This window comes from Maribacter aquimaris (assembly GCF_014596745.1).
GTDB classification, from domain to species: Bacteria; Bacteroidota; Bacteroidia; order Flavobacteriales; family Flavobacteriaceae; genus Maribacter_A; species Maribacter_A aquimaris.
Genome location: NZ_JABTCF010000001.1, coordinates 922,742 through 978,276 on the forward strand (window position 1 = coordinate 922,742; position 55,535 = coordinate 978,276).

Consider the following 55,535-nt stretch of genomic DNA (forward strand, 5'->3'; position numbering starts at 1 on the left):
CTATATAATTTGCCCAAAGCGTTAAATCGGCAAAAACAGAAAATCCAATTTTAAATATCGGCTGAGGCAGATAGTACTTGTTATATAGAAAAGCACAACTTTTATGCACCAACACATCCTTAACCTCAAAAGATTGGGTAGCCGTAGCCTTTAACCCCATGGTGTTCCAATCATCGATGATCCGTACCTTATCCTTTGGCACAATAAAGGACAACACTTTTGGGGACCCATCTTCATTTTTCAATATGCTTCCTTTTTTGACTATTTCAGCATTTAGGGTAAAATGCGTCAGATAAGGAGCTCCTGTCGCATAGTGCCATATACCCGAGATTTGATAAGAATCACCAAATATTTCGGCCGTACCGGAAACACCGCCGCTTCCTCCAAAGCAAGCAGCGTATGTAGCATCAAGGAATATTTCTTTCGCTTTACCTGGCTGTAAATTTCCAATAAAATAATTAGCCCCGCTACAAAGGGTTACCGTCCATCCTAAACTCCCATCGATTTTCGCCAATTCCTTTAGTGCGGTCAAACCTTGGGTGAGGGAGGACTCCAAACCACCATAGGTCTTTGGTACCCATATATTCCATAGATTTTCCTTTTTGATCCAATTCAATACCTCTGAAGGTAAAACCTCGGCCCCAAAACACTGTTCCCTAAGCTCTTGCCGCTTGTCTTCCTGTATCATTCAAAATTATTTTTCTCCATTTAAAATATCCTGAGGTTCCAACCGCAAACAAAAAAATGGTCAATCCCGCATATATGTACAGTTCTTTATAGAAGAGCAACGGAATGGAAATTATATTGCTAATATTCAGGTATATCCAATTTTCCATCTTTCTTTTGGCCATGAGCCACATTCCGGCCCAGGCGAATGCGTTTACTGCAGCATCCCAAATAGGAACATCGGAATTGGTATAAAACTTAAGCCAGTAGACCATTAGGGTAAAACAAAGAAGTACAATTCCCATTGCTTTTATTTGCTCCGATCTATTGGAATACGAAATAGGGGTTTCTTCTTTTTGGCGACCAAATTTCCAATAAAACCACCCATAGATACTCATCACCAAATAATAGAGGTTGATTAAAATATCGGCATAAAGTTGTGATTGGTAAAGCACCCACAGACTTATGAGGATCGCCACAATACCAAATAAATAGTTATGAATATTGTTGTTCCTCGCCAAGAGCACCTGAAATACACCAAGCACAGTTCCCAATGCTTGCAACCCTATAAGATGTGTGAAAAAATCCTCCATTACAATTCCCTGACCAAAATTAATGCAATGGGAAGATGAAGTTCATATCGATGGCGGAAACGCTATATCGACTTAAATCCCTACGCCGGCATTATCCGGATCAGGTTCAGGGCAAATTACCCTTGGGTATCATCTCAGCCCGCCTTTCGGCAAGCACCCCATTTCAAAAACAAAGCTAAAACTATTTTTTGGGTTACAAACCCTATTGGGGCATGGAAATAAATAATAATCCCCATAAATATTGCCGTACAGTTTATATAGACGCCTAGGACCCTTCATACCATATACAATCAAGGGATACCGTTTTGAATTCAAACATCCTAGAAGAAAGCACGAGCTATAGGAAGGATTTTACCCCTTTCATCTTTGTAACCAAAAAATCCGATTATTTTCATGATTGGATTTTTTGGTTAGTGCCTAGAACACAACAACTTCGCGCTTACAACGACAATTTCATACAGCCGCTTAATGAATTGTTATAATTTACTGATTTTCAATGGATTATTTATTTTTACGGCATAATCCTTCAAATAAGCATTCCAATCTTCCTTTGTGGAAAATTGTCCGCTTTTTTCCCAACCAAAACCTGCATAATACGATACTTTACCATCAGTAACCTTCAAATGTGCATATAAATTACTTTCATCCGTTTTGTTGGTCAAATAATTCTCAGAACCGGTCATAGTGCCTTTAAGGGCAACAATACCCGTTCCTAATTCGGAATCGCCATGGGGTTCCCAGTAACTCACCCAACCGTGATCTACCTGAGTAGTTATTTCCCCGTCTTTTTCATGTGAGGTAAGTCCTATTGCAACCGTATCCGTTCCTTTTACCTCGACAACGAACTTGGATAAGTTAGTACCGTAATCGAGGGAGATATACTTTCTTTCGGATATGGTTTTATCTCCTGCCTGCCATGGGGCATAGTCCAACCAAAAACTTGTCCGTATCGGACCCGTTTCCAGCGTCTTCCACTTGGTGAAATTTTTGGATAAATAATAGGTTGTGTCCACCTTAACGGCCACTCCCCCAACGCCACGGCTAGAACCGACATGAAAATTATCCAAACCCTCACCCGTATCCACATGGTAGGAACCTTCCGTTTTCAAATCTTTATAATACCACTTGTTAATAATCGGATAATCCACCCTTTTAAGCCAAGCATCTATTCCGCTGGACAAGGTTCCTCCCGGAATATTCTCCTCGATCATTTTCTGGGCTACCGGACCATACGTTCTAAAGGCCACCCGATTGTTCTCCCAAGCATAATCATCTGTACGTTCGGGTACAAAACGGGAATAACAGCTTGGAATCGTATCCTTGGGGGCTACTTTAACCTTCAGGACAACCTCAAAAGTCCTTGATGAATTTGCCTTTATTTCAGGTTGAAACAACAATACATCCAGAGTACCGTCACCATTCGTATCACTTAACTGTGAAACTAATTCTTCCTTAGTCTGGGAATCAACGACCACATAGGCTTTGGAAGCATCCTGGGCTTTGTCTTCTTTTTTCAAATCTTCAAGCGCTATTTCCACGGTTTCAAAAGAACGATCCATATCCAAATCATTCGTGACCATAAATTTTGGAGCTGTTGCCTGCTCATCGGCGCAGCTAAATACCAGCAAACAAGCGAACGCCAGATAAAGAAAATGTAAATTCCGTGTCATATTCATAGTTTTATTCATTTGATGGTTTACCGATAGTGGCCAAAATACCGCCATCTACATATAAGACGTGGCCATTAACGAAATTACTGGCCTTGGAAGCCAAGAAAATTGCCGCACCGGCCAAATCTTCAGGCTCTCCCCATCTTGCGGCAGGCGTTCTACTGATTATGAAATCATTGAAGGGATGCCCGTCCACACGAATCGGAGCCGTCTGTGAAGTCGCAAAATATCCAGGGCCAATTCCATTGGTCTGGATGTTGAACTTGGCCCATTCGGTGGCCATATTCTTCGTCAACATTTTGAGTCCGCCTTTTGCTGCAGCATAGGCACTGACGGAATCCCGACCCAATTCGCTCATCATTGAGCAAATATTGATGATCTTTCCGCCACCTCTTTCGATCATTCCTTTCACAACATACTTGGACACAATAAAGGGACTCACTAAATCAACCTTTATAACCGCCTCAAAATCGGCAACTTCCATATCGATCATTGGGGTTCTTTTGATTATTCCCGCATTATTGATCAGGATATCAATCGGTCCAACTTCCGCTTCAATTTTCTTAATACTTGCTATAACGGCCATCTCATCGGTGACATCAAAAATATACCCATGGGCATCGATCCCTTCGGATTTGTATTCATCAACGGCGCTATTCACTTTTTCCAACGAAGTACGTTCGTTTACCACGATTTTCGCGCCAGCATGGCCCAAACCTTTCGCCATCGCCATTTCTTAGCTTAAGATTCCAGCCATCCCAATTTTAACCATTGAATAAATCCACAAAACCTTTATCTTTTGATTCCCTTTCCTGCGCTCGGGAAATGGCTGTTGACAAGCTAAAGAAGATAACAATTAGCCCTAATCCCTTAATTCGGAGTTGATATTTCATTGGAGTTCGAATTAATTTATTATTCTAATATTTCAAATTTCCCACTTAGCCGAATGTTTTCCGATGAGCTCCCTACCAAAACACGAAATGTACCCGGTTCAACCGTCCAGTTCATATTTTTGTCCAGTAACTCCAAATCATCGGGATGTAGCGTAAATTTTACGGTTTTTGTTTCCCCCGGCAACAAATGCACCCGTTCAAATCCCCGTAACTGACTTTCATATGTGGTAACACTACTGACCTCATCTTTTAGATAAAGCTGTACCACCTCATCCCCAGCCCGAGACCCTGAATTACGGACTTCAAAAGAAATCTGTATATCCGCTTGGGACTTGGCCTGGTTCGGACTGACCTTTAAATTATCATACTCAAAGGTCGTATAGCTAAGTCCATAACCAAAGGGATACAAAGACCCCAATACCCTTGTGCGCCCAAATCCATTGGAACCTACCTCGGGTTGACTTGCCTGTGAACCCGGTTTAAAAGGGAAATTCAATGGAATCTGCCCTACACTTTTGGGAAAGGTGGTCGTGAGCTTACCTCCAGGATTGTAATCCCCGAATAGGGTTTCAGCAATAACCTCCCCTGCGGAGGCACTTGGAAACCAAGCCTCGAGAATTGCAGGTATATATTTATTCTCCCAATTGATCGTCAGCGGTTGCCCATTTATAAGCACCAACACTAAAGGTTTGCCCGTTGCATACAAGGCCTGGAGCAATTGCAATTGCCTTCCGGGGAGTCCCAGACCAGAACGCGACATACTTTCCCCCACACGCTTATCATCCTCGCCAACTACGGCAATTACAATATCGGATATTTTGGCTTTTTCAACAGCTGCGTCAATTCGGGCCTGTTCCTCATTTGACAATGGGGTTGGTATAATTTCAGACTCAGGCCATGTAGGATCCACCACATCACAACCCTTTTCATAAGTTACCTGTAGCTTTCCCTCAGCGTAATCCTTAATCCCCTGGTACACGGTTACTTCTGGGTTATCCGCAGGTCCGTACCTACTGAACATATAATTGACTTCCTTGGCCAATGGGCCAGTTACCAATATATTCTTTATCTTACTTATGTCTAACGGAAGTAAATTATCCTCATTTTTTAAAAGAACGAGTGATTCCCTATTGATTTTTTTCGCAAAAGCCTCATCCTTATCGGTGTGTACCAATGTATCGGCTGCTTTTGTATTTTCAACAAAAGGGCTATCGAATAATCCCAATTCAAATTTCACCCGTAATATTTCAGAAACCCTTTGATCAATGATCTTCATTGACAACCTACCCCCTTTTATTAGTTCCCTTAGGGGGCCTATAAAAGATTCCGGGGTTCTAAAGGTGGTACGCACATTCAAACCCGCCTCAACAACCTGTCTTATGGCTTCCTTATAGTCGATAGCGACATGGTGTTTATCGGATACATATTCCACCGCCTCACTATCTGAAACCACATACCCCTTAAAACCATATTTCTCACGTAGCAACTCCGTTAAAAAATAATGGCTTGCCGTAACGGGGACACCATCATAGTCATTATAACTACTCATTACCCCCAAAGGTGACGCTTCCTCAATAACCCTCTTAAAGGGATACAAATACATTTGATGCATTTCCCTTGGTGCCACATGTGGGTCGGTTCTGGCTTCCCCATCACGAGCCCCTTTGGGAACACTATAGACCGCAAAATGCTTTAATGTTGCGGCAACACCTTTCGATTGTATCCCTAGGGTCATTTGTTTACCCATTTCGGCAATATGGAAAGGATCTTCCCCATAACACTCCAAAACCCTTCCCCAACGAGGATCACGTGCTACATCCAAAATAGGGGCATAAACATTGGTATACCCCAACGCTTTGGCCTCCCGGCCCACAATCTGTCCCGCCTTATACACCAAATTCTTGTTCCAAGTACTCCCGATACCTATTGGAGCCGGAAGTGGCGTTGCTTTTTTATGGCAAAGTCCATGGATACCCTCATTGGTGAAGTCTACTGGGATTCCCAAGCGCGTTTCCTCTACAAACCATTTCTGGACTGTATTTATTGCATCGGCATGGGTGCTGAAGGGGAAAGAATATTCAGTATGGGTTTTTTCTTGATTCCAAATCGTATTCAAATGTTCATCAATATTACCAATACCATCTTTCCAAACCTTGTTCTTCCAATCAGGTGTTGGCAATTCATCCTGCAATACCCTGGCATACCCATAAAGCGTAGCCATCTGGCAGGTTTTTTCATCCACGTTCATTAATGAAACGAGGTTTTTCACCCTAGCTTCCCTAGGTGCTTTCGAATCTTCATAAACATCCTTTATTCCATTCTTATTAAAATCGATCCAATCTTTATGGTAAATAGAACTTTTTTCGGTTTTCATTCCGATACAGAAAAAGAAAACCGTAAAAATTGATATGATTTTAAATTGCCCCATTCTTATAATTTTATTCAGTGAAACTCGTATTGATGTCTTCCAGGCTTACCCCAAACATTTTTTTTGATATGACGTCCAACGCTGCTACTTCCCCTTGCAAATGGATAGTAGTTTGCCTATGAATCATGGTTTCGCCAGGAATTAACGCTGCTGCCGGCGACGAGGTTTCCAATTCATAAAATGGTCCCAATGGTGGCGCTCCTGGTTCTGATGAGCCATCATTATATGCATTGATAACATCACCCGAATAAGGCTCTTCTTGGTATTCCCATGAAGAATTGACAAATCCGTTTGGCGCATCTTGAATATTATATGTGACCAATGTTATAACTTGTTGGTTTGCATCATAGCTTCCTGCAACCCCTTTTGTCCGTTTAGGGTTGATTCCGATTTTACTGCGTTTGGTACCATCGCCCTTTAAAAAAAGTACATCATCTTCCACCTTTAAATATTCTTTGGGGACTTTTCCAAAGTAATCGTCCTTTACTTTTTGTCCTAATGTAGTTGAATCGCCTTCCTTGAAGGGGATCACAACAGTGGTTTCCGGTGAGGGATTATACATACCCAATAACCAAATAGATGGTAATCCGGTTTCTGCAATCCAAGGGTCGTTACCTACATTGGTTATTCTATTATCCGTCTCATAGGCAACGAAATCAACTTTATTGGAAAGTTTTTCTCCTATTATGGTTTCTATAGCTCCCTTATCCAAGAGACGAATATTGCGCTCTATTTTCATATTGAAAATAGTACCATTATAATTTAAAAGTTCACATTGATGTTCAAAACCTACCATATTCCCGGTACGTTTTACCAATTGAAAAGGATCCGTATCAATGGCTGCCGGAGTCTTCCATTCTGAAAATTCAAAACTGCTTCCTGGTTTAAAGAACAAAGCGTTTTGCCCCCCTTCCGGACCCAACCAGAATCGTTCTTCACCTCCAAAAATATATATTTGGTCTTCCAGCTTTCCTTTGCGTTCCCCTGCTGATAAAAAACCTGCTTCAACTACTTTTTTATTGATCCATCCAAAACCAATACCCTCAGAAGAATCCGTGGTGCTCGTCATCACCCGCCCTTGGTATTGGGGTGCGATAGCAATAGAACCATTACTTGTACTCAATAAGATGATTTCGGTATGGTCTTTAAGGAATGACACGTCTTCTTTAAAACTACTTTCTTTTTTGCTACATCCAATCATAATAATGGAAATAAAAATTGATTAACCCTCCACATCCTTAAAGGTCAGGATTTTAATACTTAATCCATAACCAAACCTGATATTCATAGTAATTATGTCCTTTATTTTATCAAGATTCAATTGATTTGTTTGATCAACACCACACTCCAAGGACTAATCTCCCGTTTAATGACAAGTTATCCCTTTGCATTGGCCTATAGGAATTCCGTTTTTATGGTATTTGCGTAATCTTTCATCACTTTTATCTGTTCCCTCGTTGGTGGCTCTGGTTTTCCCATCGCTTCCCAGAAATTATGGATGTTACCATGATCTTTATCCATGATTTCGATTTTAAACGCAGCTCCTGGTTTTAGGATGGTAAATGATAAATCAAGTGGTTTGGAAGTTCCTTCTTCCCCTTTATTGGTTCCAGAAGGAACTGCATCAACATATTCTCTCGGATAGCTGTATGCCAAGGCGACATTCTGAGGATCCAATACGGTAACATAGTCTGGAATGGTTGATTCCGGACCACCTTGTATCGCTTTTCGAACATGAATGATCGCTTCATCAACAATATCAATTTTGACCATTAGGCTATCTTGTTGAATAGTTACGGCATGCTCAGATTTCTCAACGTTATACTTGAATTTTGATTGACAACCCATGGCCAAGAACACTAATAAAACAATAAACAAGGTTTTAGTATATCTTGTCATAGCTAATTTATTTTTCAGTATTGAAATGCATTCCCCGATATAAAAGGAAATGTTGATTTTTTGAATATGCTATCGTGCTTCTATGGCTTATTTACATATACGTAGCGTATTCGACATGCGTGTCCGTTACTCTGAACATCCTTCCCGTTATCTATTTTCAACTCCAATCGATGCTTTTTTCCCACTAACCCACTGGCTAATGTGTAATACCATGGCAGGTGATATGACATACTCCATGGTGTAAAAAGATTCAATTTTTGCCATTCCCCGCCATCTATCCGGTATGCAATGATTCCTGCATCCTGCCCTGCAGCAACAGCAATTCCTACGGCATTGCCTTCAAAGGTCGGTTGTAACAAGCTTCCTGGCGTTTCGCTGATCAACATGGGTACATTCACATAATTGGGACGTACCCTTTTGCCATCATTCGGATTCCAATCGGGATCGATCTTCCATCCCTTTCTTAGCTTGATCTCGGAAACATCCATCAAAACACCATTCCCATAGGCAAAAGCATCCAAAGGATTTGGTAGGGCATGCGCTTTTATTTTATCATCATTGTCGATATATCCCGTAAGCGCCTTATCAAGAAACTGAAGCATTGACCGGGCATAAACCCCCTGGCCAAAAGGCGATGGATGAAGGTTTTCAAAGTCGTCTTCCCATGTAAATTCGCCATGGTCAATCCTTTCTGTGACTTCTTGTGCCAAGTTGATGGTCGGAATGTCATAATGCTCGGCCACCCGATTATGGTTTTTTATCACCTCAGGCACCTTACCGGCCCGGTAGCTCTTCATTTTATCTGGATCGACAAAATGCATCATCACGATATCCATGGTCGGATTGGATTTCCGTAGATGTCTGACAATACCTTCCATTCCTCGAATTTGCTCTGTCGCTGTTCGTTTATTAGAGGTGTCGTTTACAGCGGCCTCTTCAAATAATAAATCGATTCTTCCTTTTGACAACACATCCCTTTCCAATCTAAATGCAGCTGGTGTGGTTCCCATGGAAGGGATTCCGGCCGCAATAAATTCAAATTCAGTTTTAGGAAATTTGTTTTTCAAATACGCATAGATACTATCACGCCAACCACCATTATGTGTAATCGACCCTCCAAGAAAAGCAACGCGACCTTTTTTATTGCGTTCAAACTGAATCCTGCTATTTTGAAGTCCACTTCCCATCCGATGGTATTTTGACGCATCCAACAAACTATTTTCAGTACTATGTCGCATGATAAAATCAACCACCATTTCCGGATTATCAATGTCATAATGGTGCCCATTTGATTTTTGGATACCGGAACTACAAGGCGATACCGTTGCCGTTCCCCCTACATGTATGTAATTTTGAACGAGTAATAACGAATTCTCGTCAGGAGGTACAACCCCATCCTTTAAACTAACGGTATGGAGAATGGGTACGCCTGCATTCGCCAGTTGATTCAAATTATCGATTGGGTTGTTTTTATAGGCTTTGGCTTCAGCATCTGAATCGAATCCGTATTCGGTCTTTAACACTTCCCAATCCTTTTTACTTCCCTTGCTTGCACCACCCCCCCCTGGCCAACTTTTAAAATCACATACTACCGCATCACCATAGATGCAAGCGACCTTTTCAGCGTTTTGCTTCGCCCAATTGTAGATAAACAATCCACCACGACTATGCCCATTTAAGGCAACCTTACCCTGTAGTCCAAATGTTGTTGTAAGATACTCGTAAAATCCATTCCAGACCTTTACAGCCTTAGGGCTTCCAAATTGCTTATTGGTGTTTATATAGGCTATATGAAAACCTTTAGTGAGGAGGACACTGTCTATTTCAGCATGGTAATCGGGAAAACGAGCCCGCCATAACCATGGATTACCGGGTATCGGTTTTTCAGGACGAATAAGACGCGCTTCTTTACCCTCAAACTTAAAATCAATACGATCGAACCCTTTCCAAGTGGTTTTAACCACCCCATCAACGCTGGATTGCCCATAACCTATTGATAAAGTGGATAATACTGTAAAAAGAAATATAAATAAACCTTTCTTCTTCATCTACTTATGTTGTTTTCATTTGCTTATCTCTCAATTCGCCTTGTTGTATACTCCTGCAATACCTCCTAAAAGCCTATGGTTTCCCCTTTGTTTCCGTAAGGATAGCCCCTCCTTCTTATTTTTACCCACGAATTGACTGTACTTCAAGAATCAGTGAATCAGCAGTATGATCCCGTGTCTGAAATCAAGTACTTAAAACCCTAAAATAGGTCTTGCCAAATCCGTTTCACCGTTGAGGATGTCCTTTATTCCTTTTTGACAAGAACTATCTCTTGTCCTAGTTGTGTTGGAATGTCATACAGGTATGTAGGCCTTAAGGCTACTTTACCTAATGTTGCCGATTCAGATATTAAAGGCTTCATGATTTCCGGCACTTGATAGAACGGATTTTTATTCACACCAGTAGCCGAAGGAACCTCTTTTTGATCGGCATAAACCAATTCGTTATAGGCACGTATTCGACAATTGCCGCCTAAATTCGATTTGATAACCGCTTTTGTCAGTTCTCCATTCTCCCATTCCATAGCTATAATTTCAAAACCTCCTCTAGCCCGAAGCCCTTTTACGTTACCATCTTTCCATACATCCGGAAGCGCCGGAATCAAATGAATAGCCCCATCATGACTTTGCACCAACATTTCGGTTAAACCGGAAGTAAACCCAAAATTACCATCGATTTGAAATGGCGGATGCGCATCGAACATATTCGCATACGTACCGCCTCCTTTGGGTGAATCCGGGCGGCCTACCAGTTTAATCTGATCCCCCATTAATGTGTATGCATGGTTCCCATCCAATAAACGGGCCCACAAATTGATTTTCCAGTTCATCGACCAGCCAGTTGATGGATCTCCACGATATATCAATACATTTTTCGCTGCCTGGTATAATTCAGGAGTCCGGAAAGGAGATATTTGATTGGATGGATACAATCCATATAAATGTGAAACATGTCGGTGTTTGTCTTCTGGGGAATCCCAATCCTTTATCCATTCCTGTAACTGGCTATATTGACCAATTTGCATGGGAGCAAGTTTAGGAATCGTAGTTTCAATTTTCTGAATTAAATCGGCGTCAATATTCAATAATCGGGCTGCCTGTTCTGTTTTAGTAAGTATGTCAAAAACCAATTGATTATCAAGTGTAGTTCCGGCAGAAAGACCCACTTTATTTTTACGATAACTTGGAGCATTTTCCGGAGACATCGAAGGGGACATGACCAACCATCCATTTTCCGGTTCTTCAGTTAAAAAGCTCAAACAAAATTCTGTAGCACCTTTCATGGCAGGATATACAGAACGCAAATAATCCAAATCACCATTGAACATATATTGTTCCCAAAGGTGTTGGCTTAACCATGTGCCCCCCGTTGGCCAAACACCCCAAGAACCATCCACGGGGCCAGTAATACGCCATAAATCAGTATTGTGGTGCAGTACCCAACCATCGGCCCCATACATTACTTGTGCAGTCTCTTTCCCTGTAACGGAAAGTTCTTTCACCATTCTTATTAAAGGCTCATGCATTTCACTAAGATTAGTTACTTCCGCAGGCCAATAATTCATTTCGGTATTGATATTTGTCGTGTAGGCACTTTTCCAAGGAGGCATCAATTCATTGCACCAAAGTCCTTGAAGGTTTGCCGGCTGCCCACCCGGTTGTGAAGATGAAATAAGCAAGTAGCGTCCAAATTGGAAATACAACGCTGCCAATGCTGGATCGTTTCCTTGACTGAATTGTTTGATCCTAACATCTGTCGGGTTATTGATCGAATCGGTTTGCCCTAAATCAAGTGCTACCCTATTAAAATATTTTTCATAATAGGAAGTATGGTCCCTAAACAACTGTTTAAAACCCTTCTTTTCAGCAACTTCGATATAATCACTTGCCTTTTTATGGGGGTTGGCACTAATATCACGGTAATTAACGAAATTGGTCGCTATTGCGATATAAAGCATTGCGCTATTGGCATTGGTAACGGTTAAAACACTATCGTTTGAAATAACTTTTCCTCCTTCGGGAACAATCTTTAACCTAGATTGGAACTCAACCTGTCCCTTTATCGGTATGCCGTTTTTAATGCGTTTACTGACGTGATCGCTACCGAAACCGATCATTTTCAACACCGCATTACCCTCAGTAGAAACGGTAACCTTTGCGGGTGCAGGGCGTTCCATAGTCGCTGAAAAATTGATTTGTCCTTTTTTACTAGCGGTTAACCTTATGACAACAACCTGATCGGTGAATGAAGTGATTATTTGTTGCTTAAAATCCACTCCTCCCACAGAATAGCTAGTGGTATTTACCGCCTTCCCAAGATCGAGTGAACGGTGGTAGTCCGTATAGTTTTCATGGTTTAAAAAATGAAGTTTTAGATTGCCCACGGTTTCATAAGGCATCCCATGTGATATTTGGGAAACGAAATTTGAATTCGCTAAATTACGTGCTTCCTTATATTTCCCAGAATATAACAGATTCCGAATATCACTTAAAGACCCTTTCGCCTTGGGATTATCGTTACGGTGTGGGCCTCCTGCCCAAAGTGTATTCTCATTTAGCTGAATATTTTCATTTACAGGGTTACCGAAAACCATGGCTCCCAATCGTCCATTCCCTAAGGGCAAGGCTTCATTCCAATCCGCTGCCGGGGCAGTATACCAAAGTTGTAATGCTTCCTTTTCTTGGGCATAACAACCCACAATTACCAGAAATACAGAAATAATACTCGTAATAAATTTCATCTATCTTCAATTATATAGTTATTTTAAAAATGGGTTAGTATGCTACTCCCCATATGTAATGCAGTTTAAAGATATTTATTATTACTTATGATGCCATTTTTTTAGCGTTATAAATTTGATCGGGCACAACTTTTCCTATTTCTGTATGTCTTCTTTTTTTATTGTAGAACTCGATATATTCCTTTATCATTTGATATAGATTCAGCCCTCCGTTCGGAGGATTAAGATATATCTTTACATATTTGATCGACTTCCAGAAACGCTCGATGTAAATGTTATCCAAGGCCCTTCCCTTACCGTCCATGGATATTTGGATGTTATTTCACTTAAGTACATCGATATATTGGGTACTTGTGTATTGAGACCTCTGATCGGAGTTGTGTATCTCCGGAGCCCCGTATTTGGCAATGGTGTCCTCCAAGAGGTCTATGCACCACTCTTTGTCCATTGAATTTGAAATACTCCAATTAAGGATCTTTCTACTGTGTACATCAATTATGGCATTCATGTACATAAAGCCCCGCAACTTGGGAATATAAGTGATATCGGTATGCCAGAGCTGATCGGGGCGTTCTATTTTAAGGTCCTTTAGCAGATAAGGGTAGCGGACTGAATATGCAAACCGTTTTACCAATTGGGAGGCATGGGATCCCATTTCATTAACCCTGCTACTATAATAACAAACCGTATTATCGGAAGCACCTGCAAGGCTACGGGTAAACATACTGATCAACATATGGTCGTTGGGAACGGTTTCCTCATCGCCGCGAATGCCTTCTTGGGTCAGTAGGTTAGGGGATACGTCCTTGAAAACCATATAGGTCTGTACTCATCATGTACATCAACGATTATTTGATAGTCTGCTCCTTTTTTAATGGCCTCATGTAGCCATGCTGTCGCTTCCTGATCACCTACACGGACAAAACCAAACTTAATCCCTGCGATTCCCCATTCCTTGAACAATGGCAACACCTTATCCAACTATTTTTCTAAAGCTCTACGGTTTACATACAACATTACTTTAGCCCCTTTTCCTTTAGCATACTTACAAATAGCCTCAATATCAAAAGGACCTTTAGAACGTCTTAGGTCTAAAGTAACCGTAGATGCATCGGAAGCATTGTCCATTTCGTTACCATACCAACCAGCATCAAAATGTACATATTGCATATGGTGACCCGCAACAAAATCTAAAGCGGTAAAACCACCTTTAGTAGTTAATGTTCCTTCACGAAGTGCCTTTCCCAGAGTTATCCAAGATTCGTCCAGGATTTTTGATGGATCGTTTAAATTTTGAACGATATAATTGTTTTCTAATAATTCGCCATGGGTTTTACCCATCATTACTACCCGTCAGGGTGATTGGAATGGTAATTTTTTATGCACTTTGGTCCCCTCGATTTTTCTTTCGGCAATAACAGCTCGCAAAATGGTATCCTGTTTTTGTTGACCTATTTTACCGTCCAGACTTGCAACAATACTATACTTAGAGGATGTTCCTTTATTGAAACTCAATCCGGCATAATCCACCAATTAGCTTTTGTAAGAGCTACCTTTAGACTATCATCCATCTCGATGAGCAAGGGCCGTTCTATTCCCGATTCTAGATGGCTAAGCGGAATTAATTTGTTCCCCTTAGGCTGTTAACTTACCCGGTTCACGTTTTGGGGTAGACCATACACCATAGTCTTCCTTAAAATTAAAATGTATTTTTTCTTCCAACCCAATTTCAGATATGTTTTGTTGTTCAGGAATTTCATAGGCAAAGGCAATACCTTCGTTATTCGCCCTTTCAATAATATTAATTTGGAATCCTCCCAATTTCAAATGAATTTTTGTTTGATTGTAATGCTCTGGAATAGTACTTAATTCGCTGAAATCAGAATGCCATTCGTTATTCACTGTGGAATTTTCCGCTTTTAATACGGACAAACCACCCGATAAATCCACTTCATTGAAAAAAGCTCTAATACCGAAGGCATGGCCACTTCCTGATCATTATATTTTATGGAACGTAATTGCATCACTCCTATTATCGCTTAAAAAAGTGATTGTTTTGCTTCTGTCCGGTGATTGTAGTTCAATCACCTTCGATTGGGTGCATGACAAAAACATCATACATACGATTAGGAATGCAATTGGTTCATGGGGTTCATGAAAAGCAACCTCAAGAAAAAACGGGTTGTCCCCTTTCTGTTTTTCCAACCATTGAATCGCCTCGTCAACCACTATTTGACTACTAAAACCTTTTATTTCGCCAACTTCTTCACCATTCCGAACAAAATTCTTGGGATTTTTATGACTTGGGACCGCATTGTTATGCGTAGCCATCCAATAATCAAAACCAAAATCATTCGGTTGTGGCTGTTGGTCGGAATTAAATCGGGAAGAACAATGCCATTTACCCACCAAACAGGTTGCATACCCTACAGATTTCAACAAGGCCGAAATGGTAACCTCATTAGCTTGATGATGTACCAAATCCCTATTATCATCGCTTTTTTTTAGTCCGGGAATAAAATCATACAACCCGCCCTATTTGGACTTCGACCAGTAAGCAATCCAACCAGTGAAGGTGAGTAAACGGGTGCCGAAGCATAGAAATTCGTCAGTTTGATCCCATAGGCAGCGAGCTTATCCAAATTTTTCGTTTGAATAATAGGATGCCCAAAGGATGACAAATCACCATACCGCAAATCATCGCATAACAATACCATTATATTGGGTTGCTTCGCAATTTCTTCTTGAATAGGTTCGTCCTTTTGTTTCAAAGATGCATCTTTTTACTTGCAAGAAACACTTACCAAAACAGTCAGGAGTAGTATGAATTTAATCGTGCTGTACTTCATTTGTATTTGATTCAAAAAAATCATTAAAAAACAGCATTTGATACTTGATGGAATTTTTCCAGTATGTATTGGTATGTCCTCCGGGACGTTCAATGTAATCGTGTGGAATATTACGTTCCAATAATTTATTGTGTAATCTTTTATTGGCATCGTAAAAGAAATCATCGACACCACAATCAAAAAGAAATTTCAGGTTTTTACCATCCAGCAAATGCACCAAATTAATTACGGTATTGTTTTCCCAATTCCCCTGGTTTTCTGCGTAAGACCCTAATCGTTTGGCTATTTCCCATCGTAAAGGAAAGGGCCTAATATCGACACCCCCACTCATACTTGCGGCAGCACCCCAAATATCGGTATGCTTAAAAGCCAAATAGAGTGCCCCATGACCCCCCATGCTCAAACCTGCTATGGCCCGGTTTGTATTTTTTGGGATTGTATTGAACGATGTATCGATTTCAGAAATAAGTTCTTTGGATATATAGGTCTCATACTGCATTGTAGGATCAATCGGACTATCAAAATACCAACTCGTTTTGTAGCCATCGGGACAAACGATTATCACATTATACCGATCAGCATAGGTTTTGATGGCAGGGGCTTTCCTTAACCAATCCTTATGATCACCACCTGCTCCATGCAGCAAATAAACCACAGAATATCCTTTACCTTTCTTGGAATATGAATCGGGGGTAATAACCACATTTTTAATGTCTTTCCCCATAGACGCACTATGAACCACAAGCGTATCGACCCGTGAGGCATAGATAGAAGCCGTTATACTTAAAAACAGGATTAAACCGATTACTTTTTTAACTGACATTTATTCTGGTTTTATTTATCGCTTCTTTAAAATTATTTTTTCCAACTCTTCCAAGGTTTTCCCTTTGGTTTCGGGCATCATAAAGGCTACGAACAGTAACTGTAGCACCATCATTATGGCAAAACAGAGAAATACAACTGCGGGGCCAATCATAGGGTTATTGAATAAATAAGGGATTAAGGAAGGAATCAGCGCAGCTAAGATCCAATGGGTCGAACTGCCGAAAGATTGTCCCGAAGCCCTTAAATGATTGGGGAATATTTCGGATATAAACACCCATATTACAGCACCTTGGCCAACGGCATGGGAGGCTATAAACAAAAACAGGAAAATCGGAACCGCCATCCCGGACCAACCAAAAAAGAATGCTGCGGACACCAAGCCCAGTGAAATAATATATCCTACAGAACCGATATACATAAGTGTTTTTCTCCCTAATCTATCGATCAGAAAAACCCCTAAAAGGGTAAAAATAAGATTGGTAACCCCTATTCCCACACTACTTAACAAAGCCGTGCTTTCACCAAGACCGGCTTCTTCAAAAATTCTAGGAGCGTAATATAAAAATGCGTTGATTCCTGAAAATTGATTGAAAAAAGCAATTAAAAAAGCCAATGTCAAAGGGAATCTATATTTCTTCATGAATATATTTTCCTTAATATCCGACTCTTCAGCATCACTATGGAAAGCCAACAATTGCTCTTCAACAGGCATATCGGGATCGATAATCGCCAATACTTTTTTAGCCTCTTCAATTTTGTGCTTGGAGTACAACCATCTTGGACTTTTAGGAACCCTGAGGGCAAATAGAATATAAAGCACAGCCGGAATGGCTTCTACCCCGACCATCCATCGCCAGTCATTCTCACCGATACCGCTCAAAAGGTAATTGGACAGAAATGCAATCATAATTCCAAAAACAATATTGAATTGGTACATCGCCACTAATCGTCCCCTATGTTTGGCCGGAGCGATTTCTGAGATATATGCAGGTGCGGCTATGGTTGAAGCCCCAACCCCAATACCTCCTATAAAACGAAATATGGCAAATACCCAAGGCCCACTAGCCAATCCCGAACCCACGGCCGAAATAGCAAACAATATACCTATTACGATCAAGGTATTCTTACGTCCGAATCTGTTTGTAGGTATGCCTCCAAAAATGGCCCCTATTACCGTACCCCAAAGGGCCATACCCATGACCACCCAACCATGAAAAGCATCTGAAGACTCCCAGAGGGCTTGCAATTTTTTATCCGCCCCGGAAATAACGACAACATCAAATCCAAATAAAAAACCTGCCAGTGCCGCGGTTATGGACCATAAAATTATTTTCTTGTTCATTTTTATACTGATCTTTGTTGGTTTATAAGTGATTAAAGTTATTCTATTGTAATGGAACTACCATATTCCATGTTTTTGTGCCGTTACCAAAGCCTCCAGGGCCATCCATGCTCGCAAAAAAATATGTGGGTGGGCCTTCCTTTCTCAACAAAAACGAAGGGCGTTCCAACTGCCCTTGCTTTATGGTTTTGCCATTGTATCGTTTTCGTATATGCCTTAGAATTTTTGTCTATGACCCAATCAATACCGTTTTTTGAATGTACCAAAAGTCCATCGCCTTTGCCCCTGTTATTTTCCCCTTTGGTCTTTTGCTATCATATGATACCCTTCATCGTCATTCCAAAGGTGGGGTCTTCGATTTCCCCAAAACGCTCCATGGAAAACAAAGGTTCATCACCTACGACGGTATATTCCCCATCGTATGTGGGAGCTGTTGCCACTCCGATACCCATACCACTATGTTTTATGCCATCGTCCTTATAACTTCGCCCCTTAAAGAGTAGCTCCACCAAACCTTAAAATGGCAAAAAACAGTATGGACAATTTAAAGAAGCAAAATATTTTTATTATTAGATACCGCCATTTAAAGCCTAACCATTCCACTAACATTGAAAGTGCCTTAAAAATACCGCTTTAATCAGGGTAATCCTATCGGTCTAAAAATATTGTTTCATCAATAATGCGGCTCCTAGTGCACTGGCATTTTTTATCGTAGGGAATTCAATTTTTTGTTCCGGCATCATTTGAGTGAGATTTTCAATAAAAATATCGTTTTTGTTGAAGCCCCCCGTGACGAAAACCTTTTTAAGGTCACTATCTGAATCCAAAATAAGTTGAATACCCTTATATACAAAAAGACTTATTTCGTAAATCAATTGATGGTATGCCGATTCAAAATTATCGTAATATTTCAATTGGCCCAAATCTGCCATATAATCGTTAGGAACGTTATTCGGAAAAAACACCTGCTTTGCCTCCCCTATGATATCTTTACATAATCGTTTGTCCAATGCAACATTAAGAAAGTGATTTACAGGAAGATCAAAATGGGTACAAAATGCTTTTGTATTAATTTCATGAACATGCCCTAGAAATTGCATTGACGATTTTACTTGTTGTCTCGACGGCGTCATAAAACACAAACAATTGTTCTTAAGCTGATGCGCGGTTAAGTTTTCCTTACTGAACGGATTCATCGCAATGATCCAAGTTCCTGTCGAAAGCAGCACAAAATTCCCATCCCCATTGCTTTCCAATATCGGTATCAAAGACGATGAACTATCATGTAAACCTGAACCGACAGCAATAGCGTCCCTTTTGACCTGTGCCATAATCGCCTCTTTGCCATTACAAGGTTCGGGCAGTACAATACCTTCATCCTTCAACCATGTATGGTATCGCATATTGTCAAAATCCCATATGGCAGTATGTGCCCCCAGCGAAGTGAAATCAGCCGTTACTTCCTTCGTAAACAGGTAACTTAAATACTGCGGGTAGTGTAAAATCGATGCCACATTTTTCCAAACATTGGGCTTTTTGTTCTTTAGCCATAACATCTGTAGACCAACGTTCAACATGCCATACGCCGGAGATGCTGTTTTTCTAGAAAACTCGGCTACCCCCCCATTGGCTTCATATAAAAAGTTATAATCGGCCAGATCCAAAGGTTTCAAGTAATTGTATAATGGGGTTAACCGTTTTCCTTTTTTATCCAAATAAACCAAGGAAGCGCCATGTGTGGAAAAATTAATGGCTTTGATCTTATAATGCCCACCAACCTGTATTTTATGGATTTCCGATAAAATCCATTTTTCAATCGCATCCAAATCATCACAAGGAAAGCCGTCATCATCCGTTACTTCCTCAAATTGAATATAGTTTTCATATACGACCTCAAAAGATTTATCAAATAAAAATATTTTTTTATTTGTCTTACCAATGTCTATAACTGCAATTACTTTCTTCACACTTAAAAACTTAAAGATGAAAAAGTTCCCCTCTTAATTGTATCTAAATAAGAGGGGGAAACTTGATCATCGCTTATGGAGGAAATCGGTGCTTAAAAACTAATTCAAACTAATATAACTCAACATATCGCACCTATTTGCTCTCCATATTCCTTATCCTTTAAAACCGTATAGCGGTCCATAATTCCCACAAGCCCGATAATCGGCCCCTTCAAGACCTTCACCGAAAGCAGACCATGCACTGGGCCTAAAAACATCATTCTCATCCACATTGTGCATGTTTACGGGTATTCTTAACATTGATGCCAAGGAAATTAAATCAGCCCCAATATGACCATAGGAAATTGCACCGTGGTTCGCTCCCCATTTTGCCATTACAGTATATACGTCTTTAAAGAAACCTTTTCCTGTAGTTCTTGGCACAAACCAAGTTGTTGGCCAAGTTGGGTCAGTTCTTTCATTCAAAACGGTATGGATATCCTCTGGCAATTCCACACTCCATCCTTCAACTAATTGTAAAACCGGTCCAATCCCTTTAATTAAGTTAACGCGACACATGGTTAACGGCATAGTGCCCTTAGTTAAGAACTGGGATGAAAATCCACCTCCCCTAAAATATTCGGTAGTAGCTGGTGGCCATTTGGTGTTATCCAAACATCTTTGAACATCATCTTCCGTAATATCCCAAAAAGCTTTCATGGTTGGGTTCCCTTCAGCATCCAATTGTTGGGCCGTAGCATCTAAGGTTGTAGAGCCCGAGTTAATCAAGTGAATAATACCATTTTCGGCAAGACCCGTTAATTTCTTCCCTGTTACACGTTCAACAGATTCTGGACTCCAATAGGTACGTACATCGGAGAACAACTGTGCTTTATTCGTCAATAAATGACCAAACAACATGGAAATAGCGTTTAAACAATCGTTTTCTGTGGCGAATATATAGGCTTGACGAATGCCATTCCAATCAAAGGATGAGTTTAAAATAGACTCTGTAAAATCAGCATTGGGTTGATAATCCGTCCATTGACGTTGTCCTTGGAAACCTCCCATAATGGCGTTTCGCCCTTTGGATTCTTCACCAAACCCCATCTCTTTCAACTTAGGGTTTCCGTTCATTAAATCCTTACAGATTAAAGTCATTTTCACAACTTTCTCCCACTCCTTATCTTTCTGTTCACGGGATTTCTGATTTTCAGGACTGTTCCTATCTTCACCTTCCTTACAATTTTCTTTGGTCCAGGCGAGTGCTTTTGCATACTCCTCTTGGTCAAAAATATTATTTTCTATTCTTCGCAAAAGTTCAACAGATTCCACAAACTCTGCCCTAACCCCTAAATAATCCTGTAAAAAGTTCACATCGACCATGGAACCCGCAATTCCCATAGAGCTATAGCCAATGGATAAATACGATTTCCCTTTCATTTGGGCAACCGCCAAGGCACCCTTTACGAAACGAATGATTTTTTCAGAAACATCTTGAGGAATGGTTTTATCGCCACCGTCCTGAACTTCCTTTCCATAAATTCCAAAAGCCGGCAATCCTTTTTGGGAATACCCCGCCAATGCTGCTGCCAAATAAACCGCCCCTGGCCTTTCGGTGCCATTAAATCCCCAAACCGCTTTCGGTATTAACGGATCGGCATCCATAACTTCGGTACCATAGCACCAACAAGGGGTTACCGTTAATGAGACCTCTACACCTTCCCTTTTGAATTTATCCGCACAAGCTGCTGCATCTGCAACACCACCAATAGTAGTGTCCGCAATAACACATTCAATTTTTTCCCCACTTGGAAAACGCAATGTGTCCTGTATTAATTCTGCAGCCGCTTTGGCCATATCCATACATTGAACCTCTAAAGATTCCCTAACTCCTAATTCACGCCCGTCAATTACAGGACGAATTCCTACTTTTGGCAATCTGCCTATTAGTCTATTCATATTTGGTAAGTTTTATGTTTCTAGGTGAATTGTTCCAATTCCACCAATTGTTCGTTCGATAATCCCGCAGGTTTAAAACCTGCTGCCCAGCACTTCATCAACAATTTTGCGCCTTTGTTGGCCACGTCTAAAAAATCCCAAGCTTTCATAACATCCGGGGCGGTAGCGGTTGCACCATGCTTTTCCCATAATGAAATATTCCTGGTTTTGAAGGCTTCAATCGTCACTTTTGCCAATGCTTCCGTACTGGACAATGCATAAGGCGTACAGTGAATACCTTTAGGCACGAATACTTTTACCTCTGGACACATCATCCAAATTTGTCTATTCAATTCTTCCTCATCATCGAACAACTCATGGTGACTCATACAAATCAACTCCAACGGATGCGTATGTACTACCGCTAAGTTCTCTGGGTGATGTTGTGAATTGAACAAATGAATACTGGCATGGGAGATCAACTCGCAGGTAGGTCCAAAATTCTCCTGTTTTCCGCCCCAAATAATCGAATAGGCCGTAGCATCCCCATTGATGTAAAGAATGCAGGATACTTCATCAAGTTTATCGACTAAATCGCGTAAATAGCACCCGGTCCCTGTTATGTAAATAACAAACCCCGCCGCTCCTTTAGGGAAATCAAAAGCCACTTCAGTACCAATTCCCTCAACTTCTTCCTTTGTAAAAAAAGAGGTTAGATTCATCGATATATTTCCTGCGTTTCGCTCCGCCCATTCGCGTTGCCATAAATAGCCTGCTACTTCTGAGACCTTTTTTAATTCTGTTTCTACCTGATTTGGGAGTTTTAAGGTTTTCATACTTTTCAAAATAAGCTTTATACTAACAAAAATACCTAAGCATTAAGGTTTTGAAGATATGTAAAACATGTATTTTTGTATCTGATTTAAACATTGGGCACAAATGAAACTTGTTAAGGACATCGAATTAGGCGACCCATCATCCAATAATCAAAATTTTATCGGGCTTAAATTGAACTTGTTGTGCTGCAGGTATTGGCTGTTGGATTTGTGGGATTGCCACGATATGGTTTTTCCTTTTTGGAGGCTCTATTGGAACAAAAATGAGGGAGGTGAATTAACCCATCAAACCAAGGTATACACCATGCGCCCCAACTGCCTGTATATAATACCCCCATTCACCTCCTTCTCATCCCGTTTCACCAAAAACCACAGGTACAGTGACGGGATTCATGTTTCCGGAAAACATCTAACAAACAACTATATTGAAGAAGACTATGAACACGAACACCTCATACACTTCTTCGTCCATTTTAATTTAGGAGTTCCCTTCGACAATGTATATCCAGGGGTTTTTGAAATTGAATTAACTGATTATCTAGAAGATAGATTGCATTACTTAACAGAAAGGTTAAAAATAGAAAATACGGATTTCAAGCTAACCTTCAATTTGAAATTACACGCTTTCATTAAAGAATCACTCACCAATATCGGTCCCGAATTATGGAAGGTAATCAACATCGACGAACGGGTGTTGAAGGTCATTCGCTACATTGAAATCAATATTGAACAAAAACTGAGCAACCCCCAAATAGCCGGGATTGCGAATATGGCCCCGAACTCCTTTGCCCGACTGTTCAAGGAGGAAATGAATATTACAATCCAAAATTTCATCCAAAATAGAAAAATGGCAAAAGCCTGTGATATTTTCGAGCAAACCAATGATTCAATTGAGGAGGTTTCCTTTAAACTTGGTTTTTCCGACAGGTACCATTTCTCAAGAGTGTTCAAATCCGTAATAGGATTGACCCCAGCCACTTATAGATCGGGAAGATATACCTAATCACCAAAAAGCCAAGTGCTTCATCCCCTTCCACATCCTATACCCCTTCGAGTTACCCCCTTTGGAAATCACGTATTCCAATCTTTTCCTTTCAACAATTGAATTGGAATAATCATTCAATTAATTTAAAAACCTACGAGGAAGTCCCTTGTTCAATGTTTGAATTCTTCATATTATTGATTGTAATAGATAAACACAATTATTGTGTTATAAATTAAATTTGTTAAGCCTTTTATTGCCAAATAATTGAAGATTCTTTATTTCATTAGGATAAAAGCATTGACAAACATTGGTCGGATACTACTTCGTATCTGACGATTAACTAAAAACTTAACAAATGAAAGAATTCAATCAATTTATTAACGGAAGTTTTGTGAAATCAACCTCTACCGAAACGATAGATATCCTTAACCCCTGTACCGAAGAAATACTTGCCGTGATTCCCAAAGGTTCTGCCACGGATGCTGAGAATGCATTACAAGCAGCCCAAGCCTCCCAACACGCATGGAAGTCCTTGACGGCTATTGAAAGAGCCGGTTTTTTGAACAAAATGGCGAGGATTATCCGTGAAAACAGAATCTTTTTGGCAGAGACCTTGGCTTCCGAACAAGCCAAAGTAATGGGCTTGGCCCAAGTTGAAATCGATGTGACTGCGGACTATTTTGATTACAATGCTGGTTGGGCCAGAAGAATAGAAGGCGAGATTATCCAAAGTGACCGTAAAAAGGAGCATATCTTTTTGCATAAGGCCCCGATAGGGGTTGCAGTTGGGATTTTGCCTTGGAACTTCCCTTTCTTTGTAATGGCCAGAAAAATAGCTCCCTCATTGGTGACAGGGAACACCTGTGTTATCAAACCCAGTTGTGAAGCCCCCAATACTATAATGGAATTTGCCAAATTAATCGCCAACATAGGCCTGCCTGCCGGTGTGCTGAACTTTGTTTGCGGATCGGGAAGTATTGTTGGAAATACATTGACCAAAAGCCCTATCACCGGAATTGTCAGTTTAACGGGTAGCGTATATGCCGGACAAAAAATAATGGAGGCCGCAGCGGAGAACATTACCAAAGTTTCCTTGGAGTTGGGAGGAAAAGCCCCTGCCATTGTATGTGCGGATGCCAACATGGATTTAGCCGTTGAAGCTGTTGTATCATCAAGGGTCATATTCAGTGGGCAAGTATGTAACTGTGCCGAACGTGCCTACGTGGAAGATTCCATTTATGATGAATTCATGGATAGAGTGGCTAAAAAAATGTCCCAACTCAAGGTTGAGGATGCTTTTTCAACAAACAATCCCGATATGAGCAGTTTGGTATCGAAGGATCAAGTGGACAAGGTTTCCGAAATGGTTGAATATGCTAAAAAAGAAGGGGCAGAGGTTGTTGTCGGGGGTACCCGATCCAATCAATTTGACAAAGGTTATTTCTACCAACCAACATTGCTTACCAATGTAACCCAGGACATGCAAATAATACAAGAGGAAGTATTTGGCCCTGTCCTACCGGTAATGAAATTCAGTACCTTAGACGAGGCCATCGCTTTGGCAAATGACTGTCAATATGGATTAACATCCTCTATATTCTCTGAGAATTTCAACAAGGTAATGCACGCCTGTGACCAATTGGAATTTGGGGAAACCTATGTGAACCGAGAGCATTTTGAAGCCATACAAGGTTTTCATGCAGGATGGAAAAAATCGGGATTGGGAGGTGCGGATGGCAAACACGGCATGGAAGAGTACTTACAGACAAAAGTCATCTACGCCCAATACCGATAGATGTGCCCATAAGTTAAGAAACAAAAAGCACTTGTTAATTCAAAGATCCCCCAATCTATTTTCAAAACAGTGCTTTTTGACTTTTTATCCTTAACCCAGATATTAAACCAGTGCTAGAATGACCAATACCAATAAAATCCCTGTAGTATCCAAGGAGGTGCTTTTACCTTTTATCATCATCACCTCAATATTTGCTTTGTGGGGTTTTGCCAATGATATTACGAACCCCATGGTAGCCGCATTTGGGACGGTAATGGAAATTTCAACCGCCAAAGCCGCATTGGTTCAATTTGCTTTTTACGGAGGCTATGCGACCATGGCAATTCCCGCGGCTCTTTTTGTTCGTAAATACAGCTATAAGCAAGGGATTATCTTAGGATTAATATTATACGCCATAGGGGCATTACTGTTTTTCCCTGCTGCGAAGTTCGAGGTTTTCGGTTATTTTTTGGTCTCCTTATATATCCTAACCTTTGGATTGGCCTTTCTTGAAACAACGGCAAATCCCTTCATACTTTCAATGGGTGATGAACAGACTGCTACAAGGCGATTAAACCTTGCCCAGGCTTTCAATCCAATAGGGTCTCTGTGCGGAATGTTCGTAGCTTCCAAGTTTATTCTAACCGCTTTGGACTCGGACAAGAGGAATGAGGCCGGGGAGCTTATTTTCAACACCCTTGATTCCGTAGAAAAAGCAGCCATAAGAACCCATGATTTGGCGATCATCAGGGATCCATATGTTATTCTTGGTTTTGTGGTCATTGGGATGTTGGTCATCATTTCGATAACTAAAATGCCCAAAAGAAAGAACCAAGCCAATCAATCCAGTGCCCTATCCTCTTTTAAAAGATTATTTAAAAACGGAAAATATAAAGAAGGTGTAATTGCCCAGTTATTCTATGTGGCCGCACAAATAATGTGTTGGACATTCATTATCCAATATGCCGGAAACTTGGGCATACCAAAGGCCGAAGCCCAGAATTACAATATCGTGGCCATGAGTATATTTCTTCTAAGTCGTTTTATCAGTACGTTTTTAATGAAGTATGTGAACTCAAGAAAACTACTCATGATTTTCGCCCTTTGTGCCATGGTAACGACAACAGGGGTTATTTTAATCGATGGTGTTTTAGGATTATATTTTTTGGTCGCTACATCGGCTTTTATGTCATTGATGTTCCCTACTATTTACGGTATCGCACTCAATGGTTTAAAAGAAGAGGATACCTCGCTTGGTGCTGCGGGATTGGTCATGGCCATCGTAGGTGGCGCTTTAATGCCTCTTTTACAGGGAACCCTTATAGATATGGAGCATATTGGACCTTTTTCCGGGGTTAATTTCTCATTTGTCCTGCCTTTTTTATGTTTTATGATTATAGCCATTTATGGTTATAGAACATTAAAGATTTATAACTAGATGCTAAAAACACTCCTTGATCCATATTTAACCCTTTTATGGTAACGGATTCAAGAATAAGCCATAACTTTTGAAGTCTTTAAACCATAGAAAAGTAACCTATGGGAATTAAGGACTATACACATAAAATTAATTTGTAATCCGTGAATATGAAAGTAGGATTGTTCATTCCCTGTTATATAAATCAATTATACCCACAGGTAGGGAAAGCTACTTTGGAACTTTTGGAAAAACTAAAGGTTGAAGTCGTGTACCCTTCTGGTCAAACCTGTTGCGGGCAACCCATGGCCAATTCGGGTTTTGAAAATGAATCTGAGGGGGCCTGTATTAATTTTGTCAACAATTTCAAGGATTTTGATTATATCGTAACCCCTTCCGGAAGTTGCGCCTATCATGTAAAGAAACATTACAACATCATTCAGCAAACAGACGACGTGATAAAGGTTCGCAAGAATGTTTATGAACTTTGTGATTTTATACTTAACGTTTTAAAAATCAAAAATCTAGGAGCTTCATTTCCGTATAAGGTCGGTGTCCACAAAAGTTGTCACGGGCTGAGGGGCCTTAGACTGGGCTCTTCTTCTGAACTTGTTATTGAACCATATTCATATATTGAAGAATTGCTGAAAGAGGTTGAGGGTATCGAATTGATGCCCCTCGACAGAAGTGATGAATGTTGTGGTTTCGGAGGCACCTTCGCCGTTACCGAGGATGTTGTTTCCGCAAAAATGGGAAAGGATAAAATCCAGGATCATCTTAGAAACGGAGTAGAGGTCATTACCGCAACCGATGTGTCTTGTTTAATGCATCTAGAGGGATTGATCACACGAAACAAACAACCCTTACAAGTGCGCCACATCGCCGAAATCCTAAACAGCACGATTTAATCGAAAGTAGCACACCCCTAGGGTCAAAAACACTGAAATGAGTCATTCAAAATTAGCTGGGATTTTTAACAAAGATGAAAAAAAGGTCGATTGGCATGATAAAGCCCTGTGGTTTGTTAGGCATAAGCGGGATCTTTCGGTTCATCAGGTAAAAGGTTGGGAAGAATTAAGAAACCTAGGGCATGGTATTAAGGCCCACACCCTATCCCATTTAGATGTATATCTAGAACAATTTGAAGCCAATGCATTAAAAAATGGCGTACAAGTACACTGGGCGGCCAATGGGGACGAGCACAATCAAATCGTGCATAGCATCCTAAAAGCGGACAATGCCAAAAAAGTGGTTAAAAGTAAATCGATGCTTACTGAGGAATGTCATTTAAATCCTTTCCTTGAAGCAAACGATATAGAAGTCATAGATACCGATCTGGGTGAACGCATTGTCCAATTGGCAAAGGAAAAGCCGAGCCATATCGTATTACCTGCAATCCATAAAAACAAACTTGAAGTAGATGAATTGTTTCAAGAACATCTGGGGACAGAACCCTGTGATGGGGACCCACAATACCTCACAGGAGAGGCTAGAAAGCATTTGAGGGAAAAATTCATCCATGCGGATGCAGCGATTACCGGGGTAAACTTTGCTATTGCTGAAAATGGGGGTTTTGTTGTTTGCACCAATGAAGGTAATGCGGATATGGGAGCCCATTTGGCCCCCATACATATCGCCTGCATGGGCGTTGAGAAAATCATACCCAAACAGGAACACCTGGGTGTTTTTTTACGGCTTCTTGCGAGAAGTGCCACCGGACAACCGATCACCACATACTCCTCTCATTTTAGAAAGCCCGGAAAGGGGGTTAAAATGCATATTGTCATTGTGGATAACGGGCGTTCCAAGCAATTAAGCCGACCCGATTTCAGGGCCTCGCTACATTGTATTCGATGTGGTGCCTGCATGAACACCTGCCCCATTTATAGAAGAAGTGGCGGACACAGTTATGATGCCACTATTCCTGGACCCATTGGCTCCATACTATCCCCAGGTAAAGATTTGACAAAATACAGCACCCTGCCATTTGCCTCTACCCTATGTGGATCATGCTCCGATGTTTGTCCTGTGAAAATCGATATCCACACCCAATTATATAAATGGAGGCAGATTATAGGTAAAGAAACACCCCAACCTTTTATCAAAAAGAAATCAATGGCTGCGATGGGGAAAATTTTCTCAAAGCCTTCCCTTTATGGAAAAGTAGGTGCTGTGGCGCGCTGGGCTTTAAGAACCCTTCCCAAATCATTGATCAACGCTTGGCCTAATATTTGGGGCAAGACAAGGGATTTACCTGTAGGGCCCAAAAAGAGTTTCGACCAGTGGTACAAAGAGCGGGAAAACAATAAAAAAACCGACCAAAAATAAAACTAGGAAATGGACAGCAGAGACACTATTTTAAAAAAACTTAAGGCCAATAAGCCTGAATTTATAGCGTTGCCAAAAATAAACCCTGCCGTTTTCGATGAAAACATCGATAAAGTCAAGGAGTTCATTCGTAAGACAGAAGTCGCTGGAGGTAAGGTATTTGAAGTAACGGATAACAAAGAGGTCCTATCCAAAACACAAGAGGCATTTCCCGAAACGAAAGTCAACTTTTCAAACTTGGATGATTCCGGATTTTTCAACACCATTGATTCCGAATCCTTCAAAAACCCACATGAACTTAACGACCTTGATGTTTTGGTTTTGGAGAGTACATTGGGCGTTGCCGAAAATGGCGCTGTATGGTTAACCGACAATGACATTCCGGTTCGGGTCATTCCGTTTATAACCAAACACCTGGTCTTAGTCCTTCCAAAAGAAAATATAGTACCCTATATGCATCAAGCCTATAGTGCGATTAACCCTATGGACTTAGATTACGGAATATTCATATCCGGTCCTTCCAAAACTGCCGATATTGAACAATCTTTGGTTATTGGAGCCCAAGGTGCCATGAGTTTAACGGTTTTTTTGAAATAAGTATCGCACCACCATGAATTAAGGCAAGAAATCAAGATTAAGGGAGCTTGCTGGTGCTGTACTGCACCCTATTATGTCATGTAAGGTGTATTGGATTCCTTTTAAATGGGTTTATTGTTAACGTCCATTGCCTTCCCCTTCTTAGGGATGAGCCCATCCACATCTTGAAGACCCTTACACATAACCACGATTGCCTTGGTCATGACTATAAATATCCCAACTTAAAAGCGGCATTATCCTACTTTCCTGGGGTTTGACAAGGTCTTCTATCTTATGGTATCCATCCGTGCTTAACGATGAAAGGTAGATATCCAATCCCATCATCTCCGATAGATTATTTTTCATGGATGCGTTTCTATTTCCAATTCAACTTCCCCTTTATTTCCGAACATTCCAAGCTTCCCCACTCTTGCCTCTTGTAATTGTGCCATGGCAACCTTCGATTCATCAAAATGATAAAATCGTAAATCATGTTCCCGTTGACGGGCAGAGCTGAAATTTGAAATCCGTTTTAAATACCCGATGACCCTTGTGCCATAATCAATGTTTTTTGACCCACATTTACTGCATTTCTGGAGCGTTCGTTTGTCAATGTTCTCACAGGCGTTACAAATGGTGATTTTTATATTAAAGCAAAAGTAATTACATCCTGCAACCGCAGTGGCCTTGATCAATTTCAAAAACCCTTCCTTGTTTGGTGCTTCCTCCAAATTTAAATGTAGTGCGGAACCGCCATCCAAATACTTAATTATTTCATTCCCATGAAGCATTATTTTATCCAATGTGTTTATAGCGACATCTTCAACGGGATAGAAATAGGAATTGTAGCAATCCCTAGGTACGAACAGTCCATCTTCCTTATCCCATTTCGCATTTTTTACGCCTAAATTTTCGGCAGGTACAAATTCGGTATTGAACATATATCCAAATTTCCTTTTTGCTTCTTTATTGGCTTCATAAATGATCTGAAGGTGGTTTGATACGAATAATTTATAGGCACACTTGTTTTCCACCTTTATTCCTTGGCTTTCCGCTGCTTCAACCATGCCATTTATCCCTATGGTCAAAAATTGTTTGTCCAGTGAAATGAATCCTGAATCATATACCGGTAACATTCCTGCATTTTTATAATCCTCGATTAATTTTCGATAGGCCACTTGATACTTCTGGATTTTGTTGATTTCCGTTTTAAGGTCCTTCCCCTTTTGGATCAAGCGATTCATATTTAGGGTGATTACATTGATGGAACCCGTGGAAACCCCACCGGCCCCTAACGAATAACTAAAAGTATTATCGCTGATTTCATTTCTTAGCCTGCAACAAGAGGCTAGGCTATCGGCACGCTTGGATTGATAAATGAAAAAGGAGTTTCCTTCGCTCAATTCGGTGGCACACATTTCAGCAAATTCATTATCTACGGGTCGACCTTCCTTGACCAACATCGCAGCAGTCACAACTGGGAAAGTCAATACGGCTTTTTCGCGTTCCTTGTTAAACCATTTCATAAAGAATTTTTGCAGTTTTTTCAGACTATCCCATTGCGGTTTATCCCTATTAGGAAAAACAAATTCACCGAATAGACTGTCATAATACTTTTCATCATATATAGAGATATTCCAAAAAACCGATTGATACCCCCTTGCCGCTGCCGGTTGATTAATGGCGTAAACAACATGTTGTAGATGGTTTACGATTGTATTGGTGTGGGTGTTCAAGTAACCTTCCCCAAAATCCTTCCTTGCAAAAAAATCAAAGTACAATAGAAATTCCACCGTTGCCAAAGCCCCTGCAAATTGGGAGCTAACAGCAAAAACAAGGTTTACGAATTCACCACAATAACTCTCTAGATGCTGGGGCGCCTTACTTTCTCCCCCTAATTTTGTTAAACCGTCAAACAAAAACGGGTACATACTAATGGAGACACAATAAGGTTTCAATGAGGTTTCATCATGCACGTATATTTCGTGCGATTCTATTTGCCTAACATATTCGTTGGCTAGATCATCATCAAACAATTGTGCAATCTTATTTTTTACCAACTGCCTGTTCACCTGAATATTGACATCCTTATTCAATTCAGCCTCCATAGTGGCAATGTTCTTGGAGGATACATTGGCGTTTGCATCCATTTTAGAACCATCGGCCGCATTATGGGCATTGATATAGTTACCGATGAAATCGATTTTTTTGTTTACCTGCTCTTGTGATAATCTAATCATGTCTCAGTGGTTTTTTAAGAATAAATGATTCAATAGTTTATTTGATCGTACTTCTATAAATTTTTGATTGGTTCTAGGGGAATCCAATCCTCCCAATTCAGTAATCCACTTGCCGGTTTTAACCCAATCAAGGCGTTCCAATATTGCGTCATCAACACACTCTTCTCCGGAATAAAGGCAAGTCTTGTACCCCTCTAGTCTCGCAAAATCGAGGTACCCTAAAAGTTCTGTTTGATGCCATTCACCGCCCATGAACAATACACAATTAGCTAACCCCTTATAGGTGGTCAATGTATTTTCATAGACATCCCGGGTAAGTTGCCTTCCATTTCCTTCTTTCCATAAAATGGGTGAATGGCACCCTTCACAACGAAGTTTACAACCGCATATACTGAAGCATATGCTAATTTCCCCAGGGACTTCCTGCAGTACTATTTGAATGTCCGAATAATACATCCTACAATAAATTTAACCACTATTACAAACAGTTGGACCTCACCCTTTTAGTGATTGGTTAATCGTCAAAAGCTAAGATTATTCAAAAAAAAGAATATTCCATGACAGTAACTTTTCTCCCGAAAGCTTGACATTATATTGAATCTGGCAGGTCTTCTGACTTACTCTGGTTTTACGTCTTCCCATTTGTACTACAAACAGTGACAAAAGAATGTAAAACCTTTAAAGAGCTTACAGCTGCGGGAACAGTCCAGGTTTTTCACCTGATTCCCATTTTAATCCCATATACCGGTAAGGTATAATAGAACCAAATTCCAAGTAAAAGTAATTAAGAAACTTGTTGGTTGATTGTCGATGTGAATACTTTATTAAAACAGTTATCAACATATAAACTTGAGCTTAGCCACATCCATCAATTCAAATAGGGTATGTGATTTTTGGGACTTCCATTACCCGTGGACTTTTTAAACTTGTCATGCATCGCAATGATACTTTATGGTGGCACCCTTCCCCCTGCCCAACGAATCCTCTTAAGCCATCTTTATCGTCAAGGAATTTCAAGTTTTACCCCCTTGTATGTACAAAATAAAAATACCGCATCCTTCAATACACCCTTTGCTGATCTAACTTCGAAATCTATCCAAACCCGCATTTAGGTATTGGCACGGTTTTCTGGATTTACGTTGGAAATTTCTGACATTCCAAAACGATTGCAACCACTATCAAACCTGCAGTTCATCTACGATTTCAACCGATGAAATACCAAAATCATATGCTTCTAAAATACCTCGGCTAAACGTGACTTACCAAGTATCATATTTTACAACATTATTCCTCTTATTCACAACATAACTTTTCAAAATGTTAAAGGACTCCATAGTTTTGATAATATTCTACCAAACCAACTGATTTTAGGCTAAAACAATATCCAATAATGTACTTTAAGTCTCTTAAAAAACACTTCCTTCGAATACCAACCTTTTTATTATTTATTGGTGCTGTCGCCATATCCCATGCACAGCTCTCCGTACCCTTTGAACCACGACTTCCTGGTGGAAACATCAAAGTTAAGGGAGACCTCGTTTATGTGGCCAATAATATTGTTAGTATCCGTAGCAACCCTAACGCTGACTACAATGGTTCTGCCAGCAACCAAGGTGTTTATATGGATTATATCGATATTGACAGGGACCCGACTACTTTTAGTTCCAGTAGCGCAGAATTGAATGCCCCCAGTTGCTCGACCGTATTGTACGCAGGCTTGTATTGGGGTGGCATATATAGGGATACAAATAGGGATGGGAAGCACAAATCCGTAAAACTCAAGGTTCCTGGAGGCAGTTATATAGATATAGGTCCAAGCAGTGACCCCCAATTTGAATATGAACAGATCTATGATAAGGATGGGGATCGGGATGGTGACGGACTCACAGACCCAGGGGTTGTTGATGTGGATGAATTGAGCGGGGTCAATATGACCTCTTATCTCAATTATGCAAATGTCACCCATTTGTTATCAGGACTTTCCAATCCCAATGGAGAATATACAGTAGCCAATATCGTGGCCTCGACCAATGAAAAAAATGTCAGTGCAGGATGGACCATGGTGGTTATTTATGAAAACCAAGATTCAACAAGTAAGTACATCTCTACTTTTGATGGTTACGCTGCCATGGGAAGCACCTACAAGGAAGTAGATTTTTCCTTTAATGGTTTTAAAACCGTACCAGCCCCACAGCCGGTAAATGCAATTATAGGGGCCAGTACTATGGATGGGGACCGGATAACGGGGCCAAGCATGCGTTTTAGGGCAACTCCCTCTGATAGTTGGACCTTTTTGAGCGATGGCCTTAACCCAAGCAATAACGTGTTCAACAGCACCATAACAAAACTTGGCAGTTGGGTAGACACTCGTACACCGGCAAGTCATAACACTTTAGGATGGGACGCAGACCTTTTGGAGTTGACCAACCCAAGCAATAATGTATTACCTAATGATCATGATAGCGGAGAAATTAAGATAAGTACTTCGAGTGAAGGGGTAATTCTTTTCCTAACCACGGTTTCGGTTGAAATTATAGACCCAGAGATTATCGTAGAGAAAAAAGTTGAGGATCTTGCCGAAAACGATATTACGGGTGGCGGAGTTAACCTCGGACAATCTATAGAATATGTTCTTCGGTTTTGGAATCGTGGTAATGATGATGCCAAAAATTTCTCATTAAAGGATGTTCTTCCCAATAATGTTGAATTGGAAGGTGTAGATGTAGAAAATGCACCGGGCACCACTTGGACAGCCTCGGGAACTGACCCAAATGAACTAACGTTCAATGTACCCAACGCCCTTGTCACCGAAGGGGGCAACACCTATGAGATTAGGATTCGGGTAAAGGTTTCTAACAATTGTAATGATTTTGTAGCCGCTTGTAGTTCCACAATCGATAATATAGCCTATGCTACTTATGATGGTGCAACAAGCGGACAAACTATTTCAGATGACCCAAGTGTTTCCAACGTTAGTAATTGTGGATTGGTTACGACCGGGGCAACGAATTTCTTGTTGGATGACCTTACAGATTGTGTTTTCGAAAGCGAAATTCAAATATGTGGTGATAATGCAGAGATCACAGCTGGCTCTGGATATGAAACATATACTTGGTACAAGGACCTAAATGAAAACGGCGAAATAGACTCTACCGATACCATATATAATGATAGTGACCCCGATGGTGACCCTGCAACCATCACCGTACAAGAAACAGGATTTTATTTAGTTTTAAAGGAATCCACATCCTGCGGCTCTAGTATTGAATCAATGGAAGTGACCCGTTTTGGAAGCACCCAAGTAAACCCTATCATCACTTATTTTAATACATTAAACGGAGACGCAGATACCACAAATGACATACAAGGAGAAATCGTTCAATGCTCTAACGATGGGTCTGAACTTCCACAAATATTCCTTTGTGGAACAAGTGACACGCAAGAGCTAATTCTTAACATTACGGATGCGAACAGTATTACGTGGGAAAAACTTGATGAAACCAGCTGTACGGTGACCAGTACCGATTGTGCTACCAACCAGTCGGGATGCACATGGAACCAAGTGGCCAGTGGCAATAGCTATTCCGCAAATGAAGAAGGTAGGTTCCGATTGGTATTATCATATTCCGGAGGTTGTAACAGTATTTTTTATTTTGATGTGTATCAGAACAACTTGGACTTTACCTATACCAGTCAAGATATATACTGTACAACAGATGGATTTATTAAGATTTCCGGGGTAGGTTCCGGTTATGGTTATCAATTGGTAGATGCTACTTCGGATAATGTTGTTATTCCTTATGCAAGTGGCAATGGCCCTAACTTTACAATAAGCACTTCAGGTACCTATCGTGTTGAATTCACTCAGTTAGATGGCACCACTGGTGACCCAATAGATGGAAGCTGTGTATTCAGTACGGAAGATATCGGTATAAGCTCGAAAGAGCTAAGCCTTGATATTACCACAGAATCTGTCAATTGTCAAGATCAAGGTAGCGTACGTATATTGGCAGGTAATGGTAGGGCAAATTATGGTTATGAACTGTACTCCGATGACGGTTCCGGAAACCCTGGAACACTCATAGACAATGAATTGGCGTATACAAGTAGTGATTTCACTTTTAATGATTTGAATGCAGGGGACTATGTGGTAGTGGTAAAAACAGATGACAATTGTGAAGTCTCTAAAACCGTAACCATAGATGAAATCCCTGACCCACAGGTTACCGCCGTTACAACGAAACAAATTTCATGTACCGACGGCACTATTACCTTAAGTGCGACCGAAGGGTATCCCGATCCCTCTTATTTATATGCCATCTGGGAAAAAGATGGTTTAACAACCTATTCAGATATCTCGGATATCCCAACCACGGAATTTCAACGAGACACCATAGCCCCAGGAGTTTTCAATTTTATTTCAGGAGAGGAAGGTACGTATCGCTTTGTGGTAGTTGATGGAAATAACTGCTGGTCCATATCCAATGAAGTTACCATTAAAGACCTCGCAAGTTTGACCGTATCCGCACCAACAATAGATTCTGAGGTAAAATGCGAAGGTTCCAGTACAGGGAAGGTAACCATGAATGTTTCCGGCGGGCAAACTCCCTATACTTACAGTATTGACGATTGGGCTACGCAACAGAACGACCCTACTTTTACAAACCTATCACCAGGCCAATATACGATCAAGGTCAAAAGTGCGGATGGTTGTGAGGATAAGGTGGACTTTACCTTGGACGACCCCGAGAGCTTTAAGGCCAATGCCGGTGTTTCCAGTACAGGAACCTGTAATGTCAATGACTATTCGGAAGTCCGTTTTACCAATATAGAAGGGGGAACCCCTCCATATCAGTTCAGTTTTGATGGGGGAAGTACATTCACTGCAGATGACCCGATGGACCCCAGTGTTAGAACCAGTCAATTACCCTCTGGAAGCCATATCCTAATTGCCAAGGATTCCCGGGGATGTGAGATAACCTTGCCGATTACTATCGACCCAGTACCTCCGGTTCCTGTTTTTGATATGGATTTGGGTTATGATTGCGACGGTAACGGAGACATAACCTTAACTGCGGATCAAACTATTTACAACTATGAATACACCATCGATACCACACCGAGCATTTCGGTCTCAGATGGGATCTTTACCGGGATTGCCCCTGGTACATACACAATCACCGCGGATTACACTGAGAATAATCCGCCTAACCCAAGCGTGCTACTACATGAGGATTTCGGAAGTGGTGGTACAGTGGATAGTGACTATACCTTAGGCTATACCTATGAAGACCAAGTGGGAAGCAATACCTACATCAATGATTTTGAATACTCCGTGACCAGCTATATAGTTTCCCCCTTCGGAACGTGGTTGAGACCCGTCGACCACACCACGAACGGAACCGATACCAGTGGCCGGTATTTGGTTATCAATGTAGGTTCACCGGCCCCTGGACAGGTCATTTATAAAAAACCTATTAAGGATATTATCCCTAATCAGGATATGAGAGTATCCTTTGCAGCCATCAATTTGCTCAAGAGTAGTAACCAATTAGATCCAGACCTATATGTTCAAATGCGTATTCCCGGAACAGAGACGGTTGTCGGAGAGGTCCGAACCCATGATATCCCAAAAAATAAAGACTGGAATACCTATGAGTTTTCCATGAACCCTGGAAACCACACCGAACTGGACTTTGTTCTTATTTCCAAAAAAATAGGAAATAGTGGAAATGACGTGGCCATCGATGATATTTTGGTGGAACAGATTCCAAAATCCTGCCCAAGGACGATGGATATTCCTGTGGTCATTGAGGCAGGAAATAAATTTGAGGCTAGCATTGTTGGCCATACCGACATCACCTGTAACGGTGGCCATGATGGATCCATTTCGTTCGAGGTGGAGAACTTTAACCCAAGTGCGGGAATTGAATATACTGTTGATGGAGGAACAACATGGACAGCCCCTTCCGTAATGCCGGTAACAACCCCATTGGAACTTACCGCAGGTAATAAAAGTGTTATAATACGAAAGAAGGATGAACCCTCATGTACAATAACATTAACCCAAGAGATCAAGGAACCAGCGGCACTTACAGTTACACCCAGTATAGAGCGAAATTTATCTTGTAGCGATCCGCTAGGAACCATAAAGACTACGGTTACAGGAGGTACCCCCTCCTATGAATATTCCCTTGAGGATGGTTTGGGGAATACATTAGTGCCATTCCCAAATGCTTCGGGAGCCACATTTGATGGACTTGGATCTGGTGATTATATAGTCGTTGTCCAGGACCTTAATGGATGTACGGAAAGAAGTTCGATCATCACCCTGAATCAACCTAACCCACTAACCTATTCCATAAATTCAACCAGTTGTTATGACGGAAGTAATGATGCAACTATTGAATTAACCGTAAATACGGGAAATGGAGACTATCTTTTTCAAATAGATGGTGGCCCATGGCAAAGTCCGACCCCAGCTACATCAGACACCTATACTTTTACAGGATTGGCTAATGGAACATATACGGTTAATGTAAAAGATTCCTACGGATGTGACGGCGGTGTAGAAACCGTGACCATAGATGCCCAAATAGTAGTCAACGTAACAGAAACAGATGTAAGCTCATGTGCCGACGGTACCATAGTTGTGACTGCATCCGGTGGAAACGGAACCTTGGTATACGCCTTGGTCCCCGATGGAACAACGCCAACCCCAAGTGATTTTGTAACCACAACCAATTTTACGATTGATGATGCAACGGCCTCGGCAAACCCATCAGGATTTGATCTATATGTGCGTGATAACAATGGAGCTTCTGATTTTTGTGAAGTAATAGAAGAGGATATAATCATTAATCCCGCTGTGATATGGGAATTAAGTGTCACCTCTGTTGACCCCAATTGTAATGGCGGCAACGGTACCATTGAAGTAGATGTTCAAAAATCAGGTGGAACAAGTCTTACTTCCTCCGAAATTTCCCAAACCGGTGCATTTAATTATGTGCTATACCAAGGTGGAACCGAGATTGCCTCAACTTCCAATGTATCGTTAACCACCCATACATTCAACAATGTAATCGCAGGCACATACGAAGTGCGCGTAACAGACGGATTGGGTTGCACGGTAATAGAATCCACTATCGATATTGTAGATCCTCCCGTACTTACCGCAGCTATACTGACAGAGTTTGATACTGGAACTTGTACCCCAGCGTATGGGTTCAAACTTGAAGGATACCCAACTACAGGATTGAACGGAACCCTTGAGTTTAGCCATGACAATGGTAATAGTTGGAGAATCAGCGACACTTTCAATGATTTAGGATTAACCTCCGGAGACGAGGTCAATCCTTCCATCAGAACGGTGGATGGTAGCGGAAACACCCTTTGCCGTTACGATCTACCTCGATATACCTTGACCTACCCATTGGAAAACCTGGATATTTCCCTCACGACCATCCAAATGGGATGTAATGAACTTAAGGTTAAGGTACAAGGGAAGAAAGGATCACCTGGTTATGTTTATGCTTATACGGAAGATCCCTTGAATTTTGATCCTGCTACCGCCTCATGGACCTCCCCTGCCACAACTACCCCTTATGAATTTACAGGGTTAACACCGGGTAGAACCTATATGTTCTATGTTAAGGATGCAAATGATTGTATTAGGCAAAGTCAGCAGAACATCAATGAGATCCCAGGGGTGAATATTCCCTTGGAAATAACAGAATCAGCAGCTCCAAGCTGCTTTGGGTCCAATAACGGTTCAATTCTATTTACCCTAAACCCCGACACTCCCCAACCCAAAATGAGATGGGAATTTTACGAAGTGGGTAATCCCACTCCCATAAAGGTAAGTGGAACAGGTCCCACCGCCACCAATGTTGCCTACGCACCAACAATTGAATTCAAAAACTTACCAGAAAGCGATTACTATATTGAAGTAACACAAGTGGATAATACGAATGCCGACGGTTGTTATGGTGGTAGTGAAAACGTTGAGATCAAGGAGCAACTTCCTATTACTGCCACACCAACAGCATCAAGGGAAATTGGTTGTAACCAATCCGGACTCATTGCAGTTACCAACATCAATGGGGGAACCGCTCCGTATACTTTTGATGTAACGGGTCCGTCCGGATTTACCGCTATTTCCGCAACATCACAGAACCCCATTGAGATTCCTGCCAGTTCACCTGCGGGAGATTACAATATTACCATAACGGATGTATATGGTTGTGCAACAAGTGTTCCCTACATGGTTTCAATGACCTTAACGCCTAATCCGACCATAAACGATATCCAAGTAGCCAATTGCGATGGTAATATCGAGGTAACCCTTACCGCCAATTCGGCCGTAGGGAATCTAAGATATGCCATGGTCACTACTGGTGGCCCTACCCCTACTTCTTTTATGGACAATGGAGGCATTTTTACGGGTGTTGCCCCTGGGGATTATGATTTCTATGTGATAGATGGCAATGGATGTTCAGCGGCACAAACAAGCTTTACGGTGCACCCCGCTTTACAAGCCAATGCCCAGTTAACCAAGTTGCTCGATTGTTCGCCAACTCCTGATGCGACAATAGAAATAGAAGCCATTCAAGGATCAGGTACCTATGACTATTCGGTCGAAGAAACCACAACTTCTACAATGGTTGTTCCAAAAACGACCATGGGAGGAAGTACCATTGAATACCACCCAACAGTTGCAGGGACTTATGAAATAAAAGTATATGTAGATGCAACTACAGACCATGAAGTTTGCGAAAGGACCTTTACCGTAGAAGTCCCTGGTATTATTTATCCGGACTTCGATGCAACGCCAACAGATGTAAGTTGTAATGCATCAAATGACGGTATAATTACCGTAAGGCAGACAGACAATGGAATAACTCCATTGACTTATGAATTATTGGACCCTTCCTTAAACCCAATTGCTGCAAGTGATTTCACCGATAACTCCACTACGGGCACTTTCGAGAACTTGGCACCGGGAGATTATGTGGTCAGGGCTACAGGAATAAACAGTTGTACATCAGATTCCGCAACGATTACCATTGCTGAGCCAACAGCGATTACCGTTACAATTCCGGCTACTGATATTGTTCAATTTGGATGTGCCGCTGGAAATAATCAAGACAATGCATCGATCACGGTAAATTACACTGCAATTTCCGGAGGAACAAGCACCTATGTCCGTTACGAGTTTATAGACCCTTCGAGCAATGTTGTCAAAGACGGGAACAACAATCAGCTCATTGTAACCGATTTTACCGGGGGCACATACACCATTAACGTGTATGATGACGCGGGATGTATGGGAACCACCACGGCGACTATAAATGCATTTGACGAATTACAAGATCCTGACATTGTCGTGGACGATGATATATCATGTGCCAATACCGGTGAGACCATAACCATTACGGCCAACGGCTCATTATCGGATTCATCAACGGCAGGCCATAATTATAGTTTTGAGAATGTAGCCACAGGAGAGACCAATACCACAGGAACCTTTAATGGTTTACAGGTCGGCATGCATTCCTTTAAGGTAGCCAATACGGTTACCGGATGCACGGTCATCATTACCCATACCGTAGAGGAAATAGCATCCTTTGATATAGATATCATTGAAGATAGCCCTGTGATTTGTGCTGGTGACAACAGTCAAAACCACATAGAGATTACGGGGGGATACACCGGCAATTTTGATTGGTCGGCTTACGATGCCAATGGAACATTATCCGATAGTAGTGATGATTCCTTTGTTGTTAACGGTAGCGGAAATACAGCGTTAAGCGGCAATATCGACCTTCCAAAAGGCACCTATCGCGTGGTGGTCGTACAAACGGATTTTCCATATTGTACCGAAGAAACCATGGTTACTGTTGGTGGTGCCGATACCCCTTTGAACGCCATTATCAGTGAAATCGGAAATGCTTCATGCTCCAATGACCAAGGAAGGTTGTCCGTAGAGCCTACAGGTGGCATAGCGCCGTATACCATTTCCATTCCATCATTGGGATTCACCCAAAGCGATGTATATAGTTATGTATTCACTGATTTATCCGACGGTACTTATACGATAGAGATCACCGATGCCGCAGGATGTACGAACAGTACATTGAGTGGCACCGTACAGACCGTTGATCCATTGGTTGCGGATATTGATCCCGCAACACAGACCTTGGATTGTATCGGTGATGCCGATGGTAGTATAAACACAACACTTACTTCAGGAGGAGTTGGTACGGTATTATACAGTTTGAACACTATTGAAAATGGTGTCATAGTCACTACATCAACAACACAAACTTCAGCCACTTTCAATGGTTTAAACGCCGGAAATTACAGCATCAACATTACTGATGATGCCGGTTGTACTTCTATCACCACCGAAGTATCAATCAACAATCCTGAACCCGTGGTCGGCACATTGGTGATGTCAACTCCCCTAACTTGTGACGTAGACGCCCAATTAACGCTTTCTGTAGAAGGAGGAACCCCGTTTATTGGTAATATATATCAATATAGCACCTCAGAGTCTGGGCCATTTACAGATATGTCAGGTGGAAATACCCATATTTTTAATGTAACTCCGGATGCCATACCCTATCAGTATTATGTAAGGGATGCCAATGGTTGTACCCCTATACTTACCAATGCCGTTACCATTAATGACCTTACCCCTTTAACTGCTGATATTGATCTAAATAGCGCATCCATCAATTGTAATGGGGACAGTACGGCAGCAATTTCGGCAAGAGCATCAGGAGGTTTGGGTAATTACGTATATGGACTTTATTACGATGCCTCAATGACAACCACCGCCGCACCTACCAACACAGATGGCTTCTTCGAAAACCTCCCACAAGGCACCTACTATGTGGGGATTACCAGCGGAGACTGTGAATGGGTTTCTACAAGTATTGTTATTTCAGAGCCGACAGCACTTGTAGTTGCCAGTGAAGTTACCGATGTAACTTGTATGGGCGCTGATGATGGCATCATTTCTTTAACGGTATCCGGTGGAACCAAAGAGTATCAATATGCCATTTCACCTAATCTAAACCAGTTTAATAATGAAAGTACCTTTACCGATCTGGCCGCTGGCGATTATACCATAATCGTACAAGATGCAAATGGTTGTTTTGAAGTCCTTGATTTTACTATTCAAGAGCCTGAAGCATTAACATTGACGTTCACCACTGAAGATGAAATATGTTACGGCAGTGAAGACGGTCTTGTAACCCTTGACATTCAAGGCGGAACTGCACCATATAGTACAAGTCTAAACGCTAATGGGGACAGTGACTTTGTAGAAGGTATAATGAGTTATGGCAATCTTCCCAGTGGTACGCATTTCATCTATATCAAGGACGCTAATGGTTGTACAACATATGATTTATTCACTATTGAATCTGGTTACAACTTAGCAGCTACGGTTGATGTCGTTTACGAATGTTCCGGAGTATTGCCCACAAATTATGTAACGTTAGAATTTGAGGATCCATCGATAGTTCCTGATTTACTTTATGGTTTGGATACAAGTGACCCAAATGAAATGGTAATGGATCCTGATTTCACCAACATAACCCCTGGAGAACATACCCTCTATGTTACCCATGCCAACGGCTGTATGAGAAGTTTTGATTTTGAAGTACAGGATTTTGAACCGTTGACCCTTCAATTGACAAATGAGAATATCAATGAGATAACAGCGGAAGCATTAGGAGGAAATCCTAACTATACCTATCAGGTTAACAATGAGCCGGTAACGGAAGACAATACCTTCCTAATAAAAAGAACGGACACCTATAGCATTACGGTTACCGATGAAAACGGCTGTAGTGTCACCCAGGAAATATTTATGGAATTCATCGATATCGAGATTCCGAATTTCTTTACTCCGGATGGCGATGGTCAAAACGATACATGGAAACCCCGAAATATCGAAATATTCCCAAATATAACGATTTCAATCTTTGATAGATATGGAAGGAAGCTGTACAAAATGCTGCGGGACACAAAAGCCTGGGAAGGCTCTTATCACGATGAAGACCTACCTGCCGGGGACTATTGGTATATTATCAAATTGAACGGGGATGGGGATACGAGGGAATTTGTTGGCCACTTCACCCTATATAGATAAAGATTTGACAACCCATTGAACCTCGAAAGGTCAACACAATATGAAGCGGTAAAGCCTATATTAAAACAGTACGACCCGTACAAAGGGAATAAAACTTTTTTACATCGTATAGGTTTTACCGCTATTCATACTCAACCCTTTTTTGCTATCAATAAAAACAGCGGATACTCCCGCCCATTCTCTTTGATAATGATATGTGGTGTTGTGTAATATGCTATCGAGAAACCATGGGAAATAAGCAGGTTACCCAATTTGGTTTTATTGAACCCATGATGCCCATCAAAATTCAATTCAGGTTTGTGAAAACTTCCATCTTCCTCAACCAGGTCGGCAATACATAAATAACCGTTTGTGTTTAAGAGATCGTGGAATACGGAAAAAGCCCTATCCAGATCATGAATGTGATGTAGGGTCATCAGCGTATAGATAACATCGATATCCTTTATATCGGGCTTATCTTTTAAAAGATCCGCCAATACGGGACAAAAATGGGTAATATGTTGTTGTGCTATTTTTTCCTTTAAGACATCGATCATACCCACAGAAGTATCCACCAAGGTGATGTTTTTAAAGACATCCCCCAAAGCAAAGCTTAAAAGGCCCGTACCACAACCAAATTCCAGTGCATTCAATTGCTTGTTCGGTCGTATAAAAGCATTGATTTCGTCAGCGAAAACCTGAGCCCGCTGTTGTTTATCAGGATTTATATCCCATGTTTCGGCCTTTTTGTCAAAATGATCCATTGCTTCTGATTTTGGGTTAACCAAGGATTTAAATTACAACAATATTAAATTATGTAAGGTAACTAAGTGCACCATTTAAATGGATTTTTTTTTATTAGGGTTCCTTACCTATACGGAAACACCTTTGAAATGGGATCTCCGGCTCCTTCTGGAACACTACAACAACCTAATATCCAATAAACCAAAACGGCATACCGGAACTTATCATCAAGAAGGCAATGCTTATTGAACCACAGTCGTAAATGGCATTGCAAACACCCCTTAATCCCTTTGAAACAACAGTGAAATACACTTCAAAAACACAGGAATCCAGGCAGTTGATATATCATTGGATAGTACCGATCTTTTAGAAAGTGTTGTTGGTCGATAAGTTTTACAAATTCAATTCCAATCCTTTAAATTGCTATTCGACGATTATTGAAAATTGACAATCTCCAACTATACCAATCATAAAATGGGAAAAATTCAAAGCTTATTGTTTTTAGCCTTATTTCTAACCGCTTGCGATCAACAGGGAAACATCCCTGCTTACAAGGACGCAACACTGGCAATAGACACACGGGTATCCGATTTGATCTCCAGAATGACCTTAGAGGAAAAGGTTGGGCAATTGGATATGTATTCTGCAAACGACCTAGTGAACGACGGTAAATTATCGCCAGAAAAAACCGATCAAATCCTGCAACAAACGACCATTGGTTCCGTGCATGATTATTATCCGGAATCGGCAGAACACTCCAATGAACTTCAGCGCTATGTCATTGAAAACAATCGTTTGGGAATCCCTGTTCTGTTTATCGAAGAGGCTTTACACGGATACCAAGGGAATAAATCCACTGCTTTTCCCGTACCGATTGGAATGGGTGGTATGTGGGATACAGCACTTATGGAGAAAATAGGTAAGGCAATTGGTACCGAAACACGCTCAGTAGGTGTACATATGGTACTATCCCCCGTTCTGGGTATCGGCAGGGAGCCACGCTGGGGCCGTGTTCAGGAAACGTATAGTGAGGATCCTTATTTAGCGGCCAGGAACGGAGTTGCCTTTATCAAGGGAATGCAAGGTGATGACCTAACAGCGGATAATGCCATTGTAGCCGAACCAAAACATTTTGGAATCCATAGTATTCCTGAAGGAGGAAAAAATACAGCCCCTGTTTTTATTGGTGAACGTGAGGCTCGGTCGAACTTCCTATATGTATTCGAGAAAGCATTCAAAGAAGCAGGTGCCTTAGGTGCCATGGCCGCATATCACGAATGGGATGGTGTACCAGCCGCTGCCGACCCTTGGCTGCTAAAAGAAGTGTTGCGGGACGAATGGGGTTTTAAAGGAATGGTTCTTTCGGATTTGGGGGCAATTGCCAAGCAAAATAATTCCCATCATACCGCAAAAACACCCAAAGAGGCTATTGCCAATTCCATCCGGTCGGGATTGGATATGCAATTCTACGATTATGATCATGGTCTTTTTCAACAGTCGATTATCGATGCCTTGGATGATAAATCACTGGATATGGCCGATGTTGACAGGGCAGTTTCAAGCGTCCTATATGTGAAATTCAGTCTTGGGCTATTTGAAAACCCATATATCGATACCGCTTTAAAGGCTAAGCGGTATCATTCAGTACCCCATCAGGCATTGGCTCTGGAATCGGCTCATAAATCGATTACCTTACTACAAAACAACAACACCTTATTACCCTTGGGAAAGGATATCAAAAACATTGCCGTAATCGGGGAGTTGGCCGATAAAGTTCTATTAGGGGGCTATTCCCCTAAAAACGTAGAAGGCGTTTCTATTATGGATGCCTTTAAGGCTACGAATTATAATGTGGACTTTGTCAATGTCGTGGTACCCAGCAATGGCATGGAGGAAATTGACGCTCGCTTCTTAAGGACGCCTACCGGAGAAGAAGGACTTGTTGCCACGTATTTTAACAATACCGATTTTTCGGGTGAACCAGCCTTAACAAAAGTAGAGACCCAATTATCACAATACTGGCATAATCTGAGTCCGGCAGCCGGTATCTCAAGCGATAATTTCTCAATTCTCTGGAAAGGATATATCGTTCCTGAACTGACCGGCACCTATGGGTTTCAGCTTTGGGCCGATGACCTAGGAAGACTTTCCATTGACGATAAGGTGCTTATTGATAGCTGGGACCAGGAAAAGAAAAACTCATGGACCAAACAGCAAATACGTTTGGAAAAAGGGAAGAAATACCCTATCCAACTAGAATTAGTGGAATTTGATGAGTTTGCGGATATAAAACTTCGATGGAATGTCAATCCAGAAACCCAAAAAAAACAAAATATGTTCGAAAAAGCCGTAGATGCTGCCAAAAAAGCTGATGTGGTTGTTTTGGTGTTGGGTGAAAAGGAAGACGAATCCGGAGAGGGAAAGGATAAAATGAACCTTGAACTGAATACATACAGTAAAAGATTATTGCATGAGGTCGCCAAATCGGAAACACCCATTGTACTTGTTCTTCAAAACGGGAGACCCTTGGTATTGGTTGAGGAAAGTGAAAAGGCCGATGCAATCCTTGAGACCTGGTATGCAGGGGAAATGGCCGGTCAGGCCACTGTTGATATTATCTTGGGGAAGGTTAATCCGTCCGGAAAATTACCCATTACCTTTCCAAGGGACAATGGCCAGATTCCAATTTATTACAATCAAAAAAAGTCCTCAACAGGTTCCTACGTGGATGGAAGCAGTCAACCCTTATTTGCCTTTGGTCATGGATTGAGCTACAGCGAATTTGAATATTCCGGGTTAAGGATAGAAAAACCAACCCTATCCCAAACTGAAGAACAGCAAATCAAGGTGACTATAAAAAACACCTCAAGCCGAAAAGGGGCCGAGGTTGTGCAATTATATATCACGGATTCCTACAGCTCTGTAGCCACCCCTAAAATGCAGCTTAGAGGGTTTAAACGGGTTACGTTGGGTCCAGGAGAAGCAAAAGAAGTAAACTTTACTATATTGCCGGATGATTTAGGACTCTGGAACAGGGAAATGAAACGGGTCGTAGAATCCGGGGAATTTGTTGTAAAGGTTGGTGCCGCATCGGATGACATTCGATTGGAGGATGTATTCCAGGTAGAATAAACCCTGATAACCATCAAATTGAATTTTAATATCAATTTATGGCTTATACCTTTTTTATAGACTTTAATATTTACATTTGAGTATGACAGTCAATTGTAGTGGAACTTAATCGACCTAATGGTTTTGAAAGAATGTAGAATGGCAACCGGCTGATAATAATTATGGGAATTCATGAATAAAATAATATTTTGGAATCAAATGAGATATGGAATTGGTTTATGCATTTGTGTTTTTGTATTGATTTCTTTTGAAAATACCTATGCCCAGAATGAGGATAAGTTATTTACAAAGTTAGATCCTGCACAAACCAATATTCATTTCAATAATGAAGTTAAAGACACGCGCGATCAGAATATACTTATGTACTCCAATTTTTACGGAGGTGCTGGTGTTGGTGTTGGTGATATCAACAATGATGGCCTATTGGATTTGTTCTTTGCCGGTAACCAGGTCCCTGATAAACTATATCTGAACAAAGGGGGAATGACCTTTGATGACATCACTGATAAGGCTGGAATCATTGACAATGGAGGTTGGTCTTCCGGTGTTTTATTTGGTGATGTCAATAATGATGGTCTGCAGGATATTTATGTGACACGTGAATTGTATGACCACCAACCAGAAGTCCGTCGAAATAAACTGTATATCAATAATGGAGATAATACATTTACCGAAAAATCCAAAGAATGGGGGATTGATAACAGTGAACGCACAAGACACGCTACTTTCCTAGATTATGATAAAGATGGTGATCTCGATTTATTCCTACTGAACCAACCCCCAAATCCAGGGGATTATTCCGATTTTAAAGGCACTGACCTATCACTTGAAAGATATGGCCCTGTTTTTTATGAGAATCGCGGAACTACATTCGTGGACATTTCAAAAAAAACCGGAGTACACAAAACGGGATTTCCAAATAGCGTTACTGCCAGTGATTTGAACAACGATGGCTGGACGGATTTATATGTTGCCAATGATTTTTGGGTCAAGGATTATATTTATATCAATAACGGTGATGGAACTTTTACTGATAAAGTTGATGAACTAGCCAGCCATATATCCTTCAGCAGCATGGGTGTTGACGTTGGGGATATAGACAATGATGGCAATTTGGATGTTATGGTTCTCGATATGGTAGCTGAAGATAATTTTCGATTAAAGGCGCATATGAGTGGTATGAACCCCAAGACCTTCTGGAAAGTTGTGGATGATGGGGGACATTATCAATACATGTTCAATGTCTTTCATTACAATAATGGCGATGCACAATTCAGTGATATTGCCCAGCTTACCAATATGGCCGCCACAGATTGGAGCTGGTCTAATTTGATTGCGGATTTTGACAATGATGGCTGGAAAGATGTCTTTATTACAAATGGATTACTTTACGATATTCGAAATACCGATGCGGCCCGTGCTTTTTCAAAACACATTGAATCCAGTGTTTATAAGTATCTTCAAGAAAATGCTGCTGTTGAAAATATCACCGTTTGGGACATTGTGGATATAGAAAAGGCAATGAACCTTAACCCCTCCATTAAGCTATCGAATTATGCCTATAAAAACAATAAAGACCTAACATTTGAGAAGAAGACCATGGATTGGGGATTGGATCAAAAGACCTTTTCAAATGGATCTGCATATGCAGACCTGGACAATGACGGCGATCTTGATTTGATTATCAATAATCTTAACGATGTCGCACTTTTATATAGGAATAATGCTGAAAAAAGAACAAATTCCAATTTTATAAGGATAAAACCAATCGCGGATAAACCAGGGGTTGTAGCGCTTGGCACAAGAATTTGGGTCGAAATCGAAGGTCAAAAACAATTGTTCGAAATTACAAGTGTAAGGGGAATGTACTCAACCAGTGAACAGATTGCCCATTTTGGATTGTATGACAAAACCAAGGTTGATAATGTTACGGTGATATGGCCCGATGGGAATAGGAATATCCTCAAAAACGTAAAGGCCGGACAGACCGTTGAGGTAAAATACAGTAAATCAAAAGCCATTGAAGCACCGACCTCTACGGAAGGGCATCAGCCCTTTTTCACAAATACCACCGACAAAGTAGGTTTGGATATCAGTCACAAGGAAAATCGATTTGATGATTATGCAAAGCAGGAGCTTCTACCCCACAAAATGTCAACCATGGGTCCTAGTCTTGCCGTAGGTGATGTAAATGGTGATGGTTTGGATGATTTTTTTATAGGAGGGGCTTCTGGGCAAGAAGGCAAAATTCTAGTCCAAAATGAGATGGGAAGTTTTGCACCCCTACCCTCCCCAAGTATTGCGGAAGACAAAAAAAGCGAAGATGTGGGTGCTGCTTTTTTTGATTCTGATGGCGATGGTGATTTGGATTTATATGTGGTGAGCGGTGGTAATGAATTTATGAGAAATTCCTTGGAATATAAAGACAGACTTTATATAAACAATGGTGCCGGAGTTTTCAATCGTGCGAACGAAGCCCTCCCAGAACTGTATTCGAGCGGTTCGAAAGTGTATCCCCACGACCTGGATAATGACGGTGATTTAGACCTTTTTGTTGCCGCAAGACAGATACCCTGGTCCTATCCCGAACCCGCCTCGAGTAGCATTCTATTAAATGAAAATGGGCAATTCAGGGATGTCACAAAAACCATGGCAAATGACCTCATCAACATTGGGATGGTCAATGATGCCAGCTGGACAGATTTTGATGGGGACGGGAACAAGGACCTTGTCGTTGTAGGTGAATGGATGGAGGTAACATTACTGAAATATGATAACAACCAGTTCATTAATGTCACGGAAGGTTCTGGTTTGGAAAATACTACAGGATGGTGGTTCAGTATTGAATCGATGGACATAGACAATGATGGGGATCAAGATTTTGTAGCGGGTAACCTCGGCTTGAATTATAAATATAAAGCTACCCAAGAGGAACCCTTTGAAGTTTACTATCATGACTTTGACAATAATGGGTCAAAAGATATCGTGCTCGCCTACTATAATTTTGGCACTAAATATCCCCTCAGGGGTTTTGTAAGCTCTACATCCCAAGTTCCGGCGCTGAAAGGAAAATTTAAAACATTCGAACAATTTGCCTCTGCCGATGTTTTTGAGGTTTATGGAAAAAGAAGTTTGGACAGGGCATTGAATTACAAGGCTAAAACATTTGCAAGTGCGTACATTGAAAACCTAGGTAATGGAAAATTCAAAATACATCAACTTCCTATGAAAGCACAATTCTCATCCATAAATGATATATTGATCAAGGATTATAATGGGGATGCGAATTTGGATATCCTCATTGCTGGCAATCTTTATAACTCGGAAATTGAAACAGCAAGGAACGATGCTGGCAAAGGACTGTTGATGGTTGGTGATGGGAAAGGAAATTTCGAGGCTATACCTAAAGATATTAGCGGTTTTTTCGCTCCTTATAATGTGAAGGTTATGAAAGAAATACGAATCAAAAATGAACCGCATATCCTATTAGGGTGTAATGACGATAGGCTTCAAATAATAAGAATCGAGGGAAATTAGCATATTGTCTTTTTAACCCCATGCTTTAATCAGTTAATTTCCAGAGGTTAGGAAAGCGTTTTAAAAATTTAATCCATGAAATCAAATCTTCGTTACCCCATATGGTCCCTTTTGCTCATATTAAATTTGAATTGCAAAAACACCAATAATAAAGAGCCGAATACCCCGCAGGAACATGAGGTCGTCATTGAGAAAGATGCCAATCAAATAAAGAACAATAAAAAACTTAGTGCCCGTGCACTTGGATTAGCCTATCTCGAAGAAAACAAACTCGAAGAAGCTGCTGTTCAGTTTCAAATTTTGATTGAGTTGGCCCCTGATGAACCTATTGGATATACGAACCTTGGAATCGTGTACTTGAGAATGGGAAAATACAAAGATGCTGAAAGCATACTTTTAAAAGCGAAGGAATTGGCCCCCGATGACCCCGATATTCGTTTGAACTTATCGAAAGTTTATGAAATGACCTCAGATAAGGAAAAATCGATTGAAGAACTCAAAGAATCCATAGAGATTTCCCCAGACCATGTAGAGTCTTTGTACAGTCTAGTGCAAACCTATAGTGGTTCTTCGGATAAAAACTCGATGAAGGAATGGGAACGGTATTTGAACAAAATTGTTAAGGCCGCACCCACAAACATCGTATCGAAACTGTATTTGACCGAGCTTTTGTTGAAAAAAGGAGATCAGGATGGGGCCATAAAACAACTTGAAGAGATTGCGCAGATATTTCCGGATTTTCCTGTTGAAGCTAAAGAGTATTATGATTTAACCCTAGAACAGTTACATAGCAATAAACCAAAAGAAGCCATTACCTCTTTTTTGATTTTCCATAATTATTTAAAACTCACCACTGGTTACCAAACGGGAATCAAGGAATTAAGAGGTTCCTCTGGTGGTAATGTTGGCCATCCGGTAATCAGTTTCAGTAAATCAACAGTCTCGGTAATGAATACCGATGGATCAATCCTAGAGTCCATTCGATTCATTGATGCTACAGCATCTGCCTATTTGGAAACCACTGCCGTAAATTCGAATTATTCAAATCTGGCCCTTGGCGATATTGATAGTGATGGTGACACGGATGTTTTTTATTCCTCAAACGGATCCCACTATTTATTCCAGGATGAATTTGGCAGCTATGAGAATATTATCAATACTTCCAATATTGTAATCAACGGGAATGTGCGGCATTCTTCATTTGCTGATTTTGATAATGACGGACATCTTGATCTTCTAATACTAAAAGAAAAAGGGGTACAACTTTTCAAGAATGTGAGCAAAGGAAAATTCCAAGATCTTACCCCATCTGCCATTGCATCCCACACTGAAATCAGCGCCACTACTTCCCTATTTTTAGATATGGACCACGATGGGGATTTAGACTTGTTCCTAGGAGGAAAAAGCGATTTGGTATATAGAAATAATGGGAACGGCACTTTTAAGGATGTTACGCCCGAAATGGGATTTGGGCTAAACATTTCCGTGAGCAGGGATGCTGATTTTGGGGATTTCGATGATGACGGGGATATCGACTTCTTGGTTACAAGGGAAGATGGGAATAACATTCTTTATTCCAACTTAAGACGGGGAAAATTCAGTGATGTTACTGCCGAAGCCGGTATAACACCCATGTCGGGCTCAGGGGCTTCTGCCGTTGGGGATTATAACAATGATGGGTATCTAGATATTTTCATTACATCATTGGATGGCTCAGGATCAAAGCTTTTCAAAAATAAAAACAATGGCACATTCAAAGAAGATAAAGCCGCCTCCAAAGCTTTCAGTGCACTTAATTTGACTAAAATCCAAGATGTTACCTTTTTGGATTTCGACAATGATGGCCATCAGGATATCTTGGTTGTGGGCGAAAACCAAGAACCTGACAAAAGAGGTATATTCCTGATGCATAACAATGGTCGCGGCTATTTTACGAACAAGAGCAATCTATTATCAAAAAATGTAGTCGCGGGAAAAGAAGTTGCCCTAGGGGATTATAATTCGGATGGGGATTTGGATTTCTATTTAGTCGACCTCAATGGTAAATTAAGGCTTTTGAGAAATGATGGTGGAAATAACAATCACTATCTGCAAATGAAGTTGGTGGGATTAAAGGCAGGAAGCGCTAAGAACAATCACTTTGGTGTGGGTGCCAAAATCGAAGTAAGGGCTGGTGACCTATACCAAATGCAGGTAGTAACCTCCCCAAATATCCATTTTGGAATGGGTGACAGAACGAAAGCGGATGTCGTTCGAATCCTATGGACCAATGGAGTACCTCAAAATATTTTCAGCCCTGGTAGCGATGAAGATTTAATTGAAGCCCAGGAACTCAAAGGTAGTTGTCCTTTTTTATATACTTGGAATGGAACCGAATTTGTATTTGTGAAAGACATGATGTGGCGCAGTGCCTTAGGCATGCCCTTAGGTATTATGGGAGGCAAAGAGACTTTGGCATTTGCTAATGCTTCCCAGGAATACCTGAAAATCCCTGGAGAATTACTTCAGGAAAAAGACGGGAAATACACTATTCAAATCACCGAAGAACTATGGGAGACCATCTATTGCGATGAAATCAAGTTGATTGCCGTCGATCATCCTAAAGGAAGTGAAATTTATGTTGATGAAAAATTCATCGGCCCTCCCTACCCTGAATTGAAAGTCTACAATATAAAAAATCCTCAATTGCCACTAACGGCCATGGATGGAAATGGGACTAATCTACTGGAACCCATAAGTAAGAAGGACCATCGATACATTTCCAATTTCAAACGTGAAAAATTTCAAGGTATTACAGAAATGAAAGAGTTGATTCTTGATTTAGGGGATATTCGGGACACAGAAAACCTTAACTTATTCATGAATGGTTGGATATTCCCTACGGATGCAAGTATCAATACTGCACTATCACAATCCGAAAACCTAACAATCCAACAGCCTTCCCTTTCGGTAATAAACGCCGAAGGTGAATGGGAGGAAGTAATACCCAATATTGGGTTTCCTAGTGGAAAGAACAAAACAGTGATCATCGATCTCTCCGATAAATTCCTATCCGCGGAACGAAAAGTGAAGATCCGAACTAATATGGAGATTTACTGGGATTACATTTTCTCGGCCTATGATGGGCATACGGAGGAAGTGACAATCACAAAAAACAATCCCGAACAGGCCGATTATCATTACAGGGGGGTTTCAAAACAATATAGAAAAGGAGGCAGATATGGTCCGCATTGGGTAGATTATTACGATATCACCAAGGGTCAAAAGTGGCGCGACCTAACAGGCACCTATACGAGATATGGGGATGTTACTGAATTACTTAAAGATGCAGATGATATGTATATCATTGCAAATGCGGGCGATGAGACCACCATTAGCTTTGACGTCTCCAAATTCCCGAAACTCAAAGACGGATGGAAACGTGATTTTTTGATCTACAGTGTCGGATGGGTAAAAGATGGTGACCTGAATACGTCAACGGGACAAACAGTGACTCCGTTACCCTTCCATGGTATGAGCATGTATCCCTATGGGGAAAATGAGCATTATCCCACGACTAAACAACATCTTGAATATCAAAAGAAATACAATACGAGGAAAGTGGGGAATTCCGCTTTTCGGTCTTTATTATCGAAGAGTGATTTGTAATAGTATAAAATTCCGATTCCTAAGACTTTAATAATAAGAATGTCAATGAGTATATCTAGGTGAAGAAGAAATAAAAAATAAATTTGTCAAATAATCCTTCAAATTATATCCCTATCCGTGAGATGATTCTTTTCATACCACAAAATCAGGTATCAAAAGACCGAAGTTCAATAAACAAAAAATCCGATCATTTTCATGATCGGATTTTTCTTTGTCGGGGTGGCAGCACTAATTTACTAACCACAATGCGTTAATTATCAATTACTTATAAGCTCTTTTTTGAACGGTTAACCGAAGTCTAAACTCAGTTCAAAATGGCACAAATTGATGCAAAT

General features: G+C 40.9%; 33 protein-coding genes, 2 pseudogenes and 2 riboswitches (1 of these 37 cut by a window edge). Of the genes and pseudogenes, 10 read left to right on the forward strand and 25 right to left on the reverse strand.

The window, feature by feature from the left end; genetic code table 11:
- The 21 genes and pseudogenes from HPE56_RS03975 to rhaD all read right to left on the reverse strand — a co-directional run.
- Nucleotides 1-688, reverse strand: partial view of an acyl-CoA dehydrogenase family protein gene (locus HPE56_RS03975; protein WP_223170169.1) — the 5' portion only. Its footprint begins 329 nt before the window's first position; 688 of the gene's 1,017 nt are visible here — the first part of the coding sequence; its start codon is at nt 686-688; the stop codon falls past the left edge of the window.
- Nucleotides 657-1,259 (reverse strand): nicotinamide riboside transporter PnuC, encoded by a 603-nt coding sequence (gene pnuC, locus HPE56_RS03980; RefSeq protein WP_188242448.1) that lies wholly within the window; start codon nt 1,257-1,259, stop codon nt 657-659. Before pnuC ends, HPE56_RS03975 begins: the two co-directional genes overlap by 32 nt.
- A 60-nt stretch (nt 1,260-1,319) precedes the next feature.
- Nucleotides 1,320-1,430, reverse strand: a riboswitch (TPP riboswitch).
- Between the two features lie 305 nt (nt 1,431-1,735).
- Nucleotides 1,736-2,929, reverse strand: a complete 1,194-nt coding sequence (locus HPE56_RS03985; RefSeq protein ID WP_188242449.1) for a DUF4861 domain-containing protein — start codon at nt 2,927-2,929, stop codon at nt 1,736-1,738.
- A 10-nt stretch (nt 2,930-2,939) separates the two neighbouring features.
- Nucleotides 2,940-3,662 (reverse strand): annotated as a pseudogene (locus HPE56_RS03990) (gluconate 5-dehydrogenase); the annotation flags it as partial.
- A 179-nt stretch (nt 3,663-3,841) separates the two neighbouring features.
- On the reverse strand, nt 3,842-6,250 hold the full coding sequence (locus HPE56_RS03995) for a glycoside hydrolase family 3 N-terminal domain-containing protein (RefSeq protein ID WP_188242451.1): 2,409 nt from the start codon (nt 6,248-6,250) through the stop codon (nt 3,842-3,844).
- A gap of 10 nt (nt 6,251-6,260) precedes the next feature.
- Nucleotides 6,261-7,451 (reverse strand): DUF6786 family protein, encoded by a 1,191-nt coding sequence (locus HPE56_RS04000; RefSeq protein ID WP_188242452.1) that lies wholly within the window; start codon nt 7,449-7,451, stop codon nt 6,261-6,263.
- A 194-nt stretch (nt 7,452-7,645) separates the two neighbouring features.
- On the reverse strand, nt 7,646-8,149 hold the full coding sequence (locus tag HPE56_RS04005; protein ID WP_188242453.1) for a hypothetical protein: 504 nt from the start codon (nt 8,147-8,149) through the stop codon (nt 7,646-7,648).
- An 80-nt stretch (nt 8,150-8,229) separates the two neighbouring features.
- Nucleotides 8,230-10,197, reverse strand: coding sequence for an SGNH/GDSL hydrolase family protein (locus HPE56_RS04010; RefSeq protein ID WP_188242454.1), 1,968 nt, complete (start codon nt 10,195-10,197; stop codon nt 8,230-8,232).
- A gap of 245 nt (nt 10,198-10,442) precedes the next feature.
- The gene (locus HPE56_RS04015) at nt 10,443-12,938 is read right to left on the reverse strand and encodes a glycoside hydrolase family 95 protein (protein WP_188242455.1); all 2,496 of its coding nucleotides are present in this window, start codon (nt 12,936-12,938) and stop codon (nt 10,443-10,445) included.
- A gap of 85 nt (nt 12,939-13,023) precedes the next feature.
- Nucleotides 13,024-13,254 carry an integrase core domain-containing protein gene (locus tag HPE56_RS04020; RefSeq protein ID WP_317173170.1) on the reverse strand — a complete coding sequence of 77 codons (231 nt, stop codon included), beginning with the start codon at nt 13,252-13,254 and terminating at the stop codon, nt 13,024-13,026.
- Nucleotides 13,255-13,260: 6 nt separating this feature from the next.
- Complete coding sequence (locus HPE56_RS04025) at nt 13,261-13,755, reverse strand: DDE-type integrase/transposase/recombinase (RefSeq protein WP_188242457.1); 495 nt, start codon at nt 13,753-13,755, stop codon at nt 13,261-13,263.
- Nucleotides 13,722-14,282, reverse strand: a pseudogene (locus HPE56_RS20625) (glycoside hydrolase family 97 catalytic domain-containing protein). The gene HPE56_RS04025 and the pseudogene HPE56_RS20625 overlap by 34 nt, the downstream one beginning before the upstream one ends.
- 291 nt (nt 14,283-14,573) lie before the next feature.
- Nucleotides 14,574-14,888, reverse strand: coding sequence for a glycoside hydrolase family 97 N-terminal domain-containing protein (locus HPE56_RS04040; RefSeq protein ID WP_188242460.1), 315 nt, complete (start codon nt 14,886-14,888; stop codon nt 14,574-14,576).
- 48 nt (nt 14,889-14,936) lie between these two features.
- Nucleotides 14,937-15,467: a sulfatase-like hydrolase/transferase gene (locus HPE56_RS04045; RefSeq protein WP_262890261.1), complete on the reverse strand. Its 531-nt coding sequence runs from the start codon at nt 15,465-15,467 to the stop codon at nt 14,937-14,939.
- Complete coding sequence (locus HPE56_RS20435; RefSeq protein WP_262890262.1) at nt 15,443-15,709, reverse strand: sulfatase-like hydrolase/transferase; 267 nt, start codon at nt 15,707-15,709, stop codon at nt 15,443-15,445. Before HPE56_RS20435 ends, HPE56_RS04045 begins: the two co-directional genes overlap by 25 nt.
- Nucleotides 15,710-15,767: 58 nt before the next feature.
- Nucleotides 15,768-16,610 (reverse strand): alpha/beta hydrolase, encoded by an 843-nt coding sequence (locus tag HPE56_RS04050; protein WP_188242461.1) that lies wholly within the window; start codon nt 16,608-16,610, stop codon nt 15,768-15,770.
- A gap of 15 nt (nt 16,611-16,625) precedes the next feature.
- Nucleotides 16,626-17,954 (reverse strand): sugar porter family MFS transporter, encoded by a 1,329-nt coding sequence (locus HPE56_RS04055; protein WP_188242462.1) that lies wholly within the window; start codon nt 17,952-17,954, stop codon nt 16,626-16,628.
- 314 nt (nt 17,955-18,268) lie between these two features.
- Nucleotides 18,269-18,406, reverse strand: a complete 138-nt coding sequence (locus HPE56_RS04060; protein WP_223170171.1) for a hypothetical protein — start codon at nt 18,404-18,406, stop codon at nt 18,269-18,271.
- A gap of 204 nt (nt 18,407-18,610) precedes the next feature.
- Nucleotides 18,611-19,921, reverse strand: coding sequence for an FGGY family carbohydrate kinase (locus HPE56_RS04065; protein WP_188242464.1), 1,311 nt, complete (start codon nt 19,919-19,921; stop codon nt 18,611-18,613).
- A gap of 153 nt (nt 19,922-20,074) precedes the next feature.
- Nucleotides 20,075-21,862, reverse strand: a complete 1,788-nt coding sequence (locus tag HPE56_RS04070) for an L-fucose isomerase (protein WP_223170172.1) — start codon at nt 21,860-21,862, stop codon at nt 20,075-20,077.
- Nucleotides 21,863-21,882: 20 nt separating this feature from the next.
- Nucleotides 21,883-22,677 carry a rhamnulose-1-phosphate aldolase gene (rhaD, locus tag HPE56_RS04075; protein ID WP_188242465.1) on the reverse strand — a complete coding sequence of 265 codons (795 nt, stop codon included), beginning with the start codon at nt 22,675-22,677 and terminating at the stop codon, nt 21,883-21,885.
- A 103-nt stretch (nt 22,678-22,780) separates the two neighbouring features.
- Between rhaD and HPE56_RS04080 the strand changes: the two genes are divergently transcribed.
- The 6 genes from HPE56_RS04080 to HPE56_RS04105 all read left to right on the forward strand — a co-directional run bounded on the left by HPE56_RS04080 (nt 22,781) and on the right by HPE56_RS04105 (nt 29,778).
- The gene (locus HPE56_RS04080) at nt 22,781-23,680 is read left to right on the forward strand and encodes an AraC family transcriptional regulator (RefSeq protein WP_188242466.1); all 900 of its coding nucleotides are present in this window, start codon (nt 22,781-22,783) and stop codon (nt 23,678-23,680) included.
- Between the two features lie 337 nt (nt 23,681-24,017).
- Nucleotides 24,018-25,457 (forward strand): aldehyde dehydrogenase, encoded by a 1,440-nt coding sequence (aldA, locus tag HPE56_RS04085; RefSeq protein ID WP_188242467.1) that lies wholly within the window; start codon nt 24,018-24,020, stop codon nt 25,455-25,457.
- A gap of 118 nt (nt 25,458-25,575) precedes the next feature.
- Nucleotides 25,576-26,874, forward strand: a complete 1,299-nt coding sequence (gene fucP, locus HPE56_RS04090) for an L-fucose:H+ symporter permease (protein WP_188242468.1) — start codon at nt 25,576-25,578, stop codon at nt 26,872-26,874.
- A gap of 149 nt (nt 26,875-27,023) precedes the next feature.
- Nucleotides 27,024-27,761 carry a (Fe-S)-binding protein gene (locus HPE56_RS04095; protein WP_188242522.1) on the forward strand — a complete coding sequence of 246 codons (738 nt, stop codon included), beginning with the start codon at nt 27,024-27,026 and terminating at the stop codon, nt 27,759-27,761.
- A gap of 37 nt (nt 27,762-27,798) precedes the next feature.
- A complete protein-coding gene (locus HPE56_RS04100) occupies nt 27,799-29,181 on the forward strand; it encodes a lactate utilization protein B (protein WP_188242469.1) in 1,383 nt (460 codons plus the stop codon).
- A gap of 9 nt (nt 29,182-29,190) precedes the next feature.
- Nucleotides 29,191-29,778, forward strand: a complete 588-nt coding sequence (locus HPE56_RS04105; RefSeq protein ID WP_188242470.1) for a LutC/YkgG family protein — start codon at nt 29,191-29,193, stop codon at nt 29,776-29,778.
- Nucleotides 29,779-29,952: 174 nt separating this feature from the next.
- Here HPE56_RS04105 and HPE56_RS04110 read toward each other — a convergent pair whose 3' ends face one another.
- Genes HPE56_RS04110 through nrdG form a run of 3 tightly spaced genes read right to left on the reverse strand, consistent with a single transcriptional unit; the run spans nt 29,953 to nt 32,453 of the window.
- Entirely contained in the window at nt 29,953-30,123 is a 171-nt protein-coding gene (locus tag HPE56_RS04110) for a hypothetical protein (RefSeq protein WP_188242471.1), read from the reverse strand.
- The gene (gene nrdD / locus HPE56_RS04115; RefSeq protein WP_188242472.1) at nt 30,120-31,997 is read right to left on the reverse strand and encodes an anaerobic ribonucleoside-triphosphate reductase; all 1,878 of its coding nucleotides are present in this window, start codon (nt 31,995-31,997) and stop codon (nt 30,120-30,122) included. Before nrdD ends, HPE56_RS04110 begins: the two co-directional genes overlap by 4 nt.
- Nucleotides 31,998-32,000: 3 nt before the next feature.
- A complete protein-coding gene (gene nrdG / locus HPE56_RS04120) occupies nt 32,001-32,453 on the reverse strand; it encodes an anaerobic ribonucleoside-triphosphate reductase activating protein (RefSeq protein WP_188242473.1) in 453 nt (150 codons plus the stop codon).
- 129 nt (nt 32,454-32,582) lie between these two features.
- Nucleotides 32,583-32,780, reverse strand: a riboswitch (cobalamin riboswitch).
- 607 nt (nt 32,781-33,387) lie between these two features.
- Here nrdG and HPE56_RS04125 point away from each other — a divergent pair.
- Complete coding sequence (locus HPE56_RS04125) at nt 33,388-44,160, forward strand: T9SS type B sorting domain-containing protein (RefSeq protein WP_188242474.1); 10,773 nt, start codon at nt 33,388-33,390, stop codon at nt 44,158-44,160.
- A gap of 131 nt (nt 44,161-44,291) precedes the next feature.
- Here HPE56_RS04125 and HPE56_RS04130 read toward each other — a convergent pair whose 3' ends face one another.
- Nucleotides 44,292-44,903 carry a class I SAM-dependent DNA methyltransferase gene (locus tag HPE56_RS04130; RefSeq protein ID WP_188242475.1) on the reverse strand — a complete coding sequence of 204 codons (612 nt, stop codon included), beginning with the start codon at nt 44,901-44,903 and terminating at the stop codon, nt 44,292-44,294.
- 454 nt (nt 44,904-45,357) lie between these two features.
- On the opposite strand from HPE56_RS04130, the gene HPE56_RS04135 reads away from it, so the two are divergent.
- The 3 genes from HPE56_RS04135 (at nt 45,358) to HPE56_RS04145 (ending at nt 55,200) form a co-directional block, all read left to right on the forward strand.
- The gene (locus tag HPE56_RS04135) at nt 45,358-48,015 is read left to right on the forward strand and encodes a glycoside hydrolase family 3 protein (protein ID WP_188242476.1); all 2,658 of its coding nucleotides are present in this window, start codon (nt 45,358-45,360) and stop codon (nt 48,013-48,015) included.
- Between the two features lie 171 nt (nt 48,016-48,186).
- On the forward strand, nt 48,187-51,552 hold the full coding sequence (locus tag HPE56_RS04140) for an FG-GAP-like repeat-containing protein (RefSeq protein ID WP_223170173.1): 3,366 nt from the start codon (nt 48,187-48,189) through the stop codon (nt 51,550-51,552).
- Nucleotides 51,553-51,627: 75 nt separating this feature from the next.
- Nucleotides 51,628-55,200: a CRTAC1 family protein gene (locus HPE56_RS04145; RefSeq protein ID WP_188242477.1), complete on the forward strand. Its 3,573-nt coding sequence runs from the start codon at nt 51,628-51,630 to the stop codon at nt 55,198-55,200.
- Nucleotides 55,201-55,535: the final 335 nt, after the last annotated feature.

Bases quoted from the DNA above. Each gene is read 5' to 3' on its own strand.
- HPE56_RS04080 (WP_188242466.1), top strand. From the start codon at position 22,781: ATGAAACTTGTTAAGGACATCGAATTAGGCGACCCATCATCCAATAAT.
- rhaD (WP_188242465.1), bottom strand. From the start codon at position 22,677: ATGAAAACCTTAAAACTCCCAAATCAGGTAGAAACAGAATTAAAAAAG.
- HPE56_RS04130 (WP_188242475.1), bottom strand. From the start codon at position 44,903: ATGGATCATTTTGACAAAAAGGCCGAAACATGGGATATAAATCCTGAT.
- HPE56_RS04125 (WP_188242474.1), top strand. From the start codon at position 33,388: ATGTACTTTAAGTCTCTTAAAAAACACTTCCTTCGAATACCAACCTTT.
- HPE56_RS04060 (WP_223170171.1), bottom strand. From the start codon at position 18,406: ATGGGTATCGGAGTGGCAACAGCTCCCACATACGATGGGGAATATACC.
- HPE56_RS04015 (WP_188242455.1), bottom strand. From the start codon at position 12,938: ATGAAATTTATTACGAGTATTATTTCTGTATTTCTGGTAATTGTGGGT.
- HPE56_RS03985 (WP_188242449.1), bottom strand. From the start codon at position 2,929: ATGACACGGAATTTACATTTTCTTTATCTGGCGTTCGCTTGTTTGCTG.
- pnuC (WP_188242448.1), bottom strand. From the start codon at position 1,259: ATGGAGGATTTTTTCACACATCTTATAGGGTTGCAAGCATTGGGAACT.
- aldA (WP_188242467.1), top strand. From the start codon at position 24,018: ATGAAAGAATTCAATCAATTTATTAACGGAAGTTTTGTGAAATCAACC.
- HPE56_RS04110 (WP_188242471.1), bottom strand. From the start codon at position 30,123: ATGAAAAATAATCTATCGGAGATGATGGGATTGGATATCTACCTTTCA.
- HPE56_RS04055 (WP_188242462.1), bottom strand. From the start codon at position 17,954: ATGAACAAGAAAATAATTTTATGGTCCATAACCGCGGCACTGGCAGGT.
- HPE56_RS04140 (WP_223170173.1), top strand. From the start codon at position 48,187: ATGAATAAAATAATATTTTGGAATCAAATGAGATATGGAATTGGTTTA.
- HPE56_RS04070 (WP_223170172.1), bottom strand. From the start codon at position 21,862: ATGAATAGACTAATAGGCAGATTGCCAAAAGTAGGAATTCGTCCTGTA.
- HPE56_RS04025 (WP_188242457.1), bottom strand. From the start codon at position 13,755: ATGGTTTTCAAGGACGTATCCCCTAACCTACTGACCCAAGAAGGCATT.
- HPE56_RS04000 (WP_188242452.1), bottom strand. From the start codon at position 7,451: ATGATTGGATGTAGCAAAAAAGAAAGTAGTTTTAAAGAAGACGTGTCA.
- HPE56_RS04005 (WP_188242453.1), bottom strand. From the start codon at position 8,149: ATGACAAGATATACTAAAACCTTGTTTATTGTTTTATTAGTGTTCTTG.
- HPE56_RS04105 (WP_188242470.1), top strand. From the start codon at position 29,191: ATGGACAGCAGAGACACTATTTTAAAAAAACTTAAGGCCAATAAGCCT.
- nrdG (WP_188242473.1), bottom strand. From the start codon at position 32,453: ATGTATTATTCGGACATTCAAATAGTACTGCAGGAAGTCCCTGGGGAA.
- HPE56_RS04050 (WP_188242461.1), bottom strand. From the start codon at position 16,610: ATGTCAGTTAAAAAAGTAATCGGTTTAATCCTGTTTTTAAGTATAACG.
- HPE56_RS04095 (WP_188242522.1), top strand. From the start codon at position 27,024: ATGAAAGTAGGATTGTTCATTCCCTGTTATATAAATCAATTATACCCA.
- HPE56_RS04100 (WP_188242469.1), top strand. From the start codon at position 27,799: ATGAGTCATTCAAAATTAGCTGGGATTTTTAACAAAGATGAAAAAAAG.
- nrdD (WP_188242472.1), bottom strand. From the start codon at position 31,997: ATGATTAGATTATCACAAGAGCAGGTAAACAAAAAAATCGATTTCATC.
- HPE56_RS03995 (WP_188242451.1), bottom strand. From the start codon at position 6,250: ATGGGGCAATTTAAAATCATATCAATTTTTACGGTTTTCTTTTTCTGT.
- fucP (WP_188242468.1), top strand. From the start codon at position 25,576: ATGACCAATACCAATAAAATCCCTGTAGTATCCAAGGAGGTGCTTTTA.
- HPE56_RS04145 (WP_188242477.1), top strand. From the start codon at position 51,628: ATGAAATCAAATCTTCGTTACCCCATATGGTCCCTTTTGCTCATATTA.
- HPE56_RS04010 (WP_188242454.1), bottom strand. From the start codon at position 10,197: ATGAAGAAGAAAGGTTTATTTATATTTCTTTTTACAGTATTATCCACT.
- HPE56_RS04135 (WP_188242476.1), top strand. From the start codon at position 45,358: ATGGGAAAAATTCAAAGCTTATTGTTTTTAGCCTTATTTCTAACCGCT.